This is a genomic window from Janthinobacterium sp. GL_088 (genome assembly GCF_057837845.1).
The window spans coordinates 287,659-343,735 of sequence record NZ_CM174453.1 but is presented as its reverse complement, the minus strand read 5'-3'; the positions used below and the strand labels follow the sequence as shown (position 1 = coordinate 343,735).

General features: G+C 63.3%; 49 protein-coding genes (1 of these 49 cut by a window edge). 24 read left to right on the top strand and 25 right to left on the bottom strand.

The annotated features are described in order from the left end of the window. Nucleotides 1-582: 582 nt before the first annotated feature. Nucleotides 583-1,056, bottom strand: coding sequence for an Lrp/AsnC family transcriptional regulator (locus AC3IQ7_RS01450; RefSeq protein ID WP_099377691.1), 474 nt, complete (start codon nucleotides 1,054-1,056; stop codon nucleotides 583-585). Between the two features lie 161 nt (nucleotides 1,057-1,217). Between AC3IQ7_RS01450 and glmS the strand changes: the two genes are divergently transcribed. Then, complete coding sequence (glmS, locus tag AC3IQ7_RS01445; RefSeq protein ID WP_035823418.1) at nucleotides 1,218-3,047, top strand: glutamine--fructose-6-phosphate transaminase (isomerizing); 1,830 nt, start codon at nucleotides 1,218-1,220, stop codon at nucleotides 3,045-3,047. Nucleotides 3,048-3,072: 25 nt separating this feature from the next. Here glmS and AC3IQ7_RS01440 read toward each other — a convergent pair whose 3' ends face one another. Further along, nucleotides 3,073-3,954: a methylenetetrahydrofolate reductase gene (locus tag AC3IQ7_RS01440; protein WP_489208167.1), complete on the bottom strand. Its 882-nt coding sequence runs from the start codon at nucleotides 3,952-3,954 to the stop codon at nucleotides 3,073-3,075. Between the two features lie 4 nt (nucleotides 3,955-3,958). After that, on the bottom strand, nucleotides 3,959-4,858 hold the full coding sequence (locus AC3IQ7_RS01435; RefSeq protein ID WP_489208166.1) for a LysR family transcriptional regulator: 900 nt from the start codon (nucleotides 4,856-4,858) through the stop codon (nucleotides 3,959-3,961). Between the two features lie 128 nt (nucleotides 4,859-4,986). Between AC3IQ7_RS01435 and msuE the strand changes: the two genes are divergently transcribed. From msuE to AC3IQ7_RS01420, 3 genes are all read left to right on the top strand, one after another. Beyond that, nucleotides 4,987-5,568 (top strand): FMN reductase, encoded by a 582-nt coding sequence (gene msuE / locus AC3IQ7_RS01430; protein WP_099377677.1) that lies wholly within the window; start codon nucleotides 4,987-4,989, stop codon nucleotides 5,566-5,568. 68 nt (nucleotides 5,569-5,636) lie between these two features. After that, nucleotides 5,637-6,614 (top strand): DUF1852 domain-containing protein, encoded by a 978-nt coding sequence (locus tag AC3IQ7_RS01425; protein WP_322429087.1) that lies wholly within the window; start codon nucleotides 5,637-5,639, stop codon nucleotides 6,612-6,614. Nucleotides 6,615-6,642: 28 nt separating this feature from the next. Continuing rightward, nucleotides 6,643-7,668, top strand: coding sequence for a methionine synthase (locus AC3IQ7_RS01420; RefSeq protein ID WP_489208165.1), 1,026 nt, complete (start codon nucleotides 6,643-6,645; stop codon nucleotides 7,666-7,668). A gap of 25 nt (nucleotides 7,669-7,693) precedes the next feature. Here the strand turns inward: AC3IQ7_RS01420 and AC3IQ7_RS01415 are convergent, their stop codons facing one another. The 3 genes from AC3IQ7_RS01415 to AC3IQ7_RS01405 form a co-directional block, all read right to left on the bottom strand. Beyond that, nucleotides 7,694-8,938 carry a type II toxin-antitoxin system HipA family toxin gene (locus AC3IQ7_RS01415; RefSeq protein WP_489208163.1) on the bottom strand — a complete coding sequence of 415 codons (1,245 nt, stop codon included), beginning with the start codon at nucleotides 8,936-8,938 and terminating at the stop codon, nucleotides 7,694-7,696. Next, complete coding sequence (locus tag AC3IQ7_RS01410) at nucleotides 8,925-9,224, bottom strand: helix-turn-helix domain-containing protein (protein ID WP_489208162.1); 300 nt, start codon at nucleotides 9,222-9,224, stop codon at nucleotides 8,925-8,927. Before AC3IQ7_RS01410 ends, AC3IQ7_RS01415 begins: the two co-directional genes overlap by 14 nt. A gap of 199 nt (nucleotides 9,225-9,423) precedes the next feature. Beyond that, nucleotides 9,424-11,091 (bottom strand): methyl-accepting chemotaxis protein, encoded by a 1,668-nt coding sequence (locus AC3IQ7_RS01405; RefSeq protein ID WP_489208161.1) that lies wholly within the window; start codon nucleotides 11,089-11,091, stop codon nucleotides 9,424-9,426. Nucleotides 11,092-11,359: 268 nt separating this feature from the next. Between AC3IQ7_RS01405 and AC3IQ7_RS01400 the strand changes: the two genes are divergently transcribed. Further along, nucleotides 11,360-13,789, top strand: a complete 2,430-nt coding sequence (locus AC3IQ7_RS01400) for a DUF3772 domain-containing protein (protein WP_489208160.1) — start codon at nucleotides 11,360-11,362, stop codon at nucleotides 13,787-13,789. Here AC3IQ7_RS01400 and AC3IQ7_RS01395 read toward each other — a convergent pair whose 3' ends face one another. After that, on the bottom strand, nucleotides 13,790-14,278 hold the full coding sequence (locus AC3IQ7_RS01395; RefSeq protein ID WP_489208159.1) for a DUF2938 domain-containing protein: 489 nt from the start codon (nucleotides 14,276-14,278) through the stop codon (nucleotides 13,790-13,792). Between the two features lie 59 nt (nucleotides 14,279-14,337). On the opposite strand from AC3IQ7_RS01395, the gene AC3IQ7_RS01390 reads away from it, so the two are divergent. The 4 genes from AC3IQ7_RS01390 (at nucleotide 14,338) to AC3IQ7_RS01375 (ending at nucleotide 18,356) form a co-directional block, all read left to right on the top strand. Then, entirely contained in the window at nucleotides 14,338-14,982 is a 645-nt protein-coding gene (locus AC3IQ7_RS01390) for an ArsR/SmtB family transcription factor (RefSeq protein ID WP_489208158.1), read from the top strand. Beyond that, nucleotides 14,982-15,494 carry a ClbS/DfsB family four-helix bundle protein gene (locus tag AC3IQ7_RS01385; RefSeq protein WP_489208157.1) on the top strand — a complete coding sequence of 171 codons (513 nt, stop codon included), beginning with the start codon at nucleotides 14,982-14,984 and terminating at the stop codon, nucleotides 15,492-15,494. Before AC3IQ7_RS01390 ends, AC3IQ7_RS01385 begins: the two co-directional genes overlap by 1 nt. Before the next feature lie 94 nt (nucleotides 15,495-15,588). Then, a complete protein-coding gene (locus AC3IQ7_RS01380; RefSeq protein WP_322429078.1) occupies nucleotides 15,589-17,304 on the top strand; it encodes an NAD+ synthase in 1,716 nt (571 codons plus the stop codon). After that, nucleotides 17,301-18,356, top strand: coding sequence for a bifunctional nicotinamide-nucleotide adenylyltransferase/Nudix hydroxylase (locus AC3IQ7_RS01375; RefSeq protein ID WP_489208156.1), 1,056 nt, complete (start codon nucleotides 17,301-17,303; stop codon nucleotides 18,354-18,356). The genes AC3IQ7_RS01380 and AC3IQ7_RS01375 overlap by 4 nt, the downstream gene beginning before the upstream one ends. A 24-nt stretch (nucleotides 18,357-18,380) precedes the next feature. Here the strand turns inward: AC3IQ7_RS01375 and AC3IQ7_RS01370 are convergent, their stop codons facing one another. Together AC3IQ7_RS01370 and AC3IQ7_RS01365 are read right to left on the bottom strand one after the other, a co-directional pair. Continuing rightward, on the bottom strand, nucleotides 18,381-19,208 hold the full coding sequence (locus AC3IQ7_RS01370) for a hypothetical protein (protein ID WP_158301173.1): 828 nt from the start codon (nucleotides 19,206-19,208) through the stop codon (nucleotides 18,381-18,383). 115 nt (nucleotides 19,209-19,323) lie between these two features. After that, nucleotides 19,324-20,226 carry a LysR family transcriptional regulator gene (locus tag AC3IQ7_RS01365; RefSeq protein WP_322429075.1) on the bottom strand — a complete coding sequence of 301 codons (903 nt, stop codon included), beginning with the start codon at nucleotides 20,224-20,226 and terminating at the stop codon, nucleotides 19,324-19,326. A 127-nt stretch (nucleotides 20,227-20,353) separates the two neighbouring features. Here AC3IQ7_RS01365 and AC3IQ7_RS01360 point away from each other — a divergent pair, with 127 nt between their 5' ends. Then, nucleotides 20,354-21,775 carry an MFS transporter gene (locus AC3IQ7_RS01360; protein ID WP_489208155.1) on the top strand — a complete coding sequence of 474 codons (1,422 nt, stop codon included), beginning with the start codon at nucleotides 20,354-20,356 and terminating at the stop codon, nucleotides 21,773-21,775. Then, on the top strand, nucleotides 21,772-22,170 hold the full coding sequence (locus AC3IQ7_RS01355) for a DUF4440 domain-containing protein (RefSeq protein WP_099377664.1): 399 nt from the start codon (nucleotides 21,772-21,774) through the stop codon (nucleotides 22,168-22,170). The genes AC3IQ7_RS01360 and AC3IQ7_RS01355 overlap by 4 nt, the downstream gene beginning before the upstream one ends. Before the next feature lies 1 nt (nucleotide 22,171). Here the strand turns inward: AC3IQ7_RS01355 and AC3IQ7_RS01350 are convergent, their stop codons facing one another. Genes AC3IQ7_RS01350 through AC3IQ7_RS01330 form a run of 5 tightly spaced genes read right to left on the bottom strand, consistent with a single transcriptional unit; the run spans nucleotide 22,172 to nucleotide 28,907 of the window. Beyond that, a complete protein-coding gene (locus AC3IQ7_RS01350; RefSeq protein ID WP_489208154.1) occupies nucleotides 22,172-22,747 on the bottom strand; it encodes a DUF1349 domain-containing protein in 576 nt (191 codons plus the stop codon). Between the two features lie 25 nt (nucleotides 22,748-22,772). After that, nucleotides 22,773-24,173, bottom strand: coding sequence for an efflux transporter outer membrane subunit (locus tag AC3IQ7_RS01345; RefSeq protein ID WP_489208153.1), 1,401 nt, complete (start codon nucleotides 24,171-24,173; stop codon nucleotides 22,773-22,775). Beyond that, a complete protein-coding gene (locus tag AC3IQ7_RS01340; protein WP_489208152.1) occupies nucleotides 24,170-27,262 on the bottom strand; it encodes a MexW/MexI family multidrug efflux RND transporter permease subunit in 3,093 nt (1,030 codons plus the stop codon). The genes AC3IQ7_RS01345 and AC3IQ7_RS01340 overlap by 4 nt, the downstream gene beginning before the upstream one ends. Before the next feature lie 15 nt (nucleotides 27,263-27,277). Then, entirely contained in the window at nucleotides 27,278-28,378 is a 1,101-nt protein-coding gene (locus AC3IQ7_RS01335; protein ID WP_489208151.1) for an efflux RND transporter periplasmic adaptor subunit, read from the bottom strand. A gap of 46 nt (nucleotides 28,379-28,424) precedes the next feature. Beyond that, nucleotides 28,425-28,907 carry a DUF2165 family protein gene (locus AC3IQ7_RS01330; protein WP_489208150.1) on the bottom strand — a complete coding sequence of 161 codons (483 nt, stop codon included), beginning with the start codon at nucleotides 28,905-28,907 and terminating at the stop codon, nucleotides 28,425-28,427. A gap of 125 nt (nucleotides 28,908-29,032) precedes the next feature. On the opposite strand from AC3IQ7_RS01330, the gene AC3IQ7_RS01325 reads away from it, so the two are divergent. Next, nucleotides 29,033-29,692, top strand: coding sequence for a helix-turn-helix transcriptional regulator (locus AC3IQ7_RS01325; RefSeq protein ID WP_489208149.1), 660 nt, complete (start codon nucleotides 29,033-29,035; stop codon nucleotides 29,690-29,692). On the opposite strand, the gene AC3IQ7_RS01320 is transcribed toward AC3IQ7_RS01325, so the two are convergent. Next, a complete protein-coding gene (locus AC3IQ7_RS01320) occupies nucleotides 29,689-30,948 on the bottom strand; it encodes an MFS transporter (protein WP_489208148.1) in 1,260 nt (419 codons plus the stop codon). The genes AC3IQ7_RS01325 and AC3IQ7_RS01320 overlap by 4 nt on opposite strands. Before the next feature lie 112 nt (nucleotides 30,949-31,060). Between AC3IQ7_RS01320 and AC3IQ7_RS01315 the strand changes: the two genes are divergently transcribed. Further along, nucleotides 31,061-31,960, top strand: coding sequence for a LysR substrate-binding domain-containing protein (locus AC3IQ7_RS01315; RefSeq protein ID WP_099377656.1), 900 nt, complete (start codon nucleotides 31,061-31,063; stop codon nucleotides 31,958-31,960). A 12-nt stretch (nucleotides 31,961-31,972) separates the two neighbouring features. Here AC3IQ7_RS01315 and AC3IQ7_RS01310 read toward each other — a convergent pair whose 3' ends face one another. Next, on the bottom strand, nucleotides 31,973-33,010 hold the full coding sequence (locus tag AC3IQ7_RS01310; RefSeq protein WP_489208147.1) for a methyltransferase domain-containing protein: 1,038 nt from the start codon (nucleotides 33,008-33,010) through the stop codon (nucleotides 31,973-31,975). A 129-nt stretch (nucleotides 33,011-33,139) separates the two neighbouring features. Here AC3IQ7_RS01310 and AC3IQ7_RS01305 point away from each other — a divergent pair, with 129 nt between their 5' ends. Further along, nucleotides 33,140-34,036, top strand: a complete 897-nt coding sequence (locus AC3IQ7_RS01305; RefSeq protein ID WP_489208146.1) for a helix-turn-helix transcriptional regulator — start codon at nucleotides 33,140-33,142, stop codon at nucleotides 34,034-34,036. Between the two features lie 55 nt (nucleotides 34,037-34,091). Next, nucleotides 34,092-34,496: a VOC family protein gene (locus AC3IQ7_RS01300; protein ID WP_322429062.1), complete on the top strand. Its 405-nt coding sequence runs from the start codon at nucleotides 34,092-34,094 to the stop codon at nucleotides 34,494-34,496. A gap of 24 nt (nucleotides 34,497-34,520) precedes the next feature. Here the strand turns inward: AC3IQ7_RS01300 and AC3IQ7_RS01295 are convergent, their stop codons facing one another. Next, complete coding sequence (locus AC3IQ7_RS01295) at nucleotides 34,521-37,391, bottom strand: insulinase family protein (RefSeq protein WP_489208145.1); 2,871 nt, start codon at nucleotides 37,389-37,391, stop codon at nucleotides 34,521-34,523. A gap of 283 nt (nucleotides 37,392-37,674) precedes the next feature. Between AC3IQ7_RS01295 and AC3IQ7_RS01290 the strand changes: the two genes are divergently transcribed. From AC3IQ7_RS01290 to AC3IQ7_RS01275, 4 genes are all read left to right on the top strand, one after another. Then, complete coding sequence (locus AC3IQ7_RS01290) at nucleotides 37,675-39,087, top strand: HAMP domain-containing sensor histidine kinase (RefSeq protein ID WP_489208144.1); 1,413 nt, start codon at nucleotides 37,675-37,677, stop codon at nucleotides 39,085-39,087. Further along, nucleotides 39,084-39,626 (top strand): hypothetical protein, encoded by a 543-nt coding sequence (locus AC3IQ7_RS01285; RefSeq protein WP_489208143.1) that lies wholly within the window; start codon nucleotides 39,084-39,086, stop codon nucleotides 39,624-39,626. The genes AC3IQ7_RS01290 and AC3IQ7_RS01285 overlap by 4 nt, the downstream gene beginning before the upstream one ends. Next, nucleotides 39,623-40,990 (top strand): sigma 54-interacting transcriptional regulator, encoded by a 1,368-nt coding sequence (locus AC3IQ7_RS01280; protein ID WP_489208142.1) that lies wholly within the window; start codon nucleotides 39,623-39,625, stop codon nucleotides 40,988-40,990. Before AC3IQ7_RS01285 ends, AC3IQ7_RS01280 begins: the two co-directional genes overlap by 4 nt. 267 nt (nucleotides 40,991-41,257) lie before the next feature. Next, on the top strand, nucleotides 41,258-41,620 hold the full coding sequence (locus tag AC3IQ7_RS01275; RefSeq protein WP_034752546.1) for a BON domain-containing protein: 363 nt from the start codon (nucleotides 41,258-41,260) through the stop codon (nucleotides 41,618-41,620). Between the two features lie 59 nt (nucleotides 41,621-41,679). Here AC3IQ7_RS01275 and AC3IQ7_RS01270 read toward each other — a convergent pair whose 3' ends face one another. The 7 genes from AC3IQ7_RS01270 to AC3IQ7_RS01240 form a co-directional block, all read right to left on the bottom strand. Then, on the bottom strand, nucleotides 41,680-43,056 hold the full coding sequence (locus AC3IQ7_RS01270) for an FGGY-family carbohydrate kinase (protein ID WP_489208141.1): 1,377 nt from the start codon (nucleotides 43,054-43,056) through the stop codon (nucleotides 41,680-41,682). A gap of 8 nt (nucleotides 43,057-43,064) precedes the next feature. Beyond that, nucleotides 43,065-43,379 (bottom strand): L-rhamnose mutarotase, encoded by a 315-nt coding sequence (gene rhaM / locus AC3IQ7_RS01265; RefSeq protein WP_099377648.1) that lies wholly within the window; start codon nucleotides 43,377-43,379, stop codon nucleotides 43,065-43,067. Nucleotides 43,380-43,381: 2 nt separating this feature from the next. Continuing rightward, complete coding sequence (locus AC3IQ7_RS01260) at nucleotides 43,382-44,431, bottom strand: ABC transporter permease (RefSeq protein ID WP_489208140.1); 1,050 nt, start codon at nucleotides 44,429-44,431, stop codon at nucleotides 43,382-43,384. Next, nucleotides 44,428-45,423 (bottom strand): ABC transporter permease, encoded by a 996-nt coding sequence (locus AC3IQ7_RS01255; protein WP_489208139.1) that lies wholly within the window; start codon nucleotides 45,421-45,423, stop codon nucleotides 44,428-44,430. The genes AC3IQ7_RS01260 and AC3IQ7_RS01255 overlap by 4 nt, the downstream gene beginning before the upstream one ends. Beyond that, entirely contained in the window at nucleotides 45,411-46,961 is a 1,551-nt protein-coding gene (locus tag AC3IQ7_RS01250; protein WP_099377646.1) for a sugar ABC transporter ATP-binding protein, read from the bottom strand. The genes AC3IQ7_RS01255 and AC3IQ7_RS01250 overlap by 13 nt, the downstream gene beginning before the upstream one ends. 72 nt (nucleotides 46,962-47,033) lie before the next feature. Beyond that, nucleotides 47,034-48,020, bottom strand: a complete 987-nt coding sequence (rhaS, locus tag AC3IQ7_RS01245) for a rhamnose ABC transporter substrate-binding protein (RefSeq protein WP_416208788.1) — start codon at nucleotides 48,018-48,020, stop codon at nucleotides 47,034-47,036. 89 nt (nucleotides 48,021-48,109) lie between these two features. Continuing rightward, nucleotides 48,110-48,943: a DeoR/GlpR family DNA-binding transcription regulator gene (locus AC3IQ7_RS01240; RefSeq protein ID WP_099377644.1), complete on the bottom strand. Its 834-nt coding sequence runs from the start codon at nucleotides 48,941-48,943 to the stop codon at nucleotides 48,110-48,112. Between the two features lie 329 nt (nucleotides 48,944-49,272). On the opposite strand from AC3IQ7_RS01240, the gene AC3IQ7_RS01235 reads away from it, so the two are divergent. From AC3IQ7_RS01235 to AC3IQ7_RS01225, 3 genes are all read left to right on the top strand, one after another. Next, nucleotides 49,273-51,381: a bifunctional rhamnulose-1-phosphate aldolase/short-chain dehydrogenase gene (locus tag AC3IQ7_RS01235; protein WP_489208138.1), complete on the top strand. Its 2,109-nt coding sequence runs from the start codon at nucleotides 49,273-49,275 to the stop codon at nucleotides 51,379-51,381. Nucleotides 51,382-51,440: 59 nt separating this feature from the next. Beyond that, on the top strand, nucleotides 51,441-52,736 hold the full coding sequence (gene rhaI / locus AC3IQ7_RS01230) for an L-rhamnose catabolism isomerase (RefSeq protein WP_099377643.1): 1,296 nt from the start codon (nucleotides 51,441-51,443) through the stop codon (nucleotides 52,734-52,736). 100 nt (nucleotides 52,737-52,836) lie between these two features. Beyond that, nucleotides 52,837-53,841, top strand: a complete 1,005-nt coding sequence (locus AC3IQ7_RS01225; RefSeq protein WP_099377642.1) for a bile acid:sodium symporter family protein — start codon at nucleotides 52,837-52,839, stop codon at nucleotides 53,839-53,841. Here the strand turns inward: AC3IQ7_RS01225 and AC3IQ7_RS01220 are convergent. Next, nucleotides 53,838-54,620, bottom strand: a complete 783-nt coding sequence (locus AC3IQ7_RS01220) for a sterol desaturase family protein (RefSeq protein ID WP_099377641.1) — start codon at nucleotides 54,618-54,620, stop codon at nucleotides 53,838-53,840. The genes AC3IQ7_RS01225 and AC3IQ7_RS01220 overlap by 4 nt on opposite strands. Before the next feature lie 166 nt (nucleotides 54,621-54,786). Here AC3IQ7_RS01220 and modA point away from each other — a divergent pair, with 166 nt between their 5' ends. Both modA and modB read left to right on the top strand, forming a co-directional pair. After that, nucleotides 54,787-55,545, top strand: a complete 759-nt coding sequence (gene modA / locus AC3IQ7_RS01215) for a molybdate ABC transporter substrate-binding protein (protein ID WP_099377640.1) — start codon at nucleotides 54,787-54,789, stop codon at nucleotides 55,543-55,545. A gap of 17 nt (nucleotides 55,546-55,562) precedes the next feature. Beyond that, on the top strand, nucleotides 55,563-56,077 hold the 5' portion of the coding sequence (gene modB / locus AC3IQ7_RS01210; protein ID WP_099377639.1) for a molybdate ABC transporter permease subunit. 157 nt of this gene lie beyond the right edge of the window; the window shows 515 of its 672 coding nt (coding positions 1-515); its start codon is at nucleotides 55,563-55,565; its stop codon lies off the right edge, out of view.

Sequence of the window (56,077 nt, the reverse complement as noted above, 5' to 3'; positions counted from 1 at the left end):
ATAATCCTGTGGAGAGTGGACTGACAACTCGGGATAAGTCACGCCACTTTTCCCACACAGTATTTTCTCCGTATTGTTATGTGTGGATAAATATGTGAACAAGCATGCGGACAAGTGATGGATAAGCCCGGTATAAGCTGCGTATAAACAGTAAATATCCTGTGGAAAAGACGGGATAAGTTATTTGGCCCAGCTTGCCGCTCCAGCATATGGGCCAGCCTGCGTAGGCTACCAAACCATGCCCTGATTTTTGCTTATCTGGAATGTGGATAAGCCTGTGCGTAATCTGCGAACAAGTGATGGATAACTTATAAGTCATTGTATTTGAAGGATATTCAAGGGCTATTCTTGAATGTCGGCTGTGCGTAAAGCTGTGCAAAAGCCTGTTCTCAAGACGTGGATAAGCGATGCATAAGCCGGGATAAGTTTTATCCTGGAGCCCATGCATATTTATTCAGAGGCCTCACGCGAGGCTGGATGTGGCGGCTGTGGAAATCTGTAATTTTTTGTGTTGTGGATAAGCTTGTGCATAAGTAGATGAAAAACCAGGGATAAGCAGGGATAACTTGTCTGCAGCCTGCTTCACACGGCGATGCGCGTCTCGAATTTGCTGCGGAACGTGGAAAAATAGCTTTTCACGTTGCGCACATTGGCGTGCGCAGCAAACAGGCGGTGCGCCAGCGCGTGATAGGCAGGCATGTCGGCCACTTGCACCATCAGCACGAAGTCGGGCCCGGGCGAGACGCGGTAGCATTGCAGCACGGCCGCTTCCTGTGCCACGAGTTGCTCGAATTCGGCCATGCGCTCCGCCGCCTGTACGTCGAGCGTGATCTCCACGATGGCCGTCAGGCGCGCGCCCACCAGCTGCGGTGCGACGATGGCCACTTGCCGCTCGATGACGCCGCTTTCCCGCAAATGCTTGACCCTGCGCAAACAGGTGGGCGCCGAGACGTGTACCGAGCGCGCCAGCTCGCTGTTGGTTTGCGATGCATCAATTTGCAAGGCGTTCAGGATGCGACGATCGATCTCGTCGAGGGTAATGTTGTGTTCGCTCATGATTTTGATGAATTGGAAAATATATTGATTTTAAATGAAATAATATTTCATCGCAAAATAGAGGTGAAATATTCAGTCAAAAATATACGTATTTAGAAAGCATATTTCATACGCTCTGCATTAGCATGCATGCATTGATTAAATTTTAGACAGAGGTTTCCATGTGCGGCATCGTCGGCGCGGTAGCGCAACGTAATATCACTCCCATCCTGGTCGAAGGCTTGAAGCGCCTGGAATACCGCGGCTACGATTCCTGCGGCATCGCCCTGCATGCCGATGGCCGTTTGCAGCGTTCGCGCTCCACCTCGCGCGTGGCCGAGCTGGAAAAGCAGATCGCCGAAGAAGGCTTGAGCGGTTTTACGGGCATCGCCCACACGCGCTGGGCCACGCATGGCGCCCCTGTCTCCTTCAATGCCCACCCGCACTTTTCCCCAACGGAAGAGAACGCCCGCGTGGCGCTGGTGCATAACGGCATCATCGAAAACCACGATGAACTGCGCGCCGAACTGACGGCCCTCGGCTACGTCTTCCAGAGCCAGACGGACACGGAAGTGATCGCCCACCTGGTCGAGCACATGTACAACGGCGATTTATTTGAAACCGTGCAGCAGGCCGTGAAACGCCTGGACGGCGCGTATGCGATCGCCGTGTTCTGCCGCGACGAACCGCACCGCGTGGTCGCCGCGCGCCAGGGCTCGCCCCTGATCGTCGGCCTGGGCAACGGTGAAAACTTTGTCGCGTCGGACGCCATGGCCCTGGCCGGCACGACGGACCAGATCATCTACCTGGAAGAAGGCGACGTGGTCGACCTGCAATTGTCGCGCTGCTGGATCGTCGACGTCGATGGCAAGCCCGTCGAGCGCGAAGTGAAAACCGTGCACGCGCACACGGGCGCTGCCGAGCTGGGCCCGTATCGCCACTACATGCAGAAGGAAATTTTTGAGCAGCCGCGCGCCATCGGCGACACGCTCGAAGGCGTGACGGGCATCATGCCGGAACTGTTCGGCGACAACGCCTATGCCATCTTCAAGCAGATCGACCGCGTGCTGATCCTCGCCTGCGGCACCAGCTCGTATGCGGGCATGACGGCCAAGTACTGGATCGAATCGATCGCCAAGGTGCCCGTCAGCGTGGAAGTGGCCAGCGAATACCGCTACCGTGACAGCGTGCCGCACCCGAACACGCTGGTGGTGACCATTTCGCAAAGCGGTGAAACGGCCGATACCCTGGCCGCCCTGAAACATGCGCGCAGCCTGGGCATGCAGCACACCTTGACCATCTGCAACGTGGCCACCAGCGCCATGGTGCGCGAATGCGCGCTGGCCTACATCACGCGCGCCGGCGTGGAAGTGGGCGTGGCATCCACCAAGGCTTTCACCACGCAACTGGCTGGTCTGTTCCTGCTGACTCTGTGCCTGGCGCAAGTCAATGGCCGCCTCTCCGAAGAACAGGAAGCGGCGCACCTGAAAGCCATGCGTCACCTGCCCGTCGCCATCGCGTCCGTGCTGGCGCTGGAACCGCAAATCATCGCCTGGTCCGAGGAATTCGCGCGCAAGGAAAACGCCCTCTTCCTCGGCCGCGGCATGCACTACCCGATCGCCCTGGAAGGCGCGTTAAAGCTGAAGGAAATCTCGTACATCCACGCCGAAGCGTATCCGGCCGGCGAACTGAAACACGGCCCGCTGGCCCTGGTGACGAATGAAATGCCCGTCGTCACCATCGCACCGAACGATGCCTTGATCGAAAAGCTGAAATCGAACATGCAGGAAGTGCGCGCCCGCGGCGGCCAACTGTATGTCTTCGCCGACGTGGATTCCCGCATCAGCTCCGGCGAAGGCCTGCACGTCATCCGTCTGCCCGAGCACTATGGCGACCTGTCGCCGATCCTGCACGTGGTCGCGCTGCAATTGTTGGCGTATCACACGGCACTGGCGCGGGGCACGGATGTGGACAAGCCACGCAATCTGGCGAAGTCGGTGACGGTGGAGTAAGCGGGGCGGATTCAGCTTTTCTGCTTCAAGGGGCCGGGGCGGTGCTAGAACGGTACTGCTCTATCCACTTCACCGACTGTGCGATGCCGCCGAAGGGAAAGAAATGCAAGCTGACCTTGCCATGTGCTGATGTCAGGCCAGCGGCCAGGCGCTCGACAAACAGATCGGGCCCCGCCGTGCCGAACAGCTTGCCGATTGAGACACCGTACTTTGACCACATCGATGCGCAGGCGCCCACGCCGCACACCGCGGCATAGCGCGCCAGCACCGCGATGCTCGCGGGGCCCGGCACGCCCACGCGCACGGGATGGTTGATGCCACGCGCGCGCAGCGCTTTTAACCACGTCAACACGATGTCGGCATCAAAGGCGAATTGCGTGACGATCAAGGGCGTCATGCCGCGCTTCTCGATGCTGTGACACTTGCGTTCAAGCACCTCCCACTGTTCAGCCGTGCTCATCACCGGATGGCCTTCCGGGTGACCGCCCACGCCGATCACTTTCATGCCAGCGCGCTCGAAAACGCCGGTGTCGATCAGCGAGGCACTGTCGGAAAACGGCCCCATCGGGGTCGACGGATCGCCAGCGATGATGAAGCAGCGCTCGACGCCCGCTTCAGCGACCGCGCGCTGGACGAATGACTCCAAGCCAGCGAGCGAGACGATACGGCGCGCAGACAAGTGCGGCATGGGCTCTAAGCCGAGCTTGCGCACGGCGTGCGCCGCAGCCAGCCGCGCGTCGTCGTCCTCGCGTGCCAGGTAGGGAATGGCAATCGTGGACCCAGGCAATATCCGGGGCGCCGCCGCGCTTAAAGCAGCAATGTCCTTCGTACTGGTTTCCAGGGAATAGGCATCAGTAATGTTGCCAGCGGGCCAGTGCTGAGCGGGATGCATCAAGGGGCCGACCATAGCCTCACTGCGCATGAGCGCTGGCAGGCTGGCGCGCCAGTGCGATGAAGGCCCGCACGTAGTCGATGGCGGTGTCCGTCTCGCGTGCGCCCAGGAAGATCTGCTTGGCGATGCCGCGCGCGCCCAGCCGTACCGGCACCACATCCATCTTGGCCGCGTATTCCTCGACCAGCCAGCGCGGCAGGGCGGCCACGCCGCGGCCGCTGGCCACCATCTGCAGCATGATGTCGGTCGTTTCGATGGCCTTGTGGCGCTTGGGCGTGACACCGGCCGGCAAGAGGAACTGGTTGTAGATATCCAGGCGCTCGATGTCGACGGGGTAGCTGATCAGTACTTCTTGGGTCAATTGCTGCGGCTTCACATAAGCAGCTGACGCCAGGGCATGGCCCTTGGCCACGACCAGCACCTGCTCGTAGTCGAACACGGGTTCGAACGTCAGCCCCGGCTTGTATAGCGGGTCGGGCGTGACCAGCAAGTCGATCTCGTAGCCGAACAGCGCGCCGATGCCGCCGAACTGGAACTTTTGCTTGACGTCCACATCCACGTCGGGCCAGGCGGCCAGATAGGGAGACACCACTTTCAGCAGCCACTGGTAGCAAGGGTGGCATTCCATGCCGATGCGCAACGCGCCGCGCTCTCCCTGCGCGAACTGGCCCAGGCGCTCTTCGGCCAGGTCCAGTTGCGGCAGCACCCGGTTCGCCACCGCCAGCAGATACTGGCCGGCCTGCGTCAGGCGCAGGTTGCGCCCTTCGCGCAGCCAGACGTCGGTGCCCAGTTGCTGCTCCAGCTTCTTCATGCTGTGGCTCAGGGCCGACTGGGTCAGGTGCAGCACGCCTGCGGCGGCCGTCAGCGAACCTTGTTTCTCGACCTGCTGGACGATGCTGAGGTGGATGCGTTCAAGCATTGAGATGAGCCATGTTCATGGATGTATGAAATAAGACCATTATACTTCATCGATCTTCGCCGCTATCATCGATCCCCTTGTTGCCTGTATTTTTCGGCCCTGGCGCATCCATCCCTATGAAAGCAAACATGACACGTCCACTTCGTTTAGTCGCGGTTTCCGGCGGGCTGCAACGTCCTTCCAAGGCGGCAGCCCTGGCAGAGCACCTGATGGACCTGATCGCCGATGAAGTGTTGTGCGAACAGCGTCTGGTCGAGCTGGGCCAGCTCGCACCGCAGCTTGCCGGCGCGACCTGGCGTTCCCACCTGCCCGATACGGTGGAGCGGGAACTTGCGGCGGTCGAGCAAGCCGACATCCTGGTGGTGGCAACACCGGTCTTCCGTGGTTCCTACACGGGACTGTTCAAGCACTTCTTCGACTTCATTGACCAGGATGCCTTGATCGACAAGCCGATCTTGCTGGCGGCCACCGGCGGCAGCGAACGCCATGCCCTGATGATCGACCACCAGTTGCGGCCTTTGTTCAGCTTCTTCCAGGCACGCACATTGCCACTGGGCGTCTACGCGACCGACAAGGATTTCCTCGACTACCGTCTGCAGGACGAGGCCCTGATCCAGCGAGCCGCGCTGGCCGTCCAACGGGCATTGCCCTTGGTCGGCTTGACGCGCCAGGCGAGACATGCCGCCGCTGAAGCGCTGGTTGCGGCCTGATACGCATCGCCACGGTCACCAGGCAAGCAACACATTCATCTTTTTCGCAGACATCAGGACAGATCACCATGAGCAAAGATTTTGTATTCAGCATCAAGAGCATTGTTTTCGATGAAAACTATCACCCATCGGACAGCACGCGCTTGACGACCAACTTTGCCAATCTGGCCAGGGGAGAGCGTCGCCAGGAGAATTTGCGCAATACCCTGAAAATGATCGACAGCCGCTTCAACAGCCTGGCGCATTGGGACAACCCGAAGGCAGACCGCTACTCGGTAGAACTTGAAATCATTTCCGTCGAGTTGAATATCGGTGCCGAAGGCGACAATATTCCATTGATCGAGATATTGAAGCCGAATATCCTGGATAAAAAAACCAATGAGCGCATCGATGGCATCGCCGGGAATAACTTCTCCTCGTACGTGCGCGATTACGACTTCAGCGTGCTGCTGCCAGAGCACAACAATAATAAATCCACGTTTGGCACGCCGGACAATTTCGGCGATTTCCATGGCAAGCTGTTCAAGCACTTTGTCAAATCAACTGCTTACAAAGCGCGCTTCAGCAAGCCGCCCGTGATCTGCATCAGCGCCTCGAGCAGCAAAACCTATCAGCGCACTGAAAACCAGCACCCCATCCTGGGCGTCGAGTATCAGCAAAATGAGTTCTCCTCGACGGATGAATATTTCGAGAAAATGGGGATGCAGGTGCGCTATTTCATGCCGCCAAACAGTGCAGCACCGCTGGCGTTTTATTTTATCGGCGACCTGCTGGGTGACTACAGCAATCTTGAGCTGATCGGCACCATCAGCACGATGGAAACGTTCCAAAAGATTTACCGGCCCGAAATTTACAACGCCAATTCCGCGGCAGGGAAGTTGTATCAGCCTAGCCTGAAGAACCAGGATTACTCATTGACGCAAATTGTCTATGACCGGGAAGAGCGCAGCCAGCTGGCGGTCAAGCAGGGCAAATATACGGAAGAGCACTTCATCAAGCCCTACAAAAATGTTCTTGAACAATGGGCTGCGAACTACGCTCTCTGATTAATCACAATACACGACATCAATCATCATGAAAAAATTATTGCCTACTTCCACTGCCGGCAGCTTGCCCAAACCTTCCTGGCTGGCACAGCCTGAAAAACTCTGGTCGCCCTGGAAGTTACAGGACGAGGAATTAATCGAGGGCAAACAGGATGCCTTGCTTTTGTCACTGCAAGAACAGCAGCTGGCAGGCATCGATATCGTCAGTGACGGCGAGCAAACCCGCCAGCATTTCGTCACCACGTTCATCGAGCATTTGAGCGGCGTGGATTTCGACAAACGCGAGACCGTCAGGATTCGTGACCGCTACGATGCGAGCGTGCCGACCGTCGTTGGTGCGGTGAGCCGTCCGAAGCCGGTTTTTGTGGAAGACGCCAAATTTCTGCGTCAAAAAACCAAGCAGCCGATCAAATGGGCGCTGCCAGGCCCGATGACGATGATCGATACGCTGTACGACAGCCACTACAAGAGCCGCGAAAAACTGGCCTGGGAATTCGCCAAGATCCTCAATCAGGAAGCCCGCGAATTGGAGGCGGCCGGCGTCGACATCATCCAGTTTGACGAACCCGCATTCAATGTTTTCTTTGATGAGGTCAATGACTGGGGTATCGCCACCCTGGAGCGGGCAATTGAAGGACTGAAATGCGAAACGGCCGTGCATATTTGCTATGGCTACGGCATCAAGGCCAATACGGACTGGAAAAATACGCTGGGCTCCGAGTGGCGCCAATATGAAGAGTCTTTCCCCAAGCTGCAGAAATCGAATATCGACATCATCTCGCTGGAATGCCACAACTCGCGTGTCCCCATCGACCTGATTGAACTCATACGCGGCAAAAAAGTGATGGTCGGCGCCATCGACGTGGCATCCAATACCATTGAAACGCCGGAGGAAGTGGCCAACACCCTGCGCAAGGCGCTGCGCTTTGTCGATGCCGACAAACTTTATCCGAGCACCAACTGTGGCATGGCGCCCTTGTCGCGTCAGGTAGCACGAGGCAAGTTGAATGCGCTCAGCGCTGGCGCGGAAATTATCCGGAGAGAACTTTCCTAGTCGGCTGGTGACGTTACACCTGCGCCTAAGCCAGGCGCAGCAGCATTGTCCGCAAGCGCTCCGCCATCCGTGCCCGCAAGGCTGCGTTCAGCAGCGGCGCCACCTGCGCAAAAGCGTTCGCGATGCGCACCAGCAAGGCATCGAGATACTCTTCCGCCTGCCCGCGTGTGGCGAAGCCAAAACGGGTCACATCGCGCAGCATGGCGTCGCGCGTGATGTCGCGGCGGCCGGCGCTCACTTGCATGACCAGTGATTGCGGCTCGTCTTCCGTATCCGGTACGACATCGAAGGCGGGCGAGAGGCGCCAGCGTTGCTCGTCCAGATGGAACAGCACGGCGTGGTTGCGCGGATGGTCGTCGTTGTTGCCGACGACGCCGTTGAAGATCATGCGGCCAAACAGTTCGATGCCGTCTTCCGGCGGTGCGCCGATGCGCCGCAGTTCTTCGGCCAGGCGGGGGTAGCTGGCGCCATCGCTGTCAGCCGCTTCCACCGGTGGATATTGCACTTGCAGCAGCGAGGCGGCGCTGACGGTCATGATGCGCCGCGCGCCGCGCCGGTCGTAGCGCAGGATGCGCACCACGCTGCGCTCGGCCGTTAATGCATGGTGGCGCGTGTCGGCGAAACGCAGGCCGGCCGCCCTGCCCCATTGCATCGTCGCGTGTTCCAGCAGTGCCAGGTCGACCGTATCGGTCATCAGGCCCGGCTTCACTAGCCAATAGTCTTCGCCGTCCTGCACCGTGGCCTTGGGGCGCGCGCCGCCCATGCTGGGAGTGGCGAACAGGCGTTTGCGCAGGGGCGCATTGAGTGTTGGCCGGCTTTCCGCGATGGCCAACAGTTCTTGCACCAGCGCGTCCAGGCGATGCAGCCTGGGACTGGCCAGTTGCGCTATGTTCGGTTTGGGCGTGTCGCCCACGGCCAGCGCACCCCAGCGGTCACCATTGCCCGACAGGCGCAAGAACTGAATCGCCGTGGCTTTTTCGCCCAGTTGGTGTTCGCGGCGTATCAGCATCTGTCCCCAGGAATCCGGACTGGCGTCGCGCAGCACGTCATGCAGGCCGCCATAGCGGCGCGCCAGGTGTTCCATGCCGGGAATGAAGGGCAGATTGACGGGATCGATGGCCCAGGACAAGCCTGCATCGGCATAGCTGGGCGCGTACAGAAAGCTGCCGATGCCGGTGCGCGCATCGAGCACATAGCGGCCGGCCACCACCCACTCGCCGTTGTCGGGCCGCTGCAGATAGACAAACAAAGGGCGGCTAGAAGTAGCCATCGCCGTGCTCGTTCACGGTGGGGCGGCTGCGGATGTTGACGCTGTCCATTTGCCACAGCGACGCGTCCGGTTCCGGCGCCGTGATGGCAAGGATGCCGAGCACGTGGAAGGCGGCCAGGAACAGACCCACGTTGACGGATGCCTCGCCCCGTTCCATGCGTTGCAGGGTGGGATGCGAAATATCGAGGCGCGCGCACAGGTCGCGTGCCGTGATGTTTTGCTGCACCCGCTGCTTGCGCACGCACTGGCCCCATATCCTGAGCCGCTCGTTGACGAGCGTCGGCATGGCATCTTCCGGGCGGGCACGTTTTGTCATGATTAGGAAGTGAACATGGAAGTGAACATATTTTTTATATTGTAGCCCTTAATTGCAAGAATATGTACGCAGCAGTTGAGCTAGCAGTTGAGCTTTAAGGTAAACATAAAATTGAATTTAATGCCAATAAATTCAATCTTATGTTCATATACTTCGCCGTTGTGCTATTCTAAAATTCCTCCCACTGCGCCGGTGCGCTGGCGCGTTGCGGCGCCGCTGTCACGCTCACGCGCATTGCCGTGCCGGTCGCTGGCCGTGCGGCAGGTGTTGGCACGGTCGTCGCAGCCACGCCGCCCAGTTTAAATACGCTCACCACCTGCGCCAGGGTCGCCGCCTGCTCCTGCATGGCAGCGGCCGCGGCCGCCGATTCTTCCACCAGGGCCGCATTTTGCTGGGTGACGTTGTCCATCTCGCTGATGGCCTGGTTGATTTGCTCGATGCCGGCCGTCTGTTCCGCGCTGGCCGAGGTGATGTCTTCCATGATGTCGGTCACGCGGCGCACGCTGTCGACCAGGTCGGTCATGGTGTCGCCGGCTTGGTGCACTAGCTCGCTGCCGGCCGCCACGCTCCGGGTCGAGTCGTCGATCAGGGTCTTGATTTCCTTGGCCGCGGCGGCCGAGCGGTGCGCCAGGCTGCGCACTTCCGTGGCCACGACGGCAAAGCCGCGGCCCTGTTCGCCCGCGCGCGCCGCTTCCACGGCCGCGTTCAAGGCCAGAATGTTGGTCTGGAAGGCGATGCCATCGATGACGCCGATGATGTCGGCAATCTTGTTTGACGAAGCGTCGATTTGCCGCATGGTCGCCACCACTTGCGCGATGACGGCGCCGCCGCGCTGCGCCACGCCGGAGGCCGTATCGGCCAGCACATGGGCCTGGCGCGCATTGTCGGCATTCTGCTTGACGGTCGAGGTCAGCTCTTCCATGGATGACGCCGTCTCTTCCAGCGAGCTGGCTTGCTGCTCCGTGCGCGCAGACAGGTCCAGGCTGCCCGCCGCCACTTCGGACGAGGCCGAGGCGATCGTTTCCGTGCCGGCGCGCACCGTGCCCACCGTGTGCGCCAGGCTGTCGTTCATGCGCTTGAGCGCCTGCAACAGTTGCCCCATTTCATCGCGCGACTGCACGGTGATCTGGCTGCGCAAATCGCCTGCGGCCACCGTGTTGGCCACTTGCAGCGCTGTGGCGACGGGACCGGTGATCGAGCGCGTGATGCCATACGCCAAGGCCGCCGCGATGGCCAAGGCCGCCAGCGACATGCCGATCAGCAAGGTGCGCGTGTTGGCATAGGTGGCATTGGCATTGTCGCCCGCCGTGGCGGCCAGGGTGTTTTGCAAGCTGATCTGTTCAGCAATCAATTGTTTATAGACGAGCAAGACGGGGCGCAGCTGGCCGTACAGGTAGGCGCTGCTGTCGTCCGGCGTGCCGCTTCTGATCAGTTCAAGCAAGGCTTCCTGCCCCTGTGCGTAGCGCGTGTTGGCGTCGTTCATCTTGGCCAGCAGCGCACGTTCGCGGTCGGAATCGAGCATGCCCGCGAGCTTGCCGAGATTGCCGGCCGCTGCCTGGCGCGCGGCCAGGATGGCGTCCGTTTGCTTGCGCTGGTCGGCGGGATCGGCGCTGAGCATCATGTTGCGCAGGGCAATGGCGATATCGTTGATGTTGGCCGACACGCTGTTGGCGAGCTCGATCTTGGGCATGCTGTCATGCACGATATGGCCGGTGCCCTGGTTGATCTTGCCCAGCATGGCAATGCCCAGGCAAGAGATGATGATCAGCATGGCGCCGATGGTGCCAAAGCCTGTGGCAAGGCGTGTGCCGATGGTCAGGTGGGATAAAAACTTCATGGCTGTCTCAATACGGAGGGAATGGTGAAAAGGTCGGCGGCGTGCAGATGGCTGCCGCGCCGCCAAGCGGACGACGATCCTAGACCTTTTCGAATGATATTTCCATAGGGCAATATGCCTAGTTTCCCTCCGCAGCACACGCCAGTTCCGCTTATCCTGCGGCTTGCCGGCGTTTTCAGCTATATTGGCAGGCACCCGCCGGGCGGCACGCCATGACCGGCGCCGCCGCCAATCCGGCCGTTTTTCTCATTTTCAGCCATAGGTCCGCATGACTTCTTTCCGTCTCCGTTTCTTCCCCTTCCTGCTGGCGTTACTGCTGGCGTGCTCGCTGGCCGCGCCGCCCGCCTGGTCGCAGCCCGTCGATGACGCCGCCACGGCCGACCAGCGTCTCGATGGCTTGCGCAAGCAGATCACCGGCATCCAGAAAGCGCTCGATGGCGAGGCGGAGCTCGATGATGCGACCCTGTCGCAGATGCGGGCTGATGCGCTGGCGGCCAGCGCCGAGGCGGACAAGGTGGCCGATGCGCTCACGCCCACGCTCTCCAGCGTGCAGGCGCGGCTGGCCGAGCTGGGCAAGCCGGCGGCGGGCACGAAAGATGCTCCTGATGTGGCGGCGCAGCGCAGCCAGCTGGACCGCACCAGCAGCGCCCTCGATGCGCAAGTAAAACTGGCGCGCCTGCTGGCTGTGGAAGCGACGCAGGCGTCGGAGCAGGTGTCGACGGTGCGCCGCGCGCAGTTGCAGGCGCGCCTGGGCGAACGCACGGCGTCGATACTCGCCGGCTCGTTCTGGAAACAGCTGCATGCGGAATTGCCGCAGAATTTGCAGCGCCTGCGGGCGCTGGAGCTGGAATTGGCGAACGCGGCAAGCGCCACGCCGTGGTCGGCCTGGGGCGGCTTGCTGGCCGTCATCGTGGCCGTGATCGGCGCCAGCGTCTGGGCTTCGCGCTATTTGCTGGTGGTGACGTCCACGCGCGTGCCGCATGGCCGCTTGCGCCGTTCCCTGCATGCGCTGGCCGTGCTGGTGCTGGCGCTGGCCACGCCGGGCCTGGTGGCGGAATTGCTGGCCATGGGCTTGCGCTGGGACGGCGGCCTGTCCGAAAAAACCTCGACTTTCCTTAGCAGCTTGATCGGCATCATCTGTTTTGCCGGCTTTACGGCGGGACTCGGCCACGCGCTGCTGTCGCCGCGCCGCGTGTCGTGGCGTTTGCTGCCCTTGCCGGACGCGCTGGCGCACCGCATGCGCAATTTTCCATCGATGTTTTCCTTCATCGTCGTGCTCGTGTGGGCGACGGAAAGAGTCACCATCGTCATCAATGCGGGCTTGTCGACGGCCGTGGCCGTCAACTGCATCGTCGCCCTCGTGATGAGCACGACCATCGCCTACGGCCTGATGCGGGCCGAGCGCTGCTGGCGCCAGTTGCGCGAGGCCGATCCCGCCACCCTGGTCACGCCCCTGTGGCTGCGCTGCGTCACGGTGCTGCTGTGGCTGGCGCTGGCGTCCAGCGTCATCAGTCTGCTGGTCGGCTATGTGGCGTTCGGCAGCTTTGTCGCCAAGCAAATTGCCTGGGTCATCGTCGTGCTGTGCAGCACGTATTTGCTGACGGTGCTGGTGGACGATATCTGCATGCTGCTGGCGTCCACGCCGCCGCCGCCGGACGCGGCCCATCCTGTGCTGGCCACGCCCAAGGCGCGCGACCAGGCGGCCGTGCTGCTGTCGGGCATTGGCCGCGCCATCGTCGTGCTGCTGGCCCTGATGCTGCTGCTGGCACCGTTCGGCGAAGGTCCGGGCGAGTTGTTCCAGCGTGTCGGCAAGTTGCAGGATGGCCTGGCTATCGGCGAGGTGGCGATCCGCCCTGCCGCGCTGATCCAGGCCCTGCTGGTGCTGCTCGTTGGCTTTGTCGCGCTGGGCTTGTTCAAGCGCTGGTTGCAAAACAGCTATTTGCCGACCACCAATCTCGACACGGGCATGCAAGTGTCGTTCATCACCCTGTTCGGCTACATCGGCGGCGTGCTGGCCGTCGCGCTGGCCCTGTCGGCGGCTGGCATCGGCCTGGAACGCATCGCATGGGTGGCGTCGGCCTTGTCGGTGGGTATCGGTTTTGGCTTGCAGGCCGTGGTGCAGAACTTTGTCTCTGGCCTGATCCTTCTGGCCGAGCGCCCCGTGAAGGTGGGCGACTGGGTCTCGCTGGGCGGCGTGGAAGGCGACATTCGCCGCATCAATGTGCGCGCCACGGAAATTCAATTGGGCGACCGCTCGACGGTGATCGTGCCGAACTCGGAATTCATTACCAAGACGGTGCGCAACGTCACCCTGGCCAATCCGCTGGGCCTGGTGCAGCTCAAGCTGCCATTGCCGCTGGGTACGGATGCGCAAGCGGCGCGCGCGCTGATCCTGTCCACCTTTGTCGACAATCCCGACGTGCTCGACACGCCGGCGCCCAACGTGCAGCTCGACGGCATCGACAATGGCTTGTTGCTGTTCAACGCCACCGGCTATGCCTCGTCGCCGCGCCTGACGTCGGGCATCCGCAGCGCCCTGCTGTTCGAGCTGCTCAAGCGCCTGGACGAGGCGCACATCGCCATTGCCAAGCCCAGCACGATGGTGCTGAGCACTGTGCCGGCGCAGCCCGAGGCGCCGGCCATGTCAGCGGTGGCAGCCGCACCGGCGCCCGCACCCGTGCCGCCGCTGACGAGCTGATCAGCGGATAGTCGACCACAGCAGGGCCGCCAGGTACAGGCCGATGCCGAACGCCGTGTGGGCCATCAGGCTGCGCAGGCGGGCGGCATTTGGGTGCGGCGTCTTGCTGGCGGCCAGACCGGCGCCCATGCCCGGTTGCAAGATGCAAAACGGCGCTGCCACGCTCACCAGGCCCGCCAGCAGCGCCGGCGCGAAGGTCGGCCCTTGCACCCACTCCTGCCCCACCAGCGCCAGCAGCATGGCCGCAAACAGCACGCCGATGACGTAATGGGCCGTCCAGCCCAGGATGGCTTCATCGCGCACGGGCGCCGCCTGGGCGATGTTGACGTGGGTGAAGCTGCCACGCGGCAAATGGCCGAGCCAGCGCCCCACCATCGCAAAGTTCAGCGAGGGGATGCACCAGTAGCGTTTCAAGGCCACCGCCCACACATCCATCACCGCCGTCGCGCCCACGCCGATCGCCAGCGCATCGAGCCAGAGTATTTGCATTACCGCTCCTAACATTCAATTTATTGCTTGAATGTTATAAGGGTGCTAGCATCGTGTCAATGAAAAATGCTGATATCGAATTGCTGACCGGTTCCGCCGGGTTTGCCCATATTTTAGGCAGCGCGCCGCGTCTGCGCCTGCTCGAGCAGATCGTGCACGGCGAGTATGCAGTGGAGCAGCTGGTGGAGTTGACGGGCCTGTCCGTGGCGAATACCTCGCAGCATTTGCAGCAGTTGCGGCGCGCCGGTTTCGTGCTGGCGCGGCGCGACGGCAAGCGCGTGCTGTACCGGCTCGGTAACGGCCCTGTCATGCAGTTGCTCGATGCGCTGGACGTGTATGCGCAGCACCAGCGCAGCGAGTTGCAGGCGCTGGGACGGGGCGACCATGTGGAAGCGATCACGGGCGATGAGTTGCTGGAGCGCATGCGCGAGGCCAGCATCACCGTGCTCGACGTGCGGCCCGCGCAGGAATTTGCCGCCGGCCACTTGCCCGGTGCGATCAATATTCCTTTTGATGACTTGCAGCGTCGCTTGGGCGAATTGCCCGCGCACGCCGAGATCGCCGCGTATTGCCGCGGCCCGTATTGCGTGCTGTCCGTGCAGGCGGTGGCGGCCCTGCGCCAGCACGGCTTGCATGCGCGTCGCCTCGGCAGCGGTTACGACGACTGGCAGACGGCCGGCTTGCCGGTCGTGCAGGCGGCGTGATGGCTATTCCCGACAGCAAGCAGGAACTGCTCGACGCCATCAACAGCACGTATGCGAAGTTGCTACAAGAACTGGCGCGCGTGCCGCCGACGCTGGCGCGGGAACCCGTGCTGGAAGGACAAGTGGCGGGCACGCGCATGAGCGTGTGCGACTTGCTCGCCTATCTGGTGGGCTGGAATGAGCTGGTCTTGCACTGGCACGCGCAGCTGCGTGACGGCAAACGCATCGAGGACATCGCCTTTCCCGCTGAAGGTTTCACGTGGAACGCTCTGGGAAAATTGGCGCAGCGCTTCTATGCGGACTATGCTGAACTCAGCATGGACGACTTGCTGCAGCGCCTGGCACAGGCGAAGAAGCAGTTGCTGGCGCTGATCGAAAGCCATGACGACGCGCAATTGTATGGCCAGCCCTGGTACACGCATTACACGATGGGGCGCATGATCCAGTTCAATACGGCGTCGCCGTATGCGAATGCGCGCACGCGCTTGCGGGCCTGGCTCAAGACCTTGTAGCGGCAGGATCGGCTGGCTTGCACGATTGCATCAGTACGCTCAGTAAAATTTCAGGCAGGATAGTGGTTTCAAGCGTAACCAATGAAGGATCGCCATGCTGACCATCGCCCTCGCCCAGATGAATCCCACCGTGGGCGACTTCGACGCCAATTGTGCCGCCATCATCGCGCGCATGGGGCGCGCCAGCGAGGAAGGCGCGGACCTGCTCGTGTGCCCCGAATTGTCGCTGTGCGCGTATTACCCGGGCGACCTGTTCGAAGATGCCGCCTTCCTGCGCGACATGCAGCAGGCGCTGAATCAGCTGCTGGAAGCGTCCACGCGCTGGCCGGCGCTGGTCACCGTCATCGGCACGGCGCGGCCGAACCCCGGCGTCGGCAAGCCCCTGTACAACGCCTTGCTGGCCATCCGCGACGGGCGCATCGTGGCCGAATACTACAAGCAGCTGCTGCCCACTTACGGCATCTTTGACGAGGGTCGCCATTTCGAGCCGGGGCCGCCCGGCGCCTGCACCCTCGCTATCGCTGGCTGCAAGGTGGGCTTCATGATTTGCGAGGATGGCTGGAACGACGATGGCCGCGCCTACGCCGTCAACCCCTTCGACGCTCTGCACGCGGCGCGGCCCGACCTCGTCGTCAGCATCAACGCCAGCCCGTCCGACATCGGCAAACGGGCGCAGCGCCATGCCGTGTTTGGCACCGCCTGCACGCGCGTGAACTTGCCTTTGCTCTTCGTCAACCAGGTGGGCGGCCAGGACCAGCTCGTGTTCGACGGCGCCTCGTTCGCCATGTCGCCGACCTTGGGCGTGCAATTCGAGGCGGCCCGCTTCGTCGAAGATTTTCAGTTGCTGCGCTTTGCCGGCGGCCGTTTTACGCGGCCCGATGGTCAGCCTTTCCCCGTGCCCGACCCGGAAGGCATCCCTGCCGTGGAGTTTGCGCGGCGCCAGATCGTGCTCGGTTTGCGCGACTACGCGCGCCGCTGCCGCTTTACGAAAGTCGTCGTCGGCTGCTCGGGCGGCATCGACTCGGCGCTGACCCTGGCCCTGGCCGTCGAGGCGCTGGGCGCCGACAACGTCGTGGGCATCACCATGCCGTCCGTGTTTTCCAGCGCCGGCTCCGTCACCGATTCCGTCGCCCTGTGCGCCAACCTGGGCATCACCCTGCACACGCATGCGATCCGCGACATCGTGGCGCAATACGCAGCCGGCTATGCGGCAGCTTTCGACGGCAAGCTGCAAGGGCTGCCGCTGGAAAACCTGCAGGCGCGCGTGCGCGGCACGATATTGATGGAGTACTCGAATGCCTTCGGCGCCCTGCTGCTCACCACCGGCAACAAGAGCGAAATCTCGGTGGGTTACTGCACCCTGTATGGCGACACGAATGGGGGACTGGGACTGATCGGCGACTTGTATAAAACGGAGGTGTTCGCCCTGTCGCGCCACCTCAACGCCAGCGCCGGGCGCGAACTGATTCCCGTCGCCGTGCTCGATAAACCGCCGTCGGCGGAACTGGCGCCGGGCCAGCGCGACACGGATAGCTTGCCGCCATATCCCGTGCTCGATGAAATCCTCAAATGGCATATCGAGGGACGCGGTTTGCCCGCGGCCGAAAGCGCGCAAGCGTTGACCCTGGTCGACCAGCTGCGCGAGACGGACGAGGGGCGGGCTCTCGTCACGCGTATCCTCGGCATGGTCGCCCGCAATGAGTACAAACGGCGCCAGGCGGCGCCCATCATCCGCGTGCGTTCGCGCGCCTTTGGCAGCGGGCGTCAATTGCCGATCGCCGCCCACTACCCCACCGGAGACGACGCATGACCCCATCCTATTCCGCCGACGCGGCCATCCTGATCGGCCGCTTCCAGCCTTTTCACAATGGCCATGCGGGCTTGCTGCAAAAGGCGCTGGCGACGGCCGCGCAAGTGGTGGTGGTGCTCGGCTCCGCCTTCCATGCGCGCAGCCCGAAAAACCCGTTTACGTGGCAGGAACGGGCCGCCATGATCGCCGCGACCTTACCCGAGGCGCAGCGCGCGCGCGTGCATTACGTGGCCGTGCGCGATTACTACGACGATGGCCTGTGGGCCGATGCCGTGCGGCGCGCCGTGACGGGCGCCGTGCCCGCGGCGCAGCGCGTCGCCCTGGTGGCCTGTTTCAAGGATGCCACCAGTTATTACCTGCACCACTTCCCGCACTGGCAGCTGCTCAATCTGGAGATCGATCCCGGTGCCCCCATCGGCGCGACGGCGATTCGCAACGTGCTGTTCGAGGCGCAAGACGTGGACGTGTCGCTGAGCGCCGTGGCGCAGCTGCTGCCGGCGGCCATCGGCCAGTATGTGAAGGCGTGGACCTTGTTGCCGTGGTACGCGCCGCTGGTGCAGGAATACCGCGCCATCGAAGCGTACAAGGCGCGCTGGCGCGCGGCGCCGTATCCGCCCATCTTCACGACGGTCGACGCGCTGGTGCAGACGGGCGGCCACGTGCTGCTGGTGCGCCGCGGCGGCTATCCTGGCAAGGGCCTGTGGGCGCTGCCCGGCGGCTTCCTGGAGCCGCGCGAACGCCTGCTGCAGGGCGCCTTGCGCGAACTGGCGGAAGAAACCCAGCTGGGCGTGCTGGCGCCCACCCTCGTCGAGGCGCTGGTCGACGTGGCCGTGTTCGACCATCCGGACCGCAGCCAGCGCGGGCGCACCATCACGCATGCGCATTACTTTGACTTGAAGACGCGCCAGTTGCCGGCCGTGACGGCGGCCGACGATGCGGCGCTGGCGCAGTGGGTACCCGTGGCGTCGCTGCCGGCCATGGAGGAGCAATTCTTCGAAGACCATTTTCACATCCTGAACCACTTCCTCAAGCTCACGCACGAGGGGCGCTGAGGGGGCTGTCCCCCTCCTCGCGCATCAGGACGTGATGCGTTCCCAGCCGTGCCGGACGGCCGCCTTGAAGTTGTCCCATGCCGATTGCGGATACGTATGCTCCCACGTGGAACGCAGGTCCGCTTCCACGTCGTCCCACGGGCGGCCCCGGTAGCTGTCGCTGTTCGCCATCGAATGGCCATAGCGGTAGGCGGGATCGTAGTCCTCGAAGCGCGCGCCGGTGGCGACATAGGTGGCGCTCCAGTGGCTACGGTAGTACTGCTCGTCATCGTAGCTGGTGCCTGGCAAGTTGTCGGCGCTGGGGTAGCGGCGTGCGTTGGCGCCCGCGCTGGACGGTGGTGGCGCCATGTCGCTGGCAAATTGTTGCGACCCTGGCGCCTCGTTCATATTGCTGGCGGACATGCCCTGCCGCGATGGCGCGCTTGACTGCATGCTGGCGCCCTGGCGCCGCCCGCTGTCGTCGTGCGGCGCGCCTTGCCAGCCGCCGGCGCGCCAGTGCTCGGCGTGCGCATCGATGTCGAGCGGCGCATAGCGCTCGACGATGTCGGTGGCGCGCTGGATATCGGCGTCGCTTGCGCCTTCCAGTGTCAGCACGACATGCCCGCGCCGCACGGCTTCCGCATAGATGTGGCGATCGGCGTGGCTGCCGAACAGGTCCGTAAAGAAATGCTTGATATTGTCGAGCAGGCTGTCGCTGTCGTCGCGGCGGATGTTTTCCGTGGCGGAAGTGTCGTCACTGCCCGCATCGTGCAGGCGGATGTTGGCGCCGGGAAATCCCGCCGTGATCAGGTCGTGCCGGGCGCGCTCGGCCATATCGCGGACGGCGAAAACTGCTGCCAATGTATGTGCCATGATGGTCTCCAATCGGTGAACAACGTCCTTCCAGTGTAGGCCGTGCAAAACGAAAGGGGCGCCCGTTTGCCCCTTGGAAACCGTTGTAGTGATCAAATATTGACGAAGTGAAATTTCAATCCGGCGTGCCCACGAACGCGCGCAAAAAGTCGATAAAGGCGCGCACCTTTTCCGCGATGTGCTGCGTGTTCGGATACACGGCATACACGCCCTGCTGCGGGAAGGCGACGTCGGGCAGCAGGCGGCGCAGGCGTCCCGCGCGCACTTCCGCCTCCACCTGCCATTGCGGCAGCAGGGCCACGCCGCAGCCGCCCAGGGCAAAGCCCAGCAGGGCCGAGGCGGAGTCGGAATGGATGGCGGCGTCGTCCTGCACGGCAAAGGCGGCGGGGCCGTCCGGCGTGTGCACGTCCCAGCGCAGCGGCGTGGTCAGGCGGCTGTGCGCCAGCCAGCGCGCGCGCTGCAAGTCGTCCAAGGTGGCGATGTCCCGGCCGGGCAGGCTGGCCAGGTAGGCGGGCGAGGCGACGGGCCAGATCGCATACGGCTCGATCAGCGCGGCGCGGTAGCTCGAATCGGTGAGGGAACCCATGCGGATGGCCAGGTCGTAGCGGCCCGAGATCAGGTCTTCATGCGAGGACGACGACGAATGCTGGATCTGCAGCTGCGGATGGGCGGCGGCAAAGGCGATCAGCGCGGGGATCACCGTGCGGCTGCCGTACTCGACGGTGGTGGTCAGGCGCAAGGTGCCGCGCAAGCCCAGGTGGCCCTGGCGCGCCGTCTCGATGGCGCCTTGCGCTTCGCTCAGCACGCGCTGGCAATCCTCGTAAAAGCGCCGCCCCACGTCGGTCAGCGCCAGGCTGCGCGTGCTGCGCGTCAGCAGCGACACGCCCAGCTCCGCCTCCAGCTGTTTCAAGTTAAAACTGACGACGGCCTTGCTCTGGCCCAGCACGACGGCGGCCGCCGTCAGCGAACCGGCGTCGACGATGGCGATGAAAATACCCAAACGGTCAAGACTGATCATAAATAAGAATGAGGAGGCATGCGGGTTGTAGAGGTTTGTCAAAATTTGTTTGACAGTGTAATCGGGGCTGGCCCGTTACGCAAATGACGCTGAGCGCTTAAGCTGGCCGTTTGCCATTCGGAGCACCATGGACTATCGCAAAAAGGTGGCGGCCATCTATCTGCTGGGGTTTTTCGTCGACCTGATCAACATGTTCATCACCAGCGTCGCCTATCCCGACATCGGCCATGCCCTGCACGCTTCGGTGGCGCAGCTGGCCTGGATCAGCACCGCCTACATCCTCGGCCTGACCATCGTCATCCCCGCCAGCGCCTGGCTGGCTGCCTATTATGGCAGCAAAACCGTGTTCATGGCATCGTTGCTAACTTTTTTATGCGCCAGCATCGGCGCCGGCCTGGCGCCATCGATCGAGGCGCTGATCGCCTGGCGCTGCGTGCAGGGCCTGGGCGGCGGCTTGCTCATTCCGCTGGGGCAAAGCATGACCTACCAGCTGTATCAGCCTGCCGAGCGCCCTGGCCTGTCCTCCGTCATCATGCTGGTGGGCTTGCTGGCGCCCGCCCTGTCGCCCGCGCTGGGTGGCGTCATCGTCGACAGCCTGTCGTGGCGCTGGATTTTTTACCTGAACGTGCCATTTGCCGCGCTGGCGCTGCTGCTGGCCGCCTGCTGGCTGCGCGCCGACCCGCCACGCGCGGCCGTACCCCGTCTCGACGTGGGCGGCCTGCTGGCGGGCAGCACGGCGATTTTGCTGCTGTTGCTGGGCTTGACCATGCTGGGCACGCCGGGCGACGTGCCGGCCGGCGCCGCCGTGCTGGCGCTGGGCGCCGCCTGCGCCTGGGGCTACGTGCGCGGCGCGCTGCGCAAGTCGACGCCGCTGCTCAACCTGCGCCTGGCCAGTGAGCCGCTGCTGCGCATTGCCATGCTGATGTATCTGCTGGTGCCCGGTGTCTTCATGGGCGTGAGCCTGCTGGCCATGCTGTATCTGCAGGGCGTGCTGGGCATGTCCGCATCGACGGCGGGCGCGCTGATGCTGCCGTGGGCGCTGGCCTCGTTTGCGGCCATTTCGCTGACCGGCAAAAGCTATCGCCGCGTGGGTCCGCAACCGCTGTTTATCTTTGGTGCGCTGCTGCAGGCGGCGGGCATGCTGATGCTGCTGCGCGTGGATGCGGCGGGCCAGTTATTCTGGCTGGCCGGTGCGTATGCCGTGATGGGCTTTGGCGGTGGTTTGTGCAGTAGCACGGCGCAAAGCACGGCATTCTTGCGCACGCCGGATGGGCAATTGAGCCAGGCCAGCGCCGTGTGGAATATCAACCGCCAGCTGGGCTTTTGCCTGGGCGTGGCGCTGCTCAGCGTACTGCTCAATGGCTTGCTGGCGGCGCAGGGCATCGCATCGCTCGATGACCCTGCCCAGCACCTGCGTGCGGCGCAGGTATTTCACTGGTGCTTTGCCCTCGCCGCCGCCTCGTGCGTACTGCCGCTGGCACTGTGCCTGCGTATCGACAACCGCGCCGTTCTCGACCTTTTACTACAACATGGAGCAAGCAAAAAATGACTGCAACAAACCCGTATTTTGACGACGTTTTATCCACGCATGTGCTGATCCGCGAGTGGCTTTCCGGCGAAGCCACGGCGCCGGAACATTGCGCTGATTTGCTGGCGCGGTTTTCGCCCGGTTTCACGATGGTGTCACCCGGTGGCAAGCAGCTCGATGGCGCCGGATTGGCGGCGTTTTTTTGCGTCGCCGCCGGCAGCCGCCCGGGCCTCGTCATGCGCATCACGGACCTGGTAATGATCCAGGAAAGCACGGCTGGCGCCACCGTGTCCTACCGCGAATGCCAGTCACTGCCGGGCGCAGAAAACACCGAGCGGCTGTCGACCGTCGTGTATGACAAAACACCGGATGGTAGCCTGTTGTGGCGCCATTTGCACGAGACGTGGGTGGTTTAATTTAACTTAAATCATGCAAGTCTTTTTGCTGCGCCGGAGCGATGGAAAACTGCGAAAAAGCCACTTCCAGGCCACCACGTTCCGGTGTGCAGCACATGGGGCCCGCCAGGTAGCGCGCGGCGACGGGAAACGGCGCCAGGCGCAGCAGCGGCCAGCGAAGGCCATCGGTCGAATACTGCACCCGGATCGCGCCCTTTTCCACTGTCGCGCGCAGCCAGAAACCGTCCGGCATGGCGGGCGCGATGCTGACGGCCCAATCGGATGTATCGACCGTCAGCACGGTGCTCAATAACAGCTGGCCGTCGGAAAATTCGACGCCGCATTTGATCCAGTTTTGTTCGTCGATGCGCACCATCAAACCGGCTTGGTCGTACAACGCAGAATACTGCGCCGCCACGTGCAACTGCACCGTGAAGTCGCCTTTGACTTCAGTACCGAAAAAGTGGCCGCTGTCGCGGATAAAACCGTATGAGGTCTTGCGCCAGAAATCCGTGCTGGCATCCGTCGTCACGCGCAATTGCGCGCCGTCGGCGGACCAGTTTTCCGGTGGATTGAGCCAGCTGCCTTGCTTGAACATCGCGTGCCTTTCCGAGCTAAAAAGATCACATAGTTTGCCCCCATCCCAGCGCCTTGTACAGGGCAATCGCATCGATGTAAGACGCCGTTTCCGCCAGCAGCGCTTCGCGCCGGATATCGTACAAGGCGCGCTGGTTTTCCAGCACGGCCTGGTAGCTGCCGGAACCACCCGCATAGCGCGTGCTGGCGATGCCGAGGGCCGCGTTGCCGTGGCGCGCCGACTGCAGCAATGAGGCCAATCGCGTCTGGTTTTCCGCCAGTTGCGTGATGGCGTTTTCCACGTCTTCCTGCGCGACCAGGATGGCTTGCGCATAGCGCGCCAGCGCGCCCTGCGCTTCGGCCTGCGTGCCGCGCAAGCGCGCCTTCACGCTGCCCAGGCGGAAGGCGGGATAGCTGATGGATGGCGCCACCTCGACCGCGCGTGCGCCGCCGTCAAACACGCCGCTGCCGCGCAGGGCGAAAAAGCCCAAAAAGCCGCCGAGACTGAGGCGCGGATACAGGTCGGCCGTGGCGGCGCCCACGTCTTCGCTGGAGGCGGCCAGCAGGCGCTCGGCGCGTACCACGTCGGGGCGCTGCTTGATCAGGCGGTTCACGTCGCCCAAGGGAAGCTGGCCCGCCAGCGGCGCCTGCTGGCGCGGTGTGGTGGCCAGCGCGATGGCGCCCGGTGCTTGTCCGCTCAAGACATCGAGCCGGTACTGCGCCTGGCGCAAGCCAGCCTGCAATGGCGGCAAGGCCGCCTCGCTGCGCGCCAGGTTGGCCAGCGCGTTGTAGCGCTCTTCCGGCAAGCCGCTGCCGGCGCGGATGCGCGCGTCGATCAGGGCGACGGTGTCGCGCCAGCTTTGCACCTGCGCCTGCGTCAGCGCCAGGTTTTGCTGGTAGCCCAGGGCCTCGTAATAATTGCGCGCCACGTCGGCGGCGATCGTCAGTTGCACTTGCCGCAAATCGGCCTGCGCCGCGTCGGCGCGCGCCTGCGCAGAACGGCTCATGTGCGCGAGGCGGCCGAACAGGTCGATCTCCCATTGCGCATCGAAACCCACGCGCGTGCTGGTACTGGCGGCACGGCTGTCTGGCGTGTCCTGTTGCACCTTGCGCTGCCATCCGGCCTGGCCTGTGACGGCGGGCAGTTCATCGAGCCGGCGTTCGTCGAAGATGGCGCGTGCGGCCAGCAAATTGGCTTGCGCCTGCGCGATATCAAGGTTGTGTTCGAGCGCGCTGGCGATCAGTTGCGACAGGCGCGCATCGTCGAAAAATGTCCACCAGGCGGCCTCGCTGACGGTACTCGCGTCGGGTGCGAATTGCGCTTGCTGTGGGCTGGCCAAATGGATGGCGGGCGTGCCCGGCGTGACGTAGGCGGGGCTGATGGCGCAGCCAGCCAGCATGGGGAAAAGGGCAGCAAAAAGGGAAGCTAGATAGCGGTAATTTTTCATATGGATTCCTTCAGCGCCTGCGACAGATCGCGTGCGCGCGGCGTGGCATGGTCGGCCGTGTGGCGGCGGGCCAGAAAGGTGTACACGGTGGGCAGCACGAACAGGGTAAAGAAGGTGCCGATCAACATGCCCGAGACGATCACCACGCCCAGGCCGAAGCGGCTGTTGGCACCCGCGCCGGAAGCGAACAGCAGCGGCACCAGGCCCACCACCATGGCGGCCGTCGTCATCAAAATCGGGCGCAAGCGGATCTGCGCCGCCTTGCGGATGGCCGTGATGCGGTCGAGCTGTTCATGCACCTGCAATTCGTTGGCAAATTCCACCATCAAGATCCCGTGCTTGCTGATCAAGCCGATCAGGGTCACGAGACCGATCTGCGTGTAGATGTTGACGGTGGCGTAGCCCAGGGCCAGCGGAATCAGCGCGCCGCAAATCGACAGCGGCACCGTGATCAGGATGATCAAAGGGTCCGTCAGGCTTTCATACTGCGCCGCCAGCACCAGGTAGATGACGACGACGGCCGCGAGGAAGGCCAGCAGCAGCGCATTGCCTTCCGTGGCGAACTGGCGCGCGTCCGATTGCCAGTCGTAGCTGAAGCCCGGCGGCAGGGTTTTCGCTACGCCGTCGAGGAAGGCCACGGCGTCGCCCAGGGTCACGCCCGGCGCCGGCACGCCCTGGAAGGTGGCCGCATTTTGCTGGTTGAATTGGGTCAGCATGTTCGGTTCGATCTGTTCCGTCACCGAGACGACGGCGGACAGGGGCAGCAGGCTGCCATCGTCGGCGCGCACATATTGCTGCGTCAGCGCTTGCGCCGTGAGTCTCTGTTCGCGCGGGCTTTGTGCGATGACGTCGTAGGCGCGGCCATCCATGCCGAAGCGGTTCAGATAATTTTCGCCCACCAGCACGGCCAGCGATTCGCCGATGTCCTGCATGCGGATGCCCAGGCTGTTCGCCTTCGAGCGGTCCACGCGCACTTTTACCACCGGGTTGTTGTAATCGAGGTCGCTGTCGACGACGGCAAACAGGCCGCTATCGCGCGCGCGCTGCTTGACGTCTTCCATGGTGCGGAACAGGGTGGCGTAATCCTGCGCGCTGCGCAGCACCATCTGCACGGGCAAGCCGCCGCTCGATCCCGGCAAGGGCGCCAGCTGGAAGGCGAAGATGCTGGTGCCTTCCACGTCGCCCACGGCGTGCTGCAATTCGGCCTGGATGACGGCCGCATTGCGCGAGCGTTCGGCCCACGGCGTCAGGTTGATGCCACCGATGCTCGATGCCGGGCCTTCGCCGCCATTGATGATCCAGCGCGACGCCGTCTCCGGCACGTTTTTATAGATGTCATCGAGCTTGTACGAGAAGCGTTCGACGTAATCGAGATTGGCATGTTGCGGCGCCTTGATCGCCGTCAGCACGCTGGCCTGGTCTTCCGCCGGCGCCAGTTCGCGCTGCGGCAGCAGGTATAAAAACGGCAAACTCACCATCACCAGCGCGGCGAAACCGGCACTGAGCCAGCGATGGTGCAGGGAGCGGTCCAGCAGGCGCGCATAACGGCTGGTGAGACCCTCGAAGAAATGCTCGGCCGCGCGCGCCATGCGCCCTTCCGATTGTTTGGGCTGCAGCAGCAGGGAGCTCATCACGGGCGACAAGGTCAAGGCCACCACGCCCGACACCACCACGGCGCCGGCCAGGGTCAGCGCGAACTCCTTGAACAGCGCGCCCGTGAGTCCACCCATCATGCCGATGGGCGCATACACTGCGGCCAGGGTGATCGTCATGGCGATCACGGGGCCGGCCACTTCGCGCGCGCCCACCAGCGCGGCTGCCACGGGCGTCTTGCCTTCCTCGATATGCCGGTGCACATTTTCCACCACGACGATGGCGTCATCGACCACAAGGCCCACGGCCAGCACCATCGCCAGCAAGGTGAGCAGATTGATGCTGAAGCCGAAGGCCAGCATCAGCGCCGCCGCGCCCAGCATCGACAGCGGGATGGTCACGACGGGTATCAGCACGGAGCGCAAGGAACCCATGCACAGGTAGATGACGATGACGACGATGAGCAGCGCTTCGAGCAGCGTATGCGCCACCTCGTCGATGGACGACTGGATGAAGCGCGCCGTCTCGAATGCCAGCTCGACCTTCACGCCGGGCGGCAGGGTTTTCTGGATCTCGGGCAGCAGCTTCCTGATGCCGTCGACGATCACCAGCGGGTTGCCGCCGGGCGTGGGCGACAGGCCCAGATACACGGCCGGCACGCCGTCCATGATGCCGCTCGTCTCCGTGGCGGCCGCGCCCAGTTCCACCGTGCCCACGTCTTTCAAACGCACGAGGGTGGCGCTGTCATCGCCGCCCTTGCGGATGACCATGTCGCGGAACTCCGCCACGCTGGTCAGATCCGTGTTGACGCTGATGTTCGAGACGACGAATTGTCCCTTCACCTTGCCGGGCGCCGCCTGGTAGTTATTGCGCCGCACGGCGTCGGCCACGTCGGCTGCCGTCAGCCCGCGCGCCGCCAGTTTCGCGGGGTCGATCCACAAACGCATGGCCAGTTGCTGGCCGCCGTACACGTCGACTTTCGCCACGCCATCGATGGTGGCGAACATCGGTTGCACCACGCGCGCCAGGTAGTCCGTCAACGCGGGCGCGGACACGCTCTCGCTGGCAAAACCGACATAGGCGACGGCCGAGGAGTCGCCGGCCGAACGCTCGATGACGGGGTCAAAAGCGCCCTCCGGCAATTTATAACGCACCTGGTTGACCTTGGCCATCACTTCCGTCAGCGCCTGCGTGGAATCGCGGTTCAGTTCCATGCGCACGGTCACCGTGCTGCTGCCCTGCACCGACGACGAGGTCAGGTAATCGATGCCTTCCACCGACGATACGGCTTGCGCGATCGGCTGCGTGACAAAACCCTGCATCAGTTCCGCCGAGGCGCCCGGATACGTGGTTTTGACCGTGATGGTGGACGATTCGAGCATCGGATACTGGCGGATCGGCAGCTGCAGGATGGCGATCACGCCCAGCATCAGAATCAAGGTGCTGATCACCAGCGCCAGCACGGGGCGGCGTACGAATAAATCGGTAAATTTCATGGTGATGGCCTTCCCTTAAGTGCCGGCCTTGGGCGCGGCGCGCTTGGCCTCGTCCAGGGTATTGGCGACGGCTTGCACGGCCATGCCGTCGGCCAGTTTCAGCTGGCCCGAAGCGACCACGCGCTGGCCTTCGCGCAAGCCGTCGAGGATGGCCACGCGGCCCCCTGCCCGCTCGCCCAGTTTCACGCCCACGCGCTTGACGGTGAGCGGCTGCTTGCCCTCCTGCTGCGCGACGAAGACCGTGTCGCCATACGCGCTGTAGGTCACGGCTGTTTCCGGCACCGTCAGCTGTTTTCCTGCTTCGCGCGCCACGCGCACGTTCGCGTACATGCCTGCTTTTAAAGCGCCGCGCGGATAGCTCAGCGCCGCCTGCACCTGCACCATGCGCGAGCGGGCGATCAGCGGGTCGATGGCGTTGATCTTCGCCGTGAAGATGTCGCCGGGATAGGCGTCCACCAGCACTTGCACGGCCTGGCCGCGCGCCAGTTTCGCGCTGCTCTGTTCATCGAGGGCGAAGTTCACCAGCAGCGACTGCGTGTCGATCAGACTGGCCACCGTGTCGGCCGCGTTCAGGTACTGGCCCGCATGGACCTTGCGGATGCCCAGTTGGCCGGCGAACGGCGCGCGGATGGTCTTTTGCGCGATCAGCGCTTGCGTCTGGCGCACGTCGCCCAGGGCCGCATCGCGCGCGGCCAGGGCGCTATCCAATTGCTCCTGCGTGGCCGCCTTTTCCTTCACCATCTGCACCGTGCGGGCATGGCTGCTTTCCGCGTTTTTCAGTTGTGCGCGCTGGCGCAGCAGGGTCGCCCGTTCCGGCGCGTCATTCAGCTGGACGAGGATGGCGCCGGCCGCTACGCTTTGCCCCGATTCGAAGCGTATCTGCGTGATGCGCCCGCCCGTCTCGGCCGCCACCTGCACCTGGCGCGCCGCTTCCAGTTCACCCACGCCGGCAAAAAAGCGTTCCTGTGTGCCCAGCACGACGGGCACCAGCGCCACCTTGGTGGCGGGAGTGGCGGCGGCATCGGCCGCATGCGAGTCCGCGCGCGGATACAGGGCGGCGCCGGCGACGGCCAGGGTGATGGCCAGCGCGGAAGCGCCGACGAGTTTCGTATTCATGATGAAGTCCTTTACAGCGGGGAAGAAGAGGCGCAGCGGAGGCTGATCAGGTCCGCTGCGCGTTGAAAAGTACAAACAGCGCGATGGTCCACAGCAGCAGCACCAGATGCGTCGTCTGCAAGCCTTCCTGCGCGATCCAGTAGCCGAACCACAGGCCGCCCAGGTGCATCAGCAGCAAAAAGGCGGCCATGGCGCACAAGGCCAGGTTCAGCCAGGGCAGCGCCGCCGTCAGGGAGGCGCCAAAGAACAGCGTCACGCCCGTCCAGGCGGCGATGGCGGCCAGCAGCTGCAAGGCCAGCACCACGCCCAGCGACAGCCGGTGCAGGGTCAAGGACGTGAGCGCGCGGCGCAGCAGCGGCGTCTGGATGGTCGGGTCCTGGCGCAATGGATCCATGCGCATGGTGTTGCCGATGGCCCAGACGGAGCCGTGGAAGGCGTGCAGATTATTAAGGGTGGCCAGGGTCAGCCAGGTGGCCAGGCCGGTGGCGAGAATGGCGTGAAACAGCCAGATGGAGTGCTGCAGCTGCATGGAAAATCCAGTCCAAGAAAGTGTCTTGCCGGCACGCGGACGTGGAAACTCCTCGACAGCAGGGAGCTACCGGCCTATTATGCAAGCAATTAGTTGGTTAACTGGCCCCATGATAGTTGAGCGAAATGAATTACACAAGTAAACGTTTGGATAATAGCGAAGCGCCGCAAACGACGGAGCGCATCCTGTATTTCATCAAGACCAAGGGCCCCGTCTCCACGGCGACCCTGGCCAAGACCCTGGACATGACGGGCGAGGCGGCGCGCCAGCAAGTGCAAAAGCTGGTGGCGGCGGGCCTCATCGAGGGACGCCAGGAAGCGCAGGCAGGCGCTGGCCGGCCGCGCCAGAACTGGGTCTTGACGGAAGCGGGCAATGCGCGTTTTCCCGACACGCATGCGCAGCTGACGATCAAGCTGATCGGATCCGTGCGCCAGCTGTTCGGCGAGGCGGGACTCGATAAATTGATCACCCAGCGCGAAGAGGAAAGCCGCGGTGCGTATGCGCAGGCGTGCTCGGCGCCGGATTTGCCCACGCGCTTGCAGCAACTGGCGGCCGTGCGCGATGAAGAGGGCTATATGGCGCGCGTGGAAGCGGACGGCGACGACTGGCTGCTGATCGAAGACCACTGCCCCATCTGCGCCGCCGCACGCACTTGCCAGGGCTTTTGCCGCTCGGAACTGCAGCTGTTCCAGGAAGTGGTGGGACCGCACGCCAGCATCGTGCGCGAGCAGCATGTGCTGGCCAACGCCATGCGCTGCGTGTATCGGATCAGGGCGCTGCCCTAGTCTTTCGGAAACAGGGGGCGGGTAGCAAGCGCCACCAGCCCCGCCAGCCACCACACGACGGACCAGTTGCTGGCCGCCAGCAAATGCGGGATGGCAATCGGCGTGAGGAACAGGCCCGCATATACGGCCGTGTTCGCCATGCCCAGGGCCGTGCCCGCGTTGGCGCCGCCCGCCTCCGTGGCCAGCTCCGTGTAGGCCACGCCATGCCAGGCGGACACGGCGATGCCGGCGAGCACCACGGCGGCCATCAACAGCCAGCCCGGTGCCTGCAGCCAGGCGATGCATCCCAGCAAAATGAACGAGGCCAGCGCTACCAGGGCCGAGCCGCGCAGGTAGGCCGGCCGGTTCGCGTGGCGGTCCGTATGGCGCCCGCTCCAGATGCGCATCACCATGGCGCCCGCCTGCAGGGCCACCATCACGGCCGTGATGGCTGCCAGGCCCAGGTGGCCATGGTCATGCAGGAAGACGGTGGCGTAGCTGAGCACGGCAAACTGCGGCACGCACAGCAAGCCGATGGCGGCCACCATGCGCCAGACTTTACGGTTTTTTAATGGTAGCGGCTGCTTCACTGCAGATAGGCCCGTGGACGCGTTGTGCGGCCCCGTGGCGGCCTCGGCAGATAAGTCGGGCTCATGCATCCAGCGCCACGTAAAAAACGCCGACAGGCCGCATACGAGGGCCAGGGCGCCAAACACGGGCATGAAGCCGTAGCGCGATGCCAGGCTGGGCAGGACGAGGGCGCCGAGGCCGCCGCCCATGGGCACGGCCGTCTGACGGATGCTCATGGCGAAACCGCGTTCGCCGGCGCCGAACCAGCGCATCACGGCGCGGCCGCTGGCGCCATTCACGCTGCCGCCCAGCACGCCGACCAGCGCCAGCCCGGCCGCCAGCGCCCATAAGGGCGGCACGGAACCGTCAGCCGGCGTGATCCACAGCAGCAAGGTCAACAGCGCGAGCATGGTGCCCAGCAAGCCGGTCAGCAGCACGGGGCGGTCGCCCCAGCGGTCGGTAGCCATGCCCCATGGCAATTCGGTCAGGGCCACGCCCAGGCCCATGGCGCCCAGCGCCACTCCCAGTTGCGTATTGCTCAGGTGATAGCCGCTGCGCAGCCAGATGGCCGTGGTGGGCATGCCGTTGGCGGCGGCGGAAAAGCTGGCATTTGCCGCCACGCCGACGGCCAGCACTTTCCAGCGGTGGGCATTGCCCAGTGCGGGCGCAGTGACAGGAAGGGAAACGGCAGGGCAGTTGGTGGTCATGGCAGGGAGGGGAAAGTGGTTGACCCTGACAGTGTTGCGCAGTACGATCGTTCTGAATATCAGATAATTTACTAGTCACCATCCCACAAAACCGGACGATTGTATTGATGCCATGAGCCTGCTGAATTTTGACATCGCCTTTTTGCGCAGCTATGTGGCTGGCATCGAGCTGGGCAGCTTTGCCCGCGCGGCCGACAAGGTGGGCCGCTCGACCTCGGCCGTCAGCGCGCAGCTGAAAAAACTCGAGGAGCAGGCCGGCATGCCGCTGTTCCGCAAGGATGGCCGGGGACTGGCGCTGACGCCGGCCGGCGAAGTTCTGCTCGGCTATGCGCGCCGCCTGCTGGAACTCAACGACGAGGCGGCCGTCGCCTTGCGCGGCGCGGAACTGGAAGGCTGGATCAGGCTCGGTTTGCAGGAGGATTTTGGCGAAGCCTTGCTGCCGGACGTGCTGGGGCGCTTTGCCCGCGCGCATCCGAAAGTGCGCATCGAGGCGCATGTGGCGCGCAACACGGCCTTGATGCAAGGGCTGGCCATGGGGCAGCTGGACCTGGCCCTGCTGTGGGGCGGCGCGTGCATCGCCGATGTGGCCGAGTATCCGCCGCAGCAGCGCCAGCATATCGCCGAACCGGCCATGCGCTGGATCGCCTCGTCCAGCCTGGCCTGGCGGCCCGAATCGGGCGAACCTTTACCGCTCATTACGTTCGACCGCGACTGCCTGTTCCAGCGCTGCGCCACGCAGGCGCTGGACCGGGCCGGCATCGCCTGGCGCACGGCGTTTACCAGCCCCAGCCTGGCGGGGCTGTGGGCGGCGGCCGCCGCCGGGCTGGGCGTGACGGTGCGCACCAGCCTGGGCTTGCCCTCTTCCGTCTGCGCGCTCGACCACGTGGCGGCGGGCTTGCCCGCCCTGCCCCCGTTGTCGCTGGAATTGCTGCGCGCCTCCAGCGTGTCCAGGCCGCCCGTCGAGCGGCTGGCCAGCCTGATCATCGAGTCGCTGCAACAAGGTGCGGCGTAAAACGCCTGCCATTCAAGTGCGCGCAATCAGCACTTGCACGGGTGCCATGGGGAAATCGCTGGCGCCGTACTGCTCCACTTGCCGCCAGCCCGTGTCGCGCAGCAATTGTGCCAATTTCCCCTGGCGCGTTACCGTGCGGCCCAACATGCGCATCGGCAAGTAATACGGCAGCACGCGCGCCGCGTCAACGGCTGCCGGAGCGATTTCCGCCTGCACGCAAACGAAGACGCCACCCGGTTTCAAGGCCGCATTAATCTTGCGCAAGGCCGCCGCCATATCGGGCACGAAATGCAGCACGGACGAGCACCAGATGAGGTCGTAACCGCTGCCGATATCGTCGCTGTCCAGGTCGCCGCCCACCGTCTCCAGGCGGTCAGAGAGTTGCGCATGGGCGATGTTGGCGGCCGCCACGGCCGCTGTTTCCGGCCAGTCGAAGACGCAGCCATGCAAGCCCGCATGGGCTTGCGCTAGCGCAATGGCAACCCAGCCCGGACCGCCGCCCAGGTCGAGCAGGCGCAGCGGCGTGTTGCCGTCTGCAAACGGGGCGATCCGTTGCATCACGGACAGGGCTGCGCGCATGGTGACGGCGCGTTGTTCCTGGCCGATCTGCTGCTGCGCGGCAACGGCCCAGTTGACTCCATTTGCCGTGCGGTAGGGCGCGGCCTTGCCGCCTTCGCGCACCAGCGTACTGAGCTGGGTGGCGAAGTGGCGCAGCGCATGCAGCCGGTACAGCCAGGCGTCGCCGCAAAAGGCAACAGAATTGCGGCAGAAATACTGCAAGGTGGTGGCCGTGCAGCGGTAGCGCTGCGTATCGGCATCCGCAGCGGCTCCATCGCGTTCCAGCACCTGCATGCTCCAGAGCAGTTCCAGCAGCAGGGCCGTGTGCGGCGCGTGCAGCGACAGGGCTTCGGCCAGCTGCACCGGCGTGTGCGGCGTGGCCAGCACCTCGAATATGCCCAGTTCCAGGGCGGCGGCCAGCCCATCGGCCTGGACGGGCGCGACGGCCAGGTCCCAGTAGGGTTGCAAGGCATGTTGCGTGGTAAACGGCATGGCATTTCCTTTCGGCGAGGTAGGCAAGAAAGCCTATTTTATGCAACAATGAGAATAATTATCATTTGCATTTGTATGCGACGCGGCGCATTTCGTATGCGCGACGGCGCGTGGAAAACAGGGGGAGCGATGAGGGAACAGGACAGGGAAGCGGCAGGCTGGACGCGGCGCCAGCTGGACCCGGGGTTGAAAGAGTGCCGCGCCGACCAGCGCCAGGTCGACCAGGGCTTGCTGCTCGTGCATTCCGATTACCGCCCGCGCGTTGCCCTCGTCGAGCCATCGCAGCATGACGATGCGGGCGGCATGGTCATTACCATCGGCCTGGAAGGCGCGTCCGGCTACACGACGCGCGATGGCGGGCAATTGCGTTTCCAGGGCGGCCATACGACGGTGACGGCGTTTCACCACGTCAGCGGCGAGCGCCGTTTCGAGGCGGATCAACGGGCGGTGCAATTGCGCGTGCTGGTCGGCGAAGACGCGCTGGCGCGCTACTGGCCGGAAGGCCTGACTTCATTGTTACCGAACGGTGGTGCGCGCCAGCTGGCGCATGCGGCCACGACGCGCAGCAGCGCTCTGCACGCGCGCTCGCTGCTGCGCGCGACGGATCCGCTGGCCGTGCATATCGGCGTGCTCAGTGTCCTGGCGGAACAGTTGCGGGCACTGCGTCCGGCGCCCGCGCCCGCTTCCGTGCCGCGCTGGTCCGACGCCGACATGATCAAGCTGGAGCGTGTCCATGCGCTGATGCAGGAGCAGATGGCGCAAGACCTGACGCTCGATTACCTGTGTGCGCAAGCGGGGCTGAGCTTGTTCAAGCTCAAGCAGGGGTGGCGCTACCGCTACAACGACAGTCCGCAGCGCACCCTGCTGGCGCTGCGCATGCAGCGGGCAAAGTTACTGCTGGAAAATGGATGTCAGGTGGCGCAGGCGGGCTGGCAAACGGGCTATCGCCATCCGTCCAATTTCAGCGCCGCGTTCAGCCGTTATTTCGGCTACGCGCCGAAGACCGTGGGACGCGCTGGCACGTAACAAGCCGGTGTAGAATCGGCGGGCAGCATTTTTCATCTCACCTCAAGGAGACATGATGGCCCGCAAAATATTTGTCAATCTGCCCGTCCAGTCGCTGGAACGCTCCGTGGCGTTTTTCACGGCGCTGGGCTTCAGTTTCAATGCCCATTTCACCGATGAAACGGCAACATGCATGATCGTTGCCGACGACATCTTCGTGATGCTGTTGACGCACGAAAAATTCCAGCAATTTACGCCCAAGCAGCTGTGCGACACCACCGTGGCGACGGAAGTGCTCGTGTGTTTGTCGGCCGAGAGCCGCGGCGAAGTCGATGCGCTGGTGGCGAAGGCCGTCCAGGCGGGCGGCAGCATCTACAAGGAGCCGATGGATTTCGGCTTCATGTATGGCCACAGTTTTCAGGATCCCGATGGGCATCAGTGGGAACTGATGTTCATGGAACCTGACGCGGTACCCAAGTGATGGCTACCGCGTCGTAACGGCCGTTTAAGAAGCCAGCGCCAGCAAATCGACCACTTCCAGCCCGGCCAGGTCTTGCGTCGTGTTGCCCGCAAACGCGGCGCGGCTCGGCTGGCCGTTTTTCAGCCAGGTGCGCGTGACGTCCTTGATCTGCGCCAGGGTGCAGGTCAATACGCCGGTGCGGAACTGCTGGCGCACGGCTTCCGTCGTGCCGCGCTGCTGCATGTTCCACGCCGTCAGCGCTTCCGCGTATGGCGAGTGCGGCTTGTCGAGGCCCTTGATGACGCAGATGATGGCTTCTTCCACCTGCTCTTGCGAAAAATCGCCGTCGAGGATTTGATCCAGCGTCGTGCCGAAGTCGGCAAACGTGCCGGCCAGGCGCGGGTCGCGGTAGGAACTCAAGGTAAACGTGCCGGCGCCGGCCGCATAGCTGGCGCTGCCGCCATACGCGCCGCCTTTTTCGCGCAGGGCCGTATGCAGCACCTGGTTGGTCATCAGTTCAGCGGCCACGGCCAGGGCCGAGGCGTCCGGATTGTGCACGCCGGGTACGGCCCAGGAAACGAAGCAATGGTTGATCTGGCTCGTCGCATGCAGGGCCGTGTTGGCCAGCGGCAAGGCTGCTGGCGTTGCCGTGTCGCCAGGCGTCGTGGCATCCGTGCTGGCTACCGGCAATGCCAGCAAGCGAGCCAGGGTGATGCCATCCTGCTCCAGGCCCGCGCACAGCACGGTTGGCTGCTGGGCGATGATGTGCGCGTGCAGGGTGTCGAGCTCGCGCGCGATTTCCTGCAAGCCTGCCGACGTCTTGCTCAGCTGCTGCAAACGGCGGTAGAACGGCAGTGCCGCCGGGCCGCCGACGATGTCGTCGAAGCGGCGCGTCGGCGACAGGGGAGCCGCCGAGGCCAGCATGGCGTAGCGGTTGCCCGATTCGGCCAGGCTGCTCAATTTGTCTTGCACCAGGCTTTCGATCAGGAAGGCCAGGCGCTCTTCTTCATCGAAGCGGGGTTTGGCGATCCAGGCCGACAGCACGGCGGCGATGGCCGCGTGTTCTTCGCGCAAGCCGCTGGCCGAGAACGACAATTCCACGCGCATCGCCTGTTGCGGGCGGGGAATGGCTTCCAGGCCGATGTGGAACGATGGGACCATGCTCTGGCGCCAGGCGCTGGCGTCGTCGAACGACATGTCGCCCACGCCCAGTTCCGGCGCCAGGTCCGTGTACAGGCGCAGCCATGGCCACGACGCTTCCGGCAAGCCCGACACGTCGTACAGCACGTTGGCATAGCTGATGCCGTTCGAGGCGATGCTGAACGCCACGGCGCCGTTGACGGCAGGGGGAATCGGCAATGCCGGACGCGGCAGCGCGCTGACGTCGCCAGGGCGGATGCGCGGCAGCACTTCCGAATTCGATGGCAGTTGCTGATGCGCTTCCAGCGCGGCGGACTCGGCCACGATGTGCTCGCGCTCGGCATCCGTCAGGCGCGCTTGCAGGGCCGCCAGCTTGGCGTCTTCCTGGGCCGCGCGGTCCGTGAAGTAGGCGCTGTCGGGCACCACGTGCGTCGTCAGGCGGGTCGGGTTGGCGATCAGTTCGCGCACAAGCTGCTTGAAGAAGGCCGGGTCTTCGATCTGCTGTTCCAGCGTTTCCAGGATGGCCGCATTGTCGAAGGCGTCCATGACGTCGCCGCCATACATGGCCAGCGGCAAGGCGTGCAGCAAGCGGCCCAGGCCGTAAGGCATGCGGCCGCTGCTGATTTCGCGCTGGCTGTATTTGATGTCGCGCAAGGCCGCGTGCAGCACGGCGGCGGGAATGCCCTCTTCCGCCGTCTCTTCCAGGGCCGTCCAGATGAGCTGGTGCGCATCGGCGATCTGTTCTTTGGTTAAACCTTCCATGCCGATGTGGAACACCATCTGGCGGATGCCCGCGTCGCGGCCATTCATGTCCGATGGGCGGCCATAGCCGGCCGATTCCATGGCGCGCATGACGGGCGCCGACGATTCGCCCAGCAAGCCGTGCGACAGCAAATGCGCGTGGTAGTAGGCGATGGGGTCGCTCGACTCGCCCATCAGCCAGGCGAATTGCAGGCCGAATTCATCGTCGCGCGCTTCCTGCGACGGAATCTTCACGATGTTTTCCTGCGGCGCCGTCCAGGCGGGGGCCAGCTGCGGCAGGCGGCGTTCGGAGAAACCGCTGAGCTTGGACAGCACGCGTTCGGCCACTTGTTCCTGCACGGCCGACGCTTCGATATTGCCGGCGGTCATGATCACGGCTTGCGACGGGTGGTAATGGCTGGCGTGGAATTCTTTCAGCATGTCATGCGTCAGTTCCGGGATTACCAGCGGATCGCCGCCCGATTCCACTTCGTAGGTCGTGCCCTTGAGCAAGGTGCTGGCGATGCCGCTGTCGAGCGCGCGCATGGGGCTGTTGAAAGCGCCCTTCATTTCATTGAAGACGATGCCCTGGTACACCAGTTTGTCGCCTTCGAACGCATGGCGCCAGCCTTCCTGGCGGAAGTTCAGGTAATCGAGGTTCGGGAAGAAAGCCGCGTCCAGGTACACGTCGAGCAGATTGAAGAAATCCTTGCGGTCGGTGCTGGCGAACGGATACACGGTGCGGTCCGGATAGGTCATCGCATTCATGAAGGTGGCCGTCGAGCGGCGCAGCATCGAAAAGAAGGGGTCGCGCACCGGGTAGCGGGACGAGCCGCACAAGGCCAGGTGTTCCAGGATGTGGGCGCGCCCGTCGCTCACTTCCGGCACAGTGGGAAAGGCCACCAGGAACACCATCTCAGCCTGCTCGGTATGCATGTGGATATGACGCATGCCCGTTGCTGGCTCGACATATTGCTCGATGGTTGCCTGCAAGACTGGAATGAAGTTGCTGCTGACTTTTTCAAATGTGCTCATGCGGTATGGGATCTCTGCGGTAGGTGATTCGGAGTGTCGGTGGGGCTGCATCACATGTGGGGGCAAAGTGGCGTAATGCCAGGGCCGGGGCCACTTTGATGCCTGTATGAAGCTTTTCCCTATTGTACTAGGAGTATCTGCGCGCCGCCGCCGTGGCTTGCTTGCCGGCCGCAAAAGCAACAACGTTGCCAGATTAGCTATTTTTTGACGGGTGGCGCCCCGCGATGGAGGCTTAGCGTACCATGCGCCTTTTACTGTCCAGACTGAACCGAAGGCGCCTACCTTGTCCCGACTTTCCTTTCGCCAACTGTTATTTGCCGCCTTCATTTTGACGACGGGCATTTTGACGGCCACCTCCGTGCAAGCCCTGCTGACCCTGGAGCACCTGGCGCGGCTGGGGCGCGAGACGGCGGCGCAGGCGATTGCCCTGACGGAACAGTCGCAGCGGCTGTCCGAGCGCACCCTGGCCATGGAGCGCAGCGCGCGCCAATTCCTCGTGCTCGACGATCCCGTCTTCCGCGAGCGCTACGCGGCCGCACGCGACGAAGCGACGGCGGCGCTGCAAGTGCTGAACCGGGCCACGCCCGAGTTCGCTTCCCAGCTGGCCGATGAATGGACGGTGCAGGCGCAAGCGGCGTGGGAAGTCTTGCAGGCGGGTAAGCGCCGCAAGCGCGATGGCCATGCCGTCGTGTACCGCGCGTTTGCCCGCATGACGCAGATCAATGACAGCCTGGCGCGCGAAAGCAAGACGGAAATCGGCAGCCGCAACGACGCCCTGCTGGCCGAGCTGGAACGCCAGCGCCGCGTGCTGGGCGTACTGGTCGGTGGCGCCGTGCTGCTGGCAGCCGTGCTGGCCACCTGCTTCGGCTTTCTGTTGTCGCGCCCGCTACGCCGCATCGAGACGGCCATCGAGCGCCTGGGCGACAAGCGCTACGATCAACCCATCGTCGTCGGCGGACCGGCCGACACGCGCCGCCTGGGCCAGCAGCTCGACTGGCTGCGCCAGCGCCTGGCCGACCTCGATGCCGACAAGGAACGTTTTCTGCGCCACATTTCGCACGAGCTGAAAACCCCGCTGGCGGCCCTGCGCGAAGGCGTGGCCTTGCTGGAAGACGAGGTGGCGGGCAAGCTCAGCGACAGCCAGCGCGAAATCGCCGGCATCCTGCAGCAAAACACGGCGTCCCTGCAAACCCAGATCGAGGACTTGCTGCGCTACAATACCGCCGCTTTTGACGCCCAGCACCTGGCGCACAGCAAGGTCGATTTGCTGGTCTTGCTGCAAGATGTGGTGGCCGGGCAGCGTCTGCAATGGCTGGCGCGCCGTTTGACGGTCGAGGTGCAGGGAGAATCCCTGATCGTGCAGGCCGATCGCGACAAGCTGGCGACGGCCCTGGCGAACCTGCTGTCGAATGCCGTGCGCTTCAGTCCGGAAGGCGGCACCGTGCGTTTCACCCTGTCTTGCGAAGGCGGCCGTGTACGCATCGATTGCATCGACGAAGGTGCCGGCGTGGCGCCCGAGGATGCCGCGCGCATCTTCGAGCCGTTTTACCAGGGCGTGCGCCAGGCGGCCGGCGCGCGCAACGGCAATGGCATTGGCCTGTCCATCGTGCGTGAATATATCGCCGCCCACGATGGCAGCGTCACTCTTTTACCGCGCTCCGCCGGCGCGCATTTTCGGATAGAACTGCCCTTATGATGACGAGAATTCCCCTGGCCGCCATGGCCGCCTGCGCGCTGCTCTTGGGCGCTTGCGCCGCCAAGCCCCCCACCCAGACGCCCGTGCTGGTGCAAACGCCGCCGCGCGTGGTGGTGGTGACGGACCCCCAGCTGACGGAATTGCTCGCATATCAAGGCGCCTTGCGCCTGATGACGCCGTCGGAACTGGTGAAGGCGCAGCTGGACTTGGCGAAAGCCGATCACGCGCCGTACAACACGCTGCGCCGCGCCATGCTGCAAGCGGCCTTGCGCGGTCCCGGCGACCTGGCTCGCGCGCAGGCCTTGCTGGAACCGCTGGCCACGGCCACGGGCAAGGACGCGCAACTGCTGGCGCCGCTGGCGCAATTGCTGGGCAGCCAATACGCGGAACTGCGCCGCCAGGACGAGAGCATCGACAAGCTCAACACGCAGTTGCGCGACGCCCAGCGCCGCATCGACTTGCTCAATGAAAAACTCGAGGCGCTGAAAAACATCGAGCGCAGCCTGTCCGTGCGTCCTGCCGCGGGAGCGCCGAAATGAGCGAGCACGCCCACATCTTATTGGTCGACGACGACCCCGACCTGCTGCGCCTGCTGACCATCCGCTTGAAGGCGGGTAATTATCGCGTGACGGCCGTGGGCAGCGCGGAAGCGGCGCTGGCGCGCCTGGCCGTGGAGCTGCCGGCCCTGGTCATTACCGACGTGCAATTGCCGGGCCGCGACGGCCTGGCCCTGTTCGATGAAATCCGCCGCCAGCATGCAGCCCTGCCCGTCATCTTGCTGACGGCCCACGGCACCATCCCCGACGCCGTCGACGCGACGGCGCGCGGCGCGTTTGCGTATCTGACGAAACCGTTCGATGGCAAGCTGCTCATGGAAAAAGTGGCGTATGCCATCAACTTGTCCACCGTCATGCCGGCGCCCGCGTCCGGCGACGAGAGCTGGCGTGCCGAGCTGATCAGCCGCAGTGCGCAGATGGCCGAGTTGCTGGCCGAAGCCAAGCTGGTGGCCGGATCTGATGCCAGCATCTTGATACGCGGCCCCAGCGGCACGGGCAAGGAGTTGCTGGCGCGCGCGCTGCACAACGCCAGCCGCCGCGCCAAGGCGCCGTTCATCGCCGTCAACTGCGGCGCCATTCCCGAGCAGTTGCTGGAATCGGAATTGTTCGGCCACGTGAAAGGTTCGTTTACGGGCGCCGTCGGCAACCGTGAAGGGCTATTTCAGGCGGCCGATGGCGGCACCCTGTTTTTGGACGAGATCGGCGACATGCCGCTGCCGCTGCAGGTAAAACTGCTGCGCGTGCTGCAGGAGCGGGCCGTGCGCCCCGTCGGCGCCGACCAGACGCGTCCGGTCGACGTGCGCTTGCTGTCCGCCACGCACCGCGACCTGGACGTGGCCATGGCGGAAGGCCAGTTCCGCGAAGACCTGTATTACCGCCTGAACGTGGTGACCTTGAGCCTGCCGCCGCTGGCCGAGCGCCGCGAAGATATTGCCCTGCTGGCGAACCATTTCCTGCAGAAGCTGGCGGCCAAGTACCAGAAACCCTTGAATGGCTTCGCGCCAGACGCCCTCACGGCCCTGGTGGCGGCGCCATGGCCCGGCAATGTGCGCCAGCTGGTCAATGTGGTCGAGCAAGTGTGCGCGCTGGCCACGGCACCGCTGGTGCCCTTGTCCCTGGTGCAGCGGGCCCTGCGCGTGCCGTCGCTGGAAGCACTCAGCTACAACGAAGCCAAGCAACGCTTCGAGCGCGACTACCTGATCCAATTGCTGCGCCTGACGGATGGCAACGTGGCCGATGCGGCCCGCCTGGCCGACCGCAACCGCACGGAGTTCTACCGTTTATTACAGAAATACGAGCTGACGCCGGCCCTGTTTCGGGGCGATGGCGACCCTGTCGCTGAATAGCGACAAAAATAAAGCGTGGAAAATCAAGGGCTTGGCGTAAAACATTGACGGTATTGCCATAAGCTGTCGCTGTCAGGCGACAAAACCCCCCGTTTTTCGGGCCAGATCGCTGCGAAATGGGCTGGAAAAATTGCGTTTGCATGTAAGTCGTTGATTTTGAATGTAATTTAAAAGCTGGCACGGTGCTTGCTGTATGGGTAGATGTGACGCTTCAAAGTGTTGCTTTATCCAAGTAAGAAGCTTTTAACTTCATTGAGAGGAACTACCATGCAAACATCGAAACTGTTCAATACCCTGGTTGCCGCTATCGTACTGTCGGGCGCCTCGATCACCGCTTCGCATGCCGCTGACTCCGCACCAAAAGCACAAGCTCCTGCTGACACCGTCGTGGCCGCCAACGCCGCCGCTGCCGTCCCTGATGAAACCATCACTTCCTCGGCCAAGGCCGCCCTGAGCGCCGATGCGCAAGCCGCTGCCCTGCCAGTCAAGGTAGCAACCCAGCAAGGCGTGGTCGTCCTGTCGGGCGACGTGCCGAGCGCCGAAGCGGGTGACCGCGTCGTGCAGATCGTCGCTTCCGTGAGCGGCGTGAAAGAAATCAAGAACGAGCTGAAAGTCAAAGCCGCCGGCTAATCCCCCTCGCGCTGTACTTTACTCCGGGTTGCCCTGTCTGCGGACAGGGCATTTTTCGTTTACGCCCGTATTTTCAAGGCCGGTTCGGTTGCGAGCGCCCGCCATTGTTCTCGATAAGCAGTCAGGCCGTCCAAGGCCAGCGCCGCCATCACCGTCGACTCCAGCGCCGGCACCTCGCCCCAGCGGTGCAACATCCAGCCGCCGCAGGTGGTGCCGCTGGTGTCCTGCGATACGGCCACGTCCTGGCCTGGCCGCAGCGCTGCCAGCACGGAGGCGAAATGCGGGTTGTCGGTAAAGCTGCCTTCCACCATCACCGGCCCGCCGGCGCCCAGGGCATCGAGGCAATAGTCGCTCATCAACGCGCAATACAGGGTGGCCAGCGCGTAGTATTCCTGCGCCGTCTGTGGCGCCGGCCCCACGATGCGTCCCGCCTGCCCGACGAACGGCCCGCCGGACTCGGCAAAACACGGCAGCGCGAGGCTGCCCTGCCGCACCAACCGTTCGATATCGGCCACATCGCATACTTGCGGAGATCCTCCTGCCAGCACCGAAAACTCGCGTCCGCCCATAAAGCGCATGCAGGCCACGGGTTGCCCAAGCGCGTTGACATTGGCCAGCATGTCGGCCGTTTCATCGAGCCGGTCCAGTCGCGCGCCAAACGCGGCGGCAATCGCCCAGGTACCGGTCGACAATATCGTGCGCGGCTGGTCGTTCGCCTCCGTCTCCAGATAGCGCAGCAGCGAAGCATTGCTGTCATGGATGCCGCACAGTACCTGGCAATCGGGCAGCGCTGGGTTGGCTCGCACCGGCCCCAGCGCCGTCCATGCCGCTTGCAGCGGCGGAAACAGCTGCGTCCATTCCATGCGATGCACCAGCGAGGAAAAGGTGCCCAGCTGCGGTTGCCATAAATCCGTATGGCAACCGAGTGACGTCACTTCGCTGGCCGCCACGCCGCACAGTCTCCAGGCCCAGTATTGCGGGTAGGTCAGGATATGGCGCGCGCGGGCGAATTCCTGCGGATACGTTTTGGCCAGCCAGTACAGCTGCAAGCCCAGGTTCAGGCCGCACGGCAGTTGCGGCGACAGGCCGTCGCCAAAGGCTGGCCTGAGCGCCGCGTACTCGGCCGCCAGCGCCTGCGGCAAGGTCGACTCATAGTCGAGGATGGGCAGCACCAGGCCCGTATCGTCGACCAGCGCCGCCGTGGCGCCATGGGTGACGGGCACGATGGCGCTGATGCGGGCCAGGCGTGAAAACGCGGCCAGGGTGGTTTGCAGCCAGTGCCACAGGCGCTCCGTATCGTGGTGCGGATACAGTCCTGTTTGAATGATGTTGTTCGGGCAGCGCTGTTCGGCCAGAATGGCGCCGGCGGCATCCAGCAAGGTCAGCTTGGCATTGGTCTTGCCGATATCGAGTACAACGGTGGCGTCGATGGTCACGGCAGTCCTTAGGCGAGGTGAAACACGGGTGCCAGCGGCACGACGACGGGCGAGGCATCGCTCTGCGTGTCCATCAGGTCGGCCATGTAATCCCACCAGCGGCGCATCACCGGATGCTGCGGCAGCGACTCCATCGCGTGGCCGTCCATGCGGCGCAGCACGGCGAACAGCGCACCCGTCGCTTCATCGAGAAAGATGCTGTAGTCGCGCACGCCGGACTCGTGCAGCAAGGCCGCCAGCTCGGGCCATATGGTATCGTGGCGGCGTTGATATTCTGCGGCATTGCCGGGTTTCAGCTGCATCTTGAAAGCAATTTGTTCCATGTTTATTTTTTCGTCGATGTGCGGGTCAACAGGCGCGGCAGGGCGATCGTAATCAGCAACAAGATGCCGACCACGATCGTCATGATCACGCCAGGAATATTCAGCAGCGCAAGGCCATAGGTGACCATGCCCAGCAGCAACACGGCCAGCATCACGCCGCCGATGCTGCCCTTGCCGCCGGCGATGCTGACGCCGCCGAGGATGACCATGGTGATCACTTCCAGTTCCCAGCCCATGGCGATATTCGGCCGCGTGCTGCCGATGCGTCCGGTCAGCAAGCAGGCGGCCAGACCGGCCATGGCGCCCGTCAGCACGAACAGGGCAAAGCGGTAGCGGTCCACCGCCACGCCAGAGAAACGCGCCGCCATCGGATTGCTGCCGATGGCAAAGATGCGCCGGCCCCAGCTCGTCGCATGCAGCAGCACCGCAAACAGCACGGCGAATGCCAGCAGGATCACAAAGGGGCGCGGAATGATGTCGAAGAAATAGCCCTGGCCCCAGTCGATCAGCAGTTGCGGGTAACCGGTGTAGGCCTGGTCGCCCAGGATCACGCTGGCCAGGCCGCGAAACAGCGCCACCGTGCCGATCGTCACGACGATGGACGGCAAGGCAAAGCGCGTCACCAGCACGCCGTTCAGGCTGCCGCAGACGGCGCCCATGGCCAGCGCCACGAACAGCAGGCCTTCGGGCGGCACGCCGTGGTGGTGCGCAAAGCCCATCGCCACCGATGACAGCGCCAGGGTGCCCGAGACGGAAATATCGATTTCGCGGCAGATGATCAGCAAGGCCATCGGCAATGCAATCAGCGCTTTTTCGCTGAAATTGAAGGTGCTGTCGGCGAGATTATAGGTGTCGAAAAAGTTCGGCAGGAACACGCTGTTGCCGATGAATACCGCGACCAGCAGCAACGCCAGCAGCGCTTCCCAATGCGCCAGGTAATGCGACAGTCGCGGCGCCTTGCGGTCGAGGATGGTGTAGCGCGAACCGGGTGCCTTGTCGGATGACGTTTTGGCCGCGTCAGGCTGGTGCAGGGAAGTCGAGATCGCGTTCACGCGGCGCTCCTTGATGAGGGTTGTAGCATGGCCAGCGGCAGGATCTGGCGCCCGGCTTTCTTGTTGCCGCGTGCATTGATCAGGACGGCTGTCAGGATCACGATGCCCGTCAGCGCGCTTTGCCAGAACGGTGACACTTTGATGATCGGCAAGGCGTTGTTGATCACGGACAGGAACAGCGCGCCGAGCACGGCGCCGGCCACGGTGCCGGCGCCGCCGGCGATGCTGATGCCGCCGATCACGCAGGCGGCGATCACGGTAAATTCAAAACCGTAGGCAATTTCCGAATACGCGACCGCGTAACGGGCCACCCACAGATAGCCGCACAGGCCCGCCATCATGCCTGACAGGCCATACGTCCAGAACAGGCGCCGTGCCGTCGAGATGCCGACATAGCGCGCCGCCAGCGGCTGGTTGCCGATTGCATACAGGTCGCGCCCGAAGCGCGTATACCGCGCCAGCAGCCAGGTGGCGAGAATGGCGACGGCCGCGATCCACACCAGGTGCGTCACGCCAAACAAATGACTCAATGGAAAGGCGATAAAGTTGGCCGGCATCTGGTGCGACGAGACCCAGGCGCCGCCAGACAGCACGAACACCAGACCGCGGTACACGCTCATGGTGCCCAACGTCACCACGATGGGCGGCAGGTCCAGGTAGCCGATCAGATAGCCATTGACCAGGCCTAGCAGCAGGCCGATCAACACTGCCACCAGCATCACCAGCGCCAAGGGCAGGTCGGGATAATTGACGGCCAGCAGCGCCGCCATCATGCCCGACAAGGCCAGGTTCGAGGCCACCGACAGATCGATGCCGCGCGTGACGATGACGAACATTTGCGTCAGCGCCAGCATGATCAATAACGTGCTGTCGGTCAGCAGGTTGCCCAGGCTGCCCGGGGTCAGGAAGACGGGGGCGCGCAGGCCCACGGCGCCGGCCAGCAGCACGATCAGCAGCGCCAGCTGGACTTCGCGTTGTTTCAGGTAGTGCATGTGAGTTCCTCGTTCGAGTACGCGCTGCCGGAGGCGGCGGCAACCACTTTTTCCGGTGTCGCCTGGGCACGCGGCAACACGCAATTGATATGTCCCTGGTGCATCACCACCACGCGGTCGGCCATGCCCAGTACTTCCGGCAATTCCGACGACACCAAAATCACCGACAGGCCCTGCGTCACCAGCTCGCTGATAAAGCGGTGCACGGCCGCTTTCGAGCCGATATCGATGCCCTTGGTGGGTTCATCGAGAATAATGACTTTCGGCTTGGTGGCCAGCCATTTGGCCAGCACCACTTTTTGCTGGTTGCCACCGGACAGTTCCGACACCATTTGCGTAAAATGGCTGGCTTTCAGTTCCAGCTGTTCGCTGAACTGGCGCGCAATCGCGGTTTCACGCGAACGCTTACTGCGGAGAAAAAAACCGATACCATCCAGAATCGGCAAGGTAATGTTCTGTACGATCGACAGCGACAGGTGCGCGCCCTGGTGCTGACGGTCTTCCGGCACATAGGCGATGCCGTGCTTGATGGCGTCGCTGGCGCTGCGGATCGCCACTTCCTTGCCGGCAATCTTGACCGTGCCCGTCACGCCTTGCGTGAGGCCGAACAGCGCCTGCATCACCTCGGAGCGGCCGGCGCCCACCAGGCCATAGAAGCCGACGATCTCACCTTGCTGCACCGAAAAATGAATATCGCGAAATTCGGTCGGATGACAGAACTGCGACACTTCCAGCAGGGTCGCTCCCAGTGGCACCTCGACCTTGGGAAATACCTGGTGGATCGCGCGGCCCACCATCAGCGACACCAGCTGCGGTTCGGTGATTTCGGCCAGCAAACCGGCAGCGACAAAATGGCCGTCGCGCAGCACCGTATAGCTGTCGGCGACGGCAAAGATTTCATCGAATTTGTGCGAGATGAAAATGACCGCCGTGCCGGCCGCGCGCAGCTGGCCGATGATGCGGTACAGCTCGTGGATTTCGCGCTGCGACAGCGAGGCCGTCGGCTCGTCCATGATCACCACACGCGCATCCTGCGACAGGGCGCGGGCGATCTCGACGAAGTGACGCTGCGCCACGCTCAGGTCCTTGACCTTGGCCAAGACCGGCAACTGCACTTCCAGCCGCGCGAAGATCGCTTCGGCCTGGCTGGCCATCAGCGCCCAGTCGATGCGGGCCGGATAGCCGGTCTGCGGCTGGCGGCCGATATAGATATTTTCGGCCACCGTCAGTTCATCGAACATCACGGTTTCCTGGTGCACGGCGGTCATGCCGGCATCCATCGCGTCTTGCGGGCTGGCAAACAGCACGCGCTGGCCGTTCACTTCGATATGGCCGGCGTCCGGTTGATAAATGCCGGTCAGCGTCTTGACCAGGGTCGACTTGCCGGCGCCGTTTTCGCCGATCAGCGCCATCACTTCGCCGGCGCGCACCGTCAGCGCCACGTCTTTCAGCGCGGTGACGCCATGGAAATGTTTGCAGATGCCGTGCAGGCGCAATACCGGCGCCTCGGCCTGCGAAATAGGGGGATTCTGTGACATAGCCATTCACAAGTTAAGGATTTCGTAGGTCGGGTTAGCGGAACGCGTAACCCGACAACAGCCGCCGACGTATTAGAAAATCTTCGAGAACTTGTCGACGTTATCCTTGTCGTACGTGAACGGTGGTGCCAGCGCCGCTTCGCCTGCCGCGTCGACGGTCAGCTTGCCCATGCGGCCGACCGCAATCGATTCGCCGGCCTTGCCGGTCGCCTTGCCGGTCACGAACTGGTGCGCGGCATAGGTGGCGGCGTAGCCCAGGTCGATCGGATTCCAGATCGCAAAGCTTTTCACGGCGCCGCTCTTCACGTGGCCGGCCATTTCCGATGGCAGGCCCAGGCCCGTCACATACACTTTGCCGACCAGTTTTTCATCGACCACGGCCTTGCCGGCCGCATTGATGCCAACCGTAGTCGGGGCGATGATGGCTTTCAGGTTCGGGTTGCTGCGCAGCAAACCAATCGCTTCGCGGTAGCTTTTGTCGGACTGGTCGTCGCCATACACGGTCGACACCAGCTTGATTTTCGAATACGCGGGCTGGGCCAGCGTTTTCTTCATTTCGCCGATCCAGATATTCTGGTTGGTCGCTTGCGCGGTGGCCGACAGGATGGCGATCTCGCCGGCGCCGCCGATGGCGTCAGACGCCATTTCAATTTGCTTCTGGCCGATCAGGGCCGGGCTCGATGGATTCAATTGCATCAGGCGGCCGTCCTTGGCGATGCCGCTGTCAAAGGAAATGACCTTGATGCCGCGCTGCATGGCTTTCTTGGTGATCGGCACCAGCGCATTGGCATCGTTGGCGGAAATGACGATGGCCTTGACCTTCTGGCTGATCAGGGAACTGATGATTTCGATCTGGCCTTCGGCGGTGGCCGTGGTTGGGCCCGTGTAAATGATTTCCACGTCGCCCAGTTGCTTGGCCGCTTCGTTCGCACCTTCGTGGGCGGCGTCAAAAAAGCCGTTGCCGAGGTTCTTCACGACCATCGCGATCTTCATTTTTTCCGCCGCCTGGGCACCGGTGGCCAGGCAGGCCATCATGCAGGTGCTCAGGACCGCCACCATCATTTTGTTCATTTTCATGCCACGTCTCCTTTTATTATTGATGTGGCGGTAGACACCATGTCCCCTGCCATCTTGTTCTTATTATTTTTTTAGTGGACTTGCCATTCCTTTTCCGTCTGCAGCAGGCTCGCTTCAGCGGCTTGCTCGGGCGCCACCGCCAGTACTTTCACGCCCGATTGCTCCAGCATCTGCACGGCTGCATCGGACGCGCCCGTATCAGTGATCACGCAGGACACGCGGTTCAGGCCGCACAGGATCAGCCCGGCCTTGCGCGCGAACTTGCTGCTGTCGGCCAGCACGATCAGTTCCTCGGCCTGGCTGATCAGGCGCTTTTCGGCCTGGATCAGCATCGGGTCCGCTTCCATCAGGCCCAGCATCGACAGGCCGTACACGCCCATGAACATTTTCCCGGCGTAATGGTGCTGGCTGATGTCGTTGTCGAACGGGCTTAAAATGACGTTCTGCTCGCGATAGACCTTGCCGCCTGGCAGGATGATTTCGTTCTCGCTGGTCATCAACAGGCGCTCGGCCATCATGAAGGAATTGGTGAGGATTTTCAGGCGCTTGTCGACCAAGAATTCCACCATGCGATAGGTGGTGGTGCCGCCATTGATGATGATGGTGTCACCGTCCGCGCACAGGCCGCAGGCATGGCGGGCAATCGCGCGTTTCTGCGCGGCGCAGCGGTCGATATTGTTCTGGAATGTCTCGCCCGACAGCGCAAACGTACGCTGTTTTTTTTGCGGCAGGCTTTCCGCTCCGCCACGGGTGCGCACCAGCAGATTGCGCTCGGCCAGCCAGGCGATATCGCGCCGCACCGTGGCCGGCGACGAATTGAGCCAGTTGACCAATTGATCGACGCTCGCCGTGGTGTGCTCGGCGAGTAACTTCAACAGCCCTTTGCGGCGTTTGTGATTGATCACGTTGTCTCCTCTTGAGTCATCTCCTTGGAGGCTGCGGCGCGGTGCGCAATGGCCAGGGACGACTTCTTTATCGGTGAGCCAGCCTAAGCAGTTGAGCAGTCCATGTCAACAATCAATCAATCAACATGGTGATTATTTGCCCATTGCGCAAATGGCTGATCGGGGTTCCGATCAACATGATGATTATTTGCGTTTCTCTCACCGTTTTGATTGCTTGTTGATTGACATGGCCAGGCCGCTGATTTCTACTGAGCGCTGCTGCCGCCAGCTGCTCCGCACACAGATGCGGTCATGGCAATCGCACACATAACCAATAATGGAGACACTGTATGACCGCCACGATGGACACCAAATCGCCCGCGCCAATGGCCTCGCTGTGGGACGACGCGCACGCCGCAACCTTGAGCGAACCGGAACTGCTGCTGTACCGCTCGAACCTGCTCGGTTCGGATATGCGCATCACCAATTTTGGCGGCGGCAATACCTCGGCCAAGATCACCATGACCGATCCGCTGACGGGCGACCAAGCCGAAGTGCTGTGGGTCAAAGGCTCCGGTGGCGACCTGGGCAGCATCAAGCTCGATGGCTTTTCCACCTTGTATATGGACAAGCTCAATGCCCTGAAAGGCCGCTACCGTGGCCTGGCGCTGGAAGACGAAATGGTGGCCTATTTGCCCCATTGCACCTTCAACCTGAACCCGCGCGCGGCCAGTATCGATACCCCGCTGCATGCGTATATCGCGCGCAAGCATGTCGACCATATGCATCCGGATGCGGTGATCGCGATCGCCGCCTGCGCCAACAGCAAGGCTTTGACGCAAAAGATTTTTGAAGGCGAACTGGGCTGGCTGCCATGGCAGCGCCCCGGCTACGACCTGGGCCTGAAACTGGAAGCCGTATCGCAGGCGCAGCCGAACCTGAAGGGCATCATCCTCGAAGGCCACGGCCTGTTTACCTGGGGCGATACGGCCAAGTCCTGCTATGAAGTCACGCTGGCCATCATCAAGCGCGCCGAAGACTGGCTGGCCGCCAATACCAGACAACCGGCGTTTGGCGGCGCCAAGGTCGCACCGCTGCCGTCGGAAGAACGCGCCGCGCTGGCGCAGCGGCTGATGCCCCTGCTGCGCGGCAAGATCAGCCAGGACGAATACAAGCTGGGCCACTTCGACGACAGCGCCAATGTGCTCGATTTTGTTTGCAGCAACGATTTGCTGCCGCTGGCCGCGCTCGGCACTTCCTGCCCCGACCACTTCCTGCGCACCAAGATCCGCCCGTTCGTGATCGACTTCGAGCCCGCCAGCCCAGACTTCGACAAGCTGGTGGCGGGCCTCGACGATGCGCTGGCCGCCTACCGCGCAGACTACCTCGCCTACTATACGCGCTGCAAGCACGACAACAGCCCGGCCGTGCGCGACGCCAACCCGATCATCTATCTGATCCCTGGCGTGGGCATGCTGTCGTTCGCCAAGGACAAGGCGACGGCGCGCATCGCCGGCGAGTTCTATGTCAACGCCATCAACGTGATGCGCGGCGCCAATGGCGTCAACACCTATGTCGGCCTGCCGGAACAGGAAGCCTTCGATATCGAATACTGGCTGCTGGAAGAAGCCAAGCTGCAGCGCATGCCGAAACCGAAAAGCCTGGCCGGCCGCATCGCGCTGATAACCGGTGGCGCCGGCGGCATCGGTCAGGCCGTGGCGCGTCAGCTGCTGCAGGAAGGCGCGTGCGTGATGCTGACCGATATCGATGGCGGTGCCCTCGAAGAAGCCGAGCAGGCGCTGCTGAAGGTGGCGGGCCGCGACAATATCGCCACGGTGCGCGCCAATATCACGGCCGAGCATGAAGTAGAGGCCATCCTGAACGCGGCCGCGCTGCGCTTTGGCGGCGTCGACCTGCTGGTGTCGAACGCGGGTATCGCCTCGTCGGCGCCGGTGGAAGACACGACCCTGGAAATGTGGGAGCGCAACCAGTCGATTCTGGTCACCGGCTACTTCCTGGTCAGCCGCGCCGCCTTCCGCATCATGAAGCAGCAGCAGCTGGGCGGCAGCATGGTGTATGTGGCCAGCAAGAATGGCCTGGTGGCCTCCGGTGGCGCCTCGGCTTATTGCACCGCCAAGGCGGCCGAGATTCACCTGGCCCGTTGCCTGGCGCTGGAAGGCGCGCCGTACGGCATCCGCGTCAATGTGGTCAACCCCGACGCCGTGATCCGCGGTTCGCGCATCTGGGATGGCAAGTGGAAGGAAGAGCGGGCCGCCTCGAACAAGATCGATTCGGACGATATCGAGGAATTCTACCGCCAGCGCAGCATGCTCAAACGCAGCGTGCTGCCGGAAGACATCGCCGAAGCCGTGTATTTCCTGTCCAGCGAAAAAGCCGCCAAGAGTACCGGCAATATCATCAATGTCGATGCCGGCAACGCGGCCGCATTTACACGATAATCAAGTCCTATAAAAAAGCAGCCGGCCAACGCGCCGCGCTGTGCACAAGGAGACGAACCATGAACACCATGATCAACGAAGGCCTGGTGGCCGAACACAATGCCAAGCTGCAGTCCGACCTCGACGCCGACTATGCGGCGCTGGCCGGCGTGCTGGAACGGCGCGGCCAGGACATTGAAAAACTGACGGCGCTGGCGCAGACCTTTGCCGTGGCCGTGCCAACCTGGGGCGCCGGCACCGGCGGCACCCGCTTTGCCCGTTTCCCCGGCGTGGGCGAACCGCGCAATATATTTGAAAAGCTGGAAGACTGCGCCGTCATCCATCAACTGACGCAAGCCACGCCCGCCGTCTCGCCGCATTTTCCATGGGACAAAGTGAGCGACACGGCAGCCCTGCGTGAAGTCGCCGAAGGCTATGGCCTGGGCTTTGACGCCGTCAATTCGAACACCTTCCAGGACCAGCTGGGCCAGGAGCACACCTACAAGCACGGCAGTCTGACCTCGCAAAGCGCCAGCGTGCGCGCGCAGGCGGTCGAGCACAACATCGAATGCATAGCACTGGGCCGCGCGCTCGGTTCGAAAGCGCTGACGGTGTGGGTCGGCGATGGCGCCAACTTCCCCGGCCAACACAATCTGCGTGGTGCGCTGGAGCGCTACCTGGACAGCATGCGCGACATCTACGGCGCCCTGCCCGCCGACTGGAATATCTTCATCGAACACAAGCTGTTCGAGCCGGCCTTCTACGCCACCACCATCGCCGACTGGGGCACCAGCTTTGCCTGCGCCACCACCCTGGGCCCGAAAGCCAAATGTCTGGTCGACCTGGGCCACCATGCGCCAAATACGAATATTGAAATGATCGTCGCGCGCCTGGCGCAGTTCGGCAAGTTGGGCGGCTTCCACTTCAACGACAGCAAATACGGCGACGACGACCTCGATTCGGGCAGCATCAACCCGTTCCAGTTGTTCCTGGTATTCAATGAACTGGCCGATGCGGCCGAGCGCGAAGGCAGCACCTTTAACCCCGCCTACATGCTGGACCAGTCGCACAATGTGACCGACCCGATCGAAAGCCTGATGAGCAGCGCCGTCGAGGTACAGCGCGCCTTTATCCAGTCCGCGCTGGTCGACCGCGCCGGATTGCGCCACCTGCAGGAAAGCAATGACGTGCATGCGTCCGCGCAGGCCTTGAAGCAGGCATTCCGTACCGATGTCAGTGCGATTTTGGCCATGGCGCGCCTGCGTTCGGGCGCGGCCATCGATCCGGTCGCCTGCTACCGCAGCAGCGGTTACCGCGAAGCGCGTGGCGTCGCGCGTCCACCGAAGGCAGGGGCGAGCAGCAGCGGCATTGTTTAAAGCAGCGAACAGGGCGGCATGCATCTTCCCGGCATGCCGCCAAGCAAGCAGGTAGAATGCCAGGCACTGGCGCTGTCCTGCGCCGCTACCAGGTCCACGCATGTCTTCTTTCTCTCCACGCGCCCTGCTGCGCAATCTGCAACCCGATAACTTCACCCTCGCCCTGCTCGTCACCGTGGCGCTGGCCACTTTCCTGCCTTGCACGGGCCAGACGGCCGTGGTCTTCGGCAACATCACCACGGTGGCCATCGGCGCCCTGTTCTTCCTGCACGGCGCCAAGCTGTCGCGCGAAGCCGTGGTGGCCGGCGCCATGCACTGGCGCCTGCACTTGCTGGTGCTGGCCAGCACCTTTGTCCTGTTTCCGCTGCTGGGCCTGGCCTTGCGCCCGCTGGCGCTGACCTTCCTCACGCCCGACCTGTACATGGGCATCTTGTTCCTGTGCGCTCTGCCATCGACCGTGCAATCGTCGATCGCCATGACGGCCATGGCGCGCGGCAACGTGCCGGCCGCCATCTGCAGCGCCTCGGCCTCGAACTTCATCGGCATTTTCCTCGCCCCCATCCTGGTGGGCTTGCTGGTGGCCAAGGGCGCGGAAAGCAAGTCGTCGGTGGACGCGGTATTGTCGATTGTCATGCAGCTGCTGCTGCCCTTCCTGGCCGGCCAGTTCCTGCGCCGCTGGATCGGCCGCTGGGTCGACCGCCATAAAGCCACCTTGAAATACGTCGACCAGGGTTCGATCTTGCTGGTGGTCTACACGGCCTTCAGCGAAGCCGTCAGCGAAGGCCTGTGGCATACGATTTCGGTGGAAACGCTGGTGGCCCTGGGGCTGATCAGCCTGCTGCTGCTGGCGCTGGTGCTGGGTATTTCCACTTTTGTCAGCCGCCGCCTGGGGTTCAACAAGGAAGATGAAATCGCCATCGTCTTTTGCGCCTCGAAGAAAAGCCTGGCCAGCGGCGTACCGATGGCCAAGGTGCTGTTTTCCACGCGTTCGCTGGGCATGGTGATCTTGCCGCTAATGCTGTTCCACCAGATTCAGCTGATGATCTGCGCCGTGATCGCGCAACGGTATGCGCGGCGCGACGAGGTGGCGGTGGCGCGCGTCTAGGGCGCGGACGGGGCCTTGCTGCGCACTGGCCACGTCAGCGCGTCAAGCAAGGTTCCCGGCGCCTTGCCCGTGTCCAGACCCGTCGGCGGATACTCTTCCGCGCAGGGAATATGGTGGGTGCCGAACAACCGGTCGAAGACGGGGAACAGCCCGGCGAAATTACGGTTGAAATGTTCAGCTTGCGCCGAATGATGAACGCGATGGTACTGCGGTGAATTGAACAACATCCAGTAACGGCCAAAGCCGACCCGGACATTCATATGCGGAAAAACATGATACAAGCCCAGGATGCCGTACATTCCTAAAATCACCATGTTGGTCTTGAACAAGATCCCCGCAAGCAGATAGATACTCAGTGCCTTGATGCCCGCTTCGGCCCAATAGTGCCTGGTCGTGGTGCTGGCATTCATGGTCGTATCGCTGTGATGGAAGGAATGCATGGCCCACATGGCGGGTACGCGGTGTTGCACGCGATGAAAGGCGTATTCCAGAAAATCCATGCTGAGGGCATACACGATGAATGCCGGCGCCAGCATCGAGCCGGATGCGTCGAGATTGATGAACCCGCCGCCGGCTGCATTGACAAGCTGCACCGTGACGATGGCCGTGAGCGGGGCAAGCATGGCGCCGCTGGCGGCATAGATGACCATATACGCCAGATTGAAGCGTGACGCACCCGAAGGCTGTTGCTGCAGGGGATGCCGCCTCTCGATGAGCAGTGCCAGAAGAATGACCGCCAGGAGCATCGAGGGGCCAAGCAGTACCGCTGCGTATCCCATCGTTTAACCCTGGAAAGTAGTGGATATTCTTCTATTCTTAAAAATAGTCCGGCCATCTGCATCTGTCAATGCCATTGGCATTGTCTTGACCCATGCAATGGCAGAACGCTATATATAAGTGTATATTACGCTCCTTGTTCACCGTTCACTTTACAAGGATACGATCATGCGCCTCACCTCCCTCGCCCGCCTGCTTGGCACCGCTCTGCTGGCCACCGCCGCCACCTCCGCCCTTGCCGGCGAAGTGGTGGTGTCGGCCGCGGCCAGCCTGACGAATGCGTTCAAGGATGCGGCGCAAAGCTACGAGGCGCAGTATCCAGGCAGCAAGGTATCCCTGAACTTCGCCGCCTCGGGCGTGCTGCTGCAACAGATCGTCAAGGGCGCGCCCGTGGACGTGTTTGCCTCAGCCGACCAGGAAACCATGGATGCGGCGCAAAAACAGGGCTTCGTCTTGCCGGCCGACCGCATGGATTTCGTCGGCAACAGCCTGGTGCTGATCGTGCCGCACGATAGCAAGCTGGGCATCAAGAGTTTGACGGACCTGACGCATAAAGATGTGACGCGCGTGGCCATCGCCAACCCGGCCAGCGTGCCCGTCGGCCGCTACTCCGAAGGCGCGCTGAAGAAGGCGAAGCTGTGGGATGCCGTGCAAGCCAAGGCCATCGGCACGCAGAACGTGCGCCAGTCGCTCGACTACGTGGCGCGCGGCGAAGTCGATGCGGGCTTTGTCTACGCCACCGACGCGGCCATCATGAAAGACAAGGTCAACGTGGTGCTGGAGGTGCCATTGGACGCGCCCGTGCTGTACCCGATCGCCACCATCAAGGGCAGCGGCAATGCGGCCGAAGCGAAGCGCTTCGTCAGCTACCTGCAGACGGCGCCGGCACAAGCCATTCTCGCCAAGTACGGTTTCAAAAAGCCATAATTTAGGTACGCACCTGCATGGATATCGCCTGGACCGCGCTGGCCCTGTCGCTCAAGGTAGCGGCATGGGCCACGGCGCTCAATTTGTTGCTTGGCATCGGTACGGGCTACCTGCTGGCGCGCACGCGTTTTCCCGGGCGCGAACTGCTCGACGCCCTGTTGACCCTGCCGATGGTGATGCCGCCCACCGTGCTCGGCTATTACCTGCTGGTGCTGCTGGGCCGGCGCGGCACGCTGGGCATCTGGCTGCAGGATAACTTCGGCATCAACCTCATCTTTACGTGGCAGGGCGCCGTGATCGCCTCCACCGTGGTCGCCTTTCCCCTCGTCTTCAAGCCCGCCCGCGCCGCCTTCGAGGCCGTCGACGGCCAGCTGGAGCAGGCGGCCCGCGTGCTGGGCATTTCGGAAATGGCGATCTTTTTCCGCGTCACGTTACCGCTGGCCTGGCGCGGCATCCTCGCCGGCGTGCTGCTGGGTTTTGTACGCGCGCTGGGCGAGTTCGGCGCCACCCTGATGGTGGCCGGCAGCATCCC

Bases quoted from the DNA above. Each gene is read 5' to 3' on its own strand.
- AC3IQ7_RS01450 (WP_099377691.1), bottom strand. From the start codon at position 1,056: ATGAGCGAACACAACATTACCCTCGACGAGATCGATCGTCGCATCCTG.
- glmS (WP_035823418.1), top strand. From the start codon at position 1,218: ATGTGCGGCATCGTCGGCGCGGTAGCGCAACGTAATATCACTCCCATC.
- AC3IQ7_RS01440 (WP_489208167.1), bottom strand. From the start codon at position 3,954: ATGGTCGGCCCCTTGATGCATCCCGCTCAGCACTGGCCCGCTGGCAAC.
- AC3IQ7_RS01435 (WP_489208166.1), bottom strand. From the start codon at position 4,858: ATGCTTGAACGCATCCACCTCAGCATCGTCCAGCAGGTCGAGAAACAA.
- msuE (WP_099377677.1), top strand. From the start codon at position 4,987: ATGACACGTCCACTTCGTTTAGTCGCGGTTTCCGGCGGGCTGCAACGT.
- AC3IQ7_RS01425 (WP_322429087.1), top strand. From the start codon at position 5,637: ATGAGCAAAGATTTTGTATTCAGCATCAAGAGCATTGTTTTCGATGAA.
- AC3IQ7_RS01420 (WP_489208165.1), top strand. From the start codon at position 6,643: ATGAAAAAATTATTGCCTACTTCCACTGCCGGCAGCTTGCCCAAACCT.
- AC3IQ7_RS01415 (WP_489208163.1), bottom strand. From the start codon at position 8,938: ATGGCTACTTCTAGCCGCCCTTTGTTTGTCTATCTGCAGCGGCCCGAC.
- AC3IQ7_RS01410 (WP_489208162.1), bottom strand. From the start codon at position 9,224: ATGCCGACGCTCGTCAACGAGCGGCTCAGGATATGGGGCCAGTGCGTG.
- AC3IQ7_RS01405 (WP_489208161.1), bottom strand. From the start codon at position 11,091: ATGAAGTTTTTATCCCACCTGACCATCGGCACACGCCTTGCCACAGGC.
- AC3IQ7_RS01400 (WP_489208160.1), top strand. From the start codon at position 11,360: ATGACTTCTTTCCGTCTCCGTTTCTTCCCCTTCCTGCTGGCGTTACTG.
- AC3IQ7_RS01395 (WP_489208159.1), bottom strand. From the start codon at position 14,278: ATGCAAATACTCTGGCTCGATGCGCTGGCGATCGGCGTGGGCGCGACG.
- AC3IQ7_RS01390 (WP_489208158.1), top strand. From the start codon at position 14,338: ATGAAAAATGCTGATATCGAATTGCTGACCGGTTCCGCCGGGTTTGCC.
- AC3IQ7_RS01385 (WP_489208157.1), top strand. From the start codon at position 14,982: ATGGCTATTCCCGACAGCAAGCAGGAACTGCTCGACGCCATCAACAGC.
- AC3IQ7_RS01380 (WP_322429078.1), top strand. From the start codon at position 15,589: ATGCTGACCATCGCCCTCGCCCAGATGAATCCCACCGTGGGCGACTTC.
- AC3IQ7_RS01375 (WP_489208156.1), top strand. From the start codon at position 17,301: ATGACCCCATCCTATTCCGCCGACGCGGCCATCCTGATCGGCCGCTTC.
- AC3IQ7_RS01370 (WP_158301173.1), bottom strand. From the start codon at position 19,208: ATGGCACATACATTGGCAGCAGTTTTCGCCGTCCGCGATATGGCCGAG.
- AC3IQ7_RS01365 (WP_322429075.1), bottom strand. From the start codon at position 20,226: ATGATCAGTCTTGACCGTTTGGGTATTTTCATCGCCATCGTCGACGCC.
- AC3IQ7_RS01360 (WP_489208155.1), top strand. From the start codon at position 20,354: ATGGACTATCGCAAAAAGGTGGCGGCCATCTATCTGCTGGGGTTTTTC.
- AC3IQ7_RS01355 (WP_099377664.1), top strand. From the start codon at position 21,772: ATGACTGCAACAAACCCGTATTTTGACGACGTTTTATCCACGCATGTG.
- AC3IQ7_RS01350 (WP_489208154.1), bottom strand. From the start codon at position 22,747: ATGTTCAAGCAAGGCAGCTGGCTCAATCCACCGGAAAACTGGTCCGCC.
- AC3IQ7_RS01345 (WP_489208153.1), bottom strand. From the start codon at position 24,173: ATGAAAAATTACCGCTATCTAGCTTCCCTTTTTGCTGCCCTTTTCCCC.
- AC3IQ7_RS01340 (WP_489208152.1), bottom strand. From the start codon at position 27,262: ATGAAATTTACCGATTTATTCGTACGCCGCCCCGTGCTGGCGCTGGTG.
- AC3IQ7_RS01335 (WP_489208151.1), bottom strand. From the start codon at position 28,378: ATGAATACGAAACTCGTCGGCGCTTCCGCGCTGGCCATCACCCTGGCC.
- AC3IQ7_RS01330 (WP_489208150.1), bottom strand. From the start codon at position 28,907: ATGCAGCTGCAGCACTCCATCTGGCTGTTTCACGCCATTCTCGCCACC.
- AC3IQ7_RS01325 (WP_489208149.1), top strand. From the start codon at position 29,033: ATGAATTACACAAGTAAACGTTTGGATAATAGCGAAGCGCCGCAAACG.
- AC3IQ7_RS01320 (WP_489208148.1), bottom strand. From the start codon at position 30,948: ATGACCACCAACTGCCCTGCCGTTTCCCTTCCTGTCACTGCGCCCGCA.
- AC3IQ7_RS01315 (WP_099377656.1), top strand. From the start codon at position 31,061: ATGAGCCTGCTGAATTTTGACATCGCCTTTTTGCGCAGCTATGTGGCT.
- AC3IQ7_RS01310 (WP_489208147.1), bottom strand. From the start codon at position 33,010: ATGCCGTTTACCACGCAACATGCCTTGCAACCCTACTGGGACCTGGCC.
- AC3IQ7_RS01305 (WP_489208146.1), top strand. From the start codon at position 33,140: ATGAGGGAACAGGACAGGGAAGCGGCAGGCTGGACGCGGCGCCAGCTG.
- AC3IQ7_RS01300 (WP_322429062.1), top strand. From the start codon at position 34,092: ATGGCCCGCAAAATATTTGTCAATCTGCCCGTCCAGTCGCTGGAACGC.
- AC3IQ7_RS01295 (WP_489208145.1), bottom strand. From the start codon at position 37,391: ATGAGCACATTTGAAAAAGTCAGCAGCAACTTCATTCCAGTCTTGCAG.
- AC3IQ7_RS01285 (WP_489208143.1), top strand. From the start codon at position 39,084: ATGATGACGAGAATTCCCCTGGCCGCCATGGCCGCCTGCGCGCTGCTC.
- AC3IQ7_RS01280 (WP_489208142.1), top strand. From the start codon at position 39,623: ATGAGCGAGCACGCCCACATCTTATTGGTCGACGACGACCCCGACCTG.
- AC3IQ7_RS01275 (WP_034752546.1), top strand. From the start codon at position 41,258: ATGCAAACATCGAAACTGTTCAATACCCTGGTTGCCGCTATCGTACTG.
- rhaM (WP_099377648.1), bottom strand. From the start codon at position 43,379: ATGGAACAAATTGCTTTCAAGATGCAGCTGAAACCCGGCAATGCCGCA.
- AC3IQ7_RS01255 (WP_489208139.1), bottom strand. From the start codon at position 45,423: ATGCACTACCTGAAACAACGCGAAGTCCAGCTGGCGCTGCTGATCGTG.
- AC3IQ7_RS01250 (WP_099377646.1), bottom strand. From the start codon at position 46,961: ATGTCACAGAATCCCCCTATTTCGCAGGCCGAGGCGCCGGTATTGCGC.
- rhaS (WP_416208788.1), bottom strand. From the start codon at position 48,020: ATGGTGGCGGTCCTGAGCACCTGCATGATGGCCTGCCTGGCCACCGGT.
- AC3IQ7_RS01235 (WP_489208138.1), top strand. From the start codon at position 49,273: ATGACCGCCACGATGGACACCAAATCGCCCGCGCCAATGGCCTCGCTG.
- rhaI (WP_099377643.1), top strand. From the start codon at position 51,441: ATGAACACCATGATCAACGAAGGCCTGGTGGCCGAACACAATGCCAAG.
- AC3IQ7_RS01225 (WP_099377642.1), top strand. From the start codon at position 52,837: ATGTCTTCTTTCTCTCCACGCGCCCTGCTGCGCAATCTGCAACCCGAT.
- AC3IQ7_RS01220 (WP_099377641.1), bottom strand. From the start codon at position 54,620: ATGGGATACGCAGCGGTACTGCTTGGCCCCTCGATGCTCCTGGCGGTC.
- modA (WP_099377640.1), top strand. From the start codon at position 54,787: ATGCGCCTCACCTCCCTCGCCCGCCTGCTTGGCACCGCTCTGCTGGCC.